General features: G+C 47.5%; 47 protein-coding genes and 1 riboswitch (1 of these 48 cut by a window edge). Of the genes, 23 read left to right on the forward strand and 24 right to left on the reverse strand.

Features of this window, described 5'->3' with window-relative positions:
• Positions 1-1,174: the 5' portion of an ABC transporter ATP-binding protein gene (locus EL628_RS29115; RefSeq protein WP_161975864.1), read on the reverse strand. The gene continues 707 nt to the left of window position 1, outside the view; only the first 1,174 of its 1,881 coding nucleotides appear in the window; its start codon is at positions 1,172-1,174; the stop codon falls past the left edge of the window.
• 330 nt (positions 1,175-1,504) lie between these two features.
• Here EL628_RS29115 and EL628_RS29120 point away from each other — a divergent pair, with 330 nt between their 5' ends.
• Complete coding sequence (locus tag EL628_RS29120; protein WP_161975865.1) at positions 1,505-2,527, forward strand: helix-turn-helix transcriptional regulator; 1,023 nt, start codon at positions 1,505-1,507, stop codon at positions 2,525-2,527.
• A 35-nt stretch (positions 2,528-2,562) separates the two neighbouring features.
• Here EL628_RS29120 and EL628_RS29125 read toward each other — a convergent pair whose 3' ends face one another.
• Positions 2,563-3,213: an HAD family hydrolase gene (locus EL628_RS29125; protein ID WP_126583479.1), complete on the reverse strand. Its 651-nt coding sequence runs from the start codon at positions 3,211-3,213 to the stop codon at positions 2,563-2,565.
• A 262-nt stretch (positions 3,214-3,475) separates the two neighbouring features.
• Between EL628_RS29125 and EL628_RS29130 the strand changes: the two genes are divergently transcribed.
• Positions 3,476-5,629, forward strand: coding sequence for an FUSC family protein (locus tag EL628_RS29130; protein WP_161975866.1), 2,154 nt, complete (start codon positions 3,476-3,478; stop codon positions 5,627-5,629).
• Positions 5,630-5,735: 106 nt separating this feature from the next.
• Here EL628_RS29130 and EL628_RS29135 read toward each other — a convergent pair whose 3' ends face one another.
• From EL628_RS29135 to EL628_RS29145, 3 genes are read right to left on the reverse strand one after another with little or no spacing between them, the layout of a single operon-like run.
• Positions 5,736-7,649 carry an ABC transporter ATP-binding protein gene (locus EL628_RS29135; protein ID WP_126583481.1) on the reverse strand — a complete coding sequence of 638 codons (1,914 nt, stop codon included), beginning with the start codon at positions 7,647-7,649 and terminating at the stop codon, positions 5,736-5,738.
• On the reverse strand, positions 7,646-9,373 hold the full coding sequence (locus tag EL628_RS29140) for an ABC transporter ATP-binding protein (RefSeq protein WP_126583482.1): 1,728 nt from the start codon (positions 9,371-9,373) through the stop codon (positions 7,646-7,648). Before EL628_RS29140 ends, EL628_RS29135 begins: the two co-directional genes overlap by 4 nt.
• 20 nt (positions 9,374-9,393) lie before the next feature.
• Positions 9,394-9,873: a MarR family winged helix-turn-helix transcriptional regulator gene (locus EL628_RS29145; protein ID WP_126583483.1), complete on the reverse strand. Its 480-nt coding sequence runs from the start codon at positions 9,871-9,873 to the stop codon at positions 9,394-9,396.
• Between the two features lie 248 nt (positions 9,874-10,121).
• Between EL628_RS29145 and EL628_RS29150 the strand changes: the two genes are divergently transcribed.
• Positions 10,122-11,060 carry a nucleotidyltransferase domain-containing protein gene (locus EL628_RS29150; RefSeq protein WP_126583484.1) on the forward strand — a complete coding sequence of 313 codons (939 nt, stop codon included), beginning with the start codon at positions 10,122-10,124 and terminating at the stop codon, positions 11,058-11,060.
• Between the two features lie 85 nt (positions 11,061-11,145).
• Here the strand turns inward: EL628_RS29150 and EL628_RS29155 are convergent, their stop codons facing one another.
• On the reverse strand, positions 11,146-12,399 hold the full coding sequence (locus EL628_RS29155) for a WD40 repeat domain-containing protein (RefSeq protein WP_161975867.1): 1,254 nt from the start codon (positions 12,397-12,399) through the stop codon (positions 11,146-11,148).
• Positions 12,400-12,765: 366 nt separating this feature from the next.
• Between EL628_RS29155 and EL628_RS29160 the strand changes: the two genes are divergently transcribed.
• The 3 genes from EL628_RS29160 to EL628_RS29170 all read left to right on the forward strand — a co-directional run bounded on the left by EL628_RS29160 (position 12,766) and on the right by EL628_RS29170 (position 15,313).
• On the forward strand, positions 12,766-13,290 hold the full coding sequence (locus EL628_RS29160; RefSeq protein ID WP_245994564.1) for a tetratricopeptide repeat protein: 525 nt from the start codon (positions 12,766-12,768) through the stop codon (positions 13,288-13,290).
• A 184-nt stretch (positions 13,291-13,474) separates the two neighbouring features.
• Positions 13,475-14,245 carry an AraC family transcriptional regulator gene (locus EL628_RS29165; protein WP_126583487.1) on the forward strand — a complete coding sequence of 257 codons (771 nt, stop codon included), beginning with the start codon at positions 13,475-13,477 and terminating at the stop codon, positions 14,243-14,245.
• Positions 14,246-14,407: 162 nt separating this feature from the next.
• Positions 14,408-15,313 carry a phytanoyl-CoA dioxygenase family protein gene (locus tag EL628_RS29170; RefSeq protein WP_126583488.1) on the forward strand — a complete coding sequence of 302 codons (906 nt, stop codon included), beginning with the start codon at positions 14,408-14,410 and terminating at the stop codon, positions 15,311-15,313.
• A 98-nt stretch (positions 15,314-15,411) separates the two neighbouring features.
• Here EL628_RS29170 and EL628_RS29175 read toward each other — a convergent pair whose 3' ends face one another.
• Entirely contained in the window at positions 15,412-16,929 is a 1,518-nt protein-coding gene (locus EL628_RS29175) for an MGH1-like glycoside hydrolase domain-containing protein (protein WP_126583489.1), read from the reverse strand.
• Positions 16,930-17,459: 530 nt separating this feature from the next.
• On the opposite strand from EL628_RS29175, the gene EL628_RS29180 reads away from it, so the two are divergent.
• The 6 genes from EL628_RS29180 to EL628_RS29205 all read left to right on the forward strand — a co-directional run bounded on the left by EL628_RS29180 (position 17,460) and on the right by EL628_RS29205 (position 24,994).
• Positions 17,460-18,488: a LacI family DNA-binding transcriptional regulator gene (locus tag EL628_RS29180; protein ID WP_126583490.1), complete on the forward strand. Its 1,029-nt coding sequence runs from the start codon at positions 17,460-17,462 to the stop codon at positions 18,486-18,488.
• Between the two features lie 44 nt (positions 18,489-18,532).
• Positions 18,533-20,107, forward strand: a complete 1,575-nt coding sequence (locus EL628_RS29185) for a GH39 family glycosyl hydrolase (protein ID WP_126583491.1) — start codon at positions 18,533-18,535, stop codon at positions 20,105-20,107.
• Between the two features lie 23 nt (positions 20,108-20,130).
• Positions 20,131-22,575: a glycoside hydrolase family 38 N-terminal domain-containing protein gene (locus EL628_RS29190; RefSeq protein WP_126583492.1), complete on the forward strand. Its 2,445-nt coding sequence runs from the start codon at positions 20,131-20,133 to the stop codon at positions 22,573-22,575.
• 249 nt (positions 22,576-22,824) lie between these two features.
• Positions 22,825-23,865: a Gfo/Idh/MocA family protein gene (locus tag EL628_RS29195; RefSeq protein WP_126583493.1), complete on the forward strand. Its 1,041-nt coding sequence runs from the start codon at positions 22,825-22,827 to the stop codon at positions 23,863-23,865.
• A gap of 212 nt (positions 23,866-24,077) precedes the next feature.
• Entirely contained in the window at positions 24,078-24,311 is a 234-nt protein-coding gene (locus EL628_RS29200; protein WP_126583494.1) for a hypothetical protein, read from the forward strand.
• Positions 24,312-24,517: 206 nt separating this feature from the next.
• Positions 24,518-24,994: a heme-degrading domain-containing protein gene (locus tag EL628_RS29205; protein WP_126583495.1), complete on the forward strand. Its 477-nt coding sequence runs from the start codon at positions 24,518-24,520 to the stop codon at positions 24,992-24,994.
• A gap of 37 nt (positions 24,995-25,031) precedes the next feature.
• On the opposite strand, the gene EL628_RS29210 is transcribed toward EL628_RS29205, so the two are convergent.
• Genes EL628_RS29210 through EL628_RS29220 form a run of 3 tightly spaced genes read right to left on the reverse strand, consistent with a single transcriptional unit; the run spans position 25,032 to position 28,506 of the window.
• Positions 25,032-27,530 (reverse strand): toll/interleukin-1 receptor domain-containing protein, encoded by a 2,499-nt coding sequence (locus EL628_RS29210; protein ID WP_126583496.1) that lies wholly within the window; start codon positions 27,528-27,530, stop codon positions 25,032-25,034.
• A 54-nt stretch (positions 27,531-27,584) separates the two neighbouring features.
• Positions 27,585-28,016: a hypothetical protein gene (locus tag EL628_RS29215; protein ID WP_126583497.1), complete on the reverse strand. Its 432-nt coding sequence runs from the start codon at positions 28,014-28,016 to the stop codon at positions 27,585-27,587.
• A gap of 34 nt (positions 28,017-28,050) precedes the next feature.
• Complete coding sequence (locus EL628_RS29220; RefSeq protein WP_126583498.1) at positions 28,051-28,506, reverse strand: UPF0158 family protein; 456 nt, start codon at positions 28,504-28,506, stop codon at positions 28,051-28,053.
• 633 nt (positions 28,507-29,139) lie between these two features.
• On the opposite strand from EL628_RS29220, the gene EL628_RS30255 reads away from it, so the two are divergent.
• The 4 genes from EL628_RS30255 (at position 29,140) to EL628_RS29240 (ending at position 34,145) form a co-directional block, all read left to right on the forward strand.
• A complete protein-coding gene (locus EL628_RS30255) occupies positions 29,140-31,026 on the forward strand; it encodes a serine-rich family protein (RefSeq protein WP_174719981.1) in 1,887 nt (628 codons plus the stop codon).
• Between the two features lie 292 nt (positions 31,027-31,318).
• On the forward strand, positions 31,319-32,137 hold the full coding sequence (locus tag EL628_RS29230; protein ID WP_126583499.1) for an MBL fold metallo-hydrolase: 819 nt from the start codon (positions 31,319-31,321) through the stop codon (positions 32,135-32,137).
• A gap of 193 nt (positions 32,138-32,330) precedes the next feature.
• On the forward strand, positions 32,331-33,068 hold the full coding sequence (locus tag EL628_RS29235; protein WP_126583500.1) for an SDR family oxidoreductase: 738 nt from the start codon (positions 32,331-32,333) through the stop codon (positions 33,066-33,068).
• A gap of 165 nt (positions 33,069-33,233) precedes the next feature.
• Positions 33,234-34,145: a DUF2785 domain-containing protein gene (locus EL628_RS29240; RefSeq protein WP_126583501.1), complete on the forward strand. Its 912-nt coding sequence runs from the start codon at positions 33,234-33,236 to the stop codon at positions 34,143-34,145.
• Here the strand turns inward: EL628_RS29240 and EL628_RS29245 are convergent.
• Complete coding sequence (locus EL628_RS29245; RefSeq protein WP_126583502.1) at positions 34,142-35,170, reverse strand: GDSL-type esterase/lipase family protein; 1,029 nt, start codon at positions 35,168-35,170, stop codon at positions 34,142-34,144. The two genes, EL628_RS29240 and EL628_RS29245, sit on opposite strands and share 4 nt — an antisense overlap.
• Positions 35,171-35,326: 156 nt before the next feature.
• On the opposite strand from EL628_RS29245, the gene EL628_RS29250 reads away from it, so the two are divergent.
• On the forward strand, positions 35,327-35,818 hold the full coding sequence (locus EL628_RS29250) for a beta-class carbonic anhydrase (RefSeq protein WP_126583503.1): 492 nt from the start codon (positions 35,327-35,329) through the stop codon (positions 35,816-35,818).
• Positions 35,819-35,972: 154 nt separating this feature from the next.
• A complete protein-coding gene (gene selD, locus EL628_RS29255) occupies positions 35,973-37,028 on the forward strand; it encodes a selenide, water dikinase SelD (protein WP_126583504.1) in 1,056 nt (351 codons plus the stop codon).
• A 289-nt stretch (positions 37,029-37,317) separates the two neighbouring features.
• Here the strand turns inward: selD and EL628_RS29260 are convergent, their stop codons facing one another.
• The 4 genes from EL628_RS29260 to EL628_RS29275 all read right to left on the reverse strand — a co-directional run bounded on the left by EL628_RS29260 (position 37,318) and on the right by EL628_RS29275 (position 40,843).
• A complete protein-coding gene (locus EL628_RS29260; protein WP_126583505.1) occupies positions 37,318-38,100 on the reverse strand; it encodes a DUF6585 family protein in 783 nt (260 codons plus the stop codon).
• Positions 38,101-38,159: 59 nt separating this feature from the next.
• Positions 38,160-38,999 carry a DUF6585 family protein gene (locus tag EL628_RS29265; RefSeq protein ID WP_126583506.1) on the reverse strand — a complete coding sequence of 280 codons (840 nt, stop codon included), beginning with the start codon at positions 38,997-38,999 and terminating at the stop codon, positions 38,160-38,162.
• Between the two features lie 236 nt (positions 39,000-39,235).
• Positions 39,236-40,036, reverse strand: a complete 801-nt coding sequence (locus EL628_RS29270) for a class I SAM-dependent methyltransferase (RefSeq protein ID WP_126583507.1) — start codon at positions 40,034-40,036, stop codon at positions 39,236-39,238.
• Between the two features lie 57 nt (positions 40,037-40,093).
• Complete coding sequence (locus tag EL628_RS29275) at positions 40,094-40,843, reverse strand: bacteriorhodopsin (RefSeq protein ID WP_126583508.1); 750 nt, start codon at positions 40,841-40,843, stop codon at positions 40,094-40,096.
• Between the two features lie 246 nt (positions 40,844-41,089).
• Between EL628_RS29275 and EL628_RS29280 the strand changes: the two genes are divergently transcribed.
• Both EL628_RS29280 and ilvD read left to right on the forward strand, forming a co-directional pair.
• Positions 41,090-41,704, forward strand: coding sequence for a hypothetical protein (locus tag EL628_RS29280; RefSeq protein WP_126583509.1), 615 nt, complete (start codon positions 41,090-41,092; stop codon positions 41,702-41,704).
• A 302-nt stretch (positions 41,705-42,006) separates the two neighbouring features.
• The gene (ilvD, locus tag EL628_RS29285; protein ID WP_126583510.1) at positions 42,007-43,689 is read left to right on the forward strand and encodes a dihydroxy-acid dehydratase; all 1,683 of its coding nucleotides are present in this window, start codon (positions 42,007-42,009) and stop codon (positions 43,687-43,689) included.
• 82 nt (positions 43,690-43,771) lie between these two features.
• On the opposite strand, the gene EL628_RS29290 is transcribed toward ilvD, so the two are convergent.
• Positions 43,772-44,278 carry a GNAT family N-acetyltransferase gene (locus EL628_RS29290; protein WP_126583511.1) on the reverse strand — a complete coding sequence of 169 codons (507 nt, stop codon included), beginning with the start codon at positions 44,276-44,278 and terminating at the stop codon, positions 43,772-43,774.
• A gap of 134 nt (positions 44,279-44,412) precedes the next feature.
• On the reverse strand, positions 44,413-45,510 hold the full coding sequence (locus EL628_RS29295) for a Vgb family protein (RefSeq protein WP_126583512.1): 1,098 nt from the start codon (positions 45,508-45,510) through the stop codon (positions 44,413-44,415).
• A 416-nt stretch (positions 45,511-45,926) separates the two neighbouring features.
• On the opposite strand from EL628_RS29295, the gene EL628_RS29300 reads away from it, so the two are divergent.
• The 3 genes from EL628_RS29300 to gltX all read left to right on the forward strand — a co-directional run bounded on the left by EL628_RS29300 (position 45,927) and on the right by gltX (position 48,921).
• Complete coding sequence (locus EL628_RS29300) at positions 45,927-46,877, forward strand: zinc-dependent alcohol dehydrogenase family protein (protein WP_126583513.1); 951 nt, start codon at positions 45,927-45,929, stop codon at positions 46,875-46,877.
• A 32-nt stretch (positions 46,878-46,909) separates the two neighbouring features.
• Complete coding sequence (locus EL628_RS29305) at positions 46,910-47,227, forward strand: hypothetical protein (RefSeq protein WP_126583514.1); 318 nt, start codon at positions 46,910-46,912, stop codon at positions 47,225-47,227.
• Positions 47,228-47,397: 170 nt separating this feature from the next.
• Positions 47,398-48,921, forward strand: coding sequence for a glutamate--tRNA ligase (gltX, locus tag EL628_RS29310; RefSeq protein WP_126583515.1), 1,524 nt, complete (start codon positions 47,398-47,400; stop codon positions 48,919-48,921).
• A 5-nt stretch (positions 48,922-48,926) separates the two neighbouring features.
• Here gltX and EL628_RS29315 read toward each other — a convergent pair whose 3' ends face one another.
• From EL628_RS29315 to EL628_RS29345, 7 genes are all read right to left on the reverse strand, one after another.
• Positions 48,927-50,783, reverse strand: a complete 1,857-nt coding sequence (locus tag EL628_RS29315; RefSeq protein WP_126583516.1) for a CopD family protein — start codon at positions 50,781-50,783, stop codon at positions 48,927-48,929.
• Between the two features lie 166 nt (positions 50,784-50,949).
• Positions 50,950-51,645 (reverse strand): hypothetical protein, encoded by a 696-nt coding sequence (locus EL628_RS29320; RefSeq protein ID WP_126583517.1) that lies wholly within the window; start codon positions 51,643-51,645, stop codon positions 50,950-50,952.
• Positions 51,646-51,933: 288 nt separating this feature from the next.
• On the reverse strand, positions 51,934-53,055 hold the full coding sequence (locus EL628_RS29325; protein WP_126583518.1) for an oxidoreductase family protein: 1,122 nt from the start codon (positions 53,053-53,055) through the stop codon (positions 51,934-51,936).
• 492 nt (positions 53,056-53,547) lie between these two features.
• On the reverse strand, positions 53,548-54,597 hold the full coding sequence (locus tag EL628_RS29330) for an ABC transporter substrate-binding protein (RefSeq protein ID WP_126583519.1): 1,050 nt from the start codon (positions 54,595-54,597) through the stop codon (positions 53,548-53,550).
• A gap of 51 nt (positions 54,598-54,648) precedes the next feature.
• Complete coding sequence (locus EL628_RS29335; RefSeq protein WP_126583520.1) at positions 54,649-55,425, reverse strand: ABC transporter permease; 777 nt, start codon at positions 55,423-55,425, stop codon at positions 54,649-54,651.
• Positions 55,422-56,207 carry an ABC transporter ATP-binding protein gene (locus EL628_RS29340; RefSeq protein WP_245994532.1) on the reverse strand — a complete coding sequence of 262 codons (786 nt, stop codon included), beginning with the start codon at positions 56,205-56,207 and terminating at the stop codon, positions 55,422-55,424. The genes EL628_RS29335 and EL628_RS29340 overlap by 4 nt, the downstream gene beginning before the upstream one ends.
• 80 nt (positions 56,208-56,287) lie before the next feature.
• Positions 56,288-56,392, reverse strand: a riboswitch (TPP riboswitch).
• Positions 56,393-56,510: 118 nt separating this feature from the next.
• Positions 56,511-56,963: an RING finger protein gene (locus tag EL628_RS29345; RefSeq protein ID WP_126583521.1), complete on the reverse strand. Its 453-nt coding sequence runs from the start codon at positions 56,961-56,963 to the stop codon at positions 56,511-56,513.
• Positions 56,964-57,671 lie beyond the last annotated feature (708 nt).

Consider the following 57,671-nt stretch of genomic DNA (forward strand, 5'->3'; position numbering starts at 1 on the left):
TTGGTCCCAGGATAGCAACGATCTGACCCGGTTTTACGGTCATGTTGATATCATGCAAAACTTCAATGCCATTGTTATAGGCAAAGCTCACATGCTCAAAATGCACTTCACCGTTCACTTTGGGCAGAACTTCTGCATCTGGTGCATCATTGATATCGGATGTTGTATCTAATACACTAAAGATTCGTGTGCCACCAGAGAGTCCACGAACCCACCAGTTGATAGTAAATCCAAAGACACGAACAGGCATGCCCAACAACAAAACATATTGGGTCACAGCCACGAGAATACCCAGACTTAAATGCTTATTAATAACAGAGATACCACCAATCCAGAGCACAATGACCATAATGATGTTAAGAGCAAGAATGAGCAGTGGCTGATTCCAGGCAGACAGACGCATGGCGCTCATGTTCAGTTCACGGAGCTCCAGGTTTTTGGCCCCAAACTTCTTAATCTCAAACTCTTCACGCGCAAAAGATTTGACGACGCGTACACCTGACAGACTCTCTTGCATAATCGTGCTTAGATCACCAACACCATTCTGAACATCCAGCCAGAGAGGGCGTAACCGACGTAAGACCCGCTCAGAAATAACGAGCAGGATTGGAACAGAGGTAAAGGTGACAAGCGCGAGCACAATATCCAGACGAAAGAGAATAACTGCCACCGAGAGAAACGTAATCACAACTAAAATGGCACGCATTAAACCCATCGGAATATAGTTTCGCACCGCTTCAATATCAGCGGTCATACGCGACATTAATTGACCGGTCTCAGAGTCATCATGAAAAGAGAAACTTAGTTCTTGAAGATGATTATACAATTGATTGCGTAAATCATAAGCAACGAGACTAGACAGAGCCTGAGAAAGATACCCCTGACCATATGCAAACAGGCCACGTAGAATACTGGTTCCTAAAATCGCACCGGCAACGATGAAGAGATCCGTCAGACGTCCAGTGTGCAAACCAACGTCAATCACCCATTGGAGAAGCCATGGTGCCAACAGAGAGAACAACGTCGCCATAAGTGTACAGATCAGCGCGCCAGTGGTGTGTCGCCAATGAGGACGTAATAATTTGATAATACGAAAATACACATTCCAGTTTTCTCGCCACCCACTTGTTGGAGGCAATGTAAGAGCCTGATTTTTACCCTGTGCAAATTGCATTCCAGATAATTCCTTTCTCGACGCGAAAAACCTCATACAACACACAACGTCCCACCCCATCCCCGCGTCAGACGCTTCTGGCAAGCGCCCTCTATACAGATGGGCTTTTCCCGAAAGAACTCGTAATGCTCCATCTTCGAAAAGTCTAAAGGGAAATAGCTGACATACGTTTGTCAGTCTTTGCATCAATTTTTAACAGGTATGCAAATTCCCCCTTTCAGTCTATTCATTATGCAGCCCTATCTTACGCCAAAAAAAAGCCGCAAACCCTATCCTTATGGACAGTTTAACTCTTGTTTTTTGCTGCTGAGGCTTATTATAATTGAGCATATGCAAAAGACAGAACGCCTCGTGGCAATTACATTGCTGCTTCAAGCGCGCGGCAAGATGACGGCTCAGCGTCTTGCTGAGATTCTGGGGGTCTCGACACGAACTATTTATCGCGATGTGATCGCACTTTCTCTCGCTCATGTTCCAGTATCAATGGAATATGGTCCCGGCGGTGGCTATTATTTACCAGATGACTATCATTTGGAGTCTGCGATTTTTACCCGCGAGGAGGCGATCTCGCTGATCCTCAGCACAGATATGTCGGGCACCTATAATCTATTTGGGGGCGATGGCGATCTACAACGCGCTTTGATGAAGCTTGAGTCGGTTCTCTCAGATGACTATCGGAAAGATGTAAATGCTGCACGCGAACGCTTACTGTACGATACCTCGGCCTGGCGCGATTCAAACAATCATACGTCTGGTACACATCTAGAGACGCTTCGGACGGCTGTTTTAGGTGCCAATCAATTAGAGATTCTCTATCCTTATCATGCCTGCACAGAAACTTCCCCGGGAGCGATAATCTGGCGGCGTGTTGAGCCTTATGGGCTGGTCTTTCAAAGTATTTCCCGCCGCTATGCACGAACTGGTCGCTGGTATCTTGTGGCTTTCTGTCTGGGCTGTCAGGCTTTCCATACGTTTCGTGTTGGCTATATTGAACAGGTCTATGTTCGTTCTGAAGAGGTAACTCCTCGTCCCAACTTCAATCTGCGTGCCTACTGGTGCGAAGCTTGTAAACAACTTGAGAGAACAAGGCCCCCACTCAATCTTGTTTTGCGCGTCTCACCAGCCGCCCGCTATGGACTCAAAGGCAACACAATGGTGCTAAAAGAAGAGCATGATGGAAGCGTTATTGTGCGTGTGGAGACAGAGTCATCCGAAGAGGCAGTGGCCTATGCGCTCAGTCTGGGCCCAGATGCCATCGTTGTGAGCCCGGAACAGATCCGCGAAGCCGTCGCTGCCAACGCTCAGGCTATCGTCGATATGTATAAACCTTGCCGCCATTCACATTGCTCTTGATTGATACAGAGAATGACCCAATCTCCTGACTTCATCTATGCGTCGAGAAAACTCAGAATCTTTTGAACTTCGGCCAGACTATCAGCAATAAGATTGGCTTTGTGAAAGTGTTGGTAGTTGATCCCTCTGGTTGGAACTGCAATACAAAAAATTCCTGCTCGATGGGCAGCTTCAATTCCATGAGGTGAGTCTTCAAGCACGATAGCGTTGGCTGCCTCTGTTTCGCTCACTTCCAGGGTCTTTAAAAAGAGGTCTGGATGGGGCTTCCCTCTCTGCACGTCATCAATGCAGACAAGTGTTGAAAAATAGTCGGTGATGCAATAACGGCTCAGATTGCGCTGAATATAGTCCCGCTTGCCCGAGGTTGAGACCGCCATACGTACATCCCTGGCCTTTAAATAGGCCAATAGCTCGAGTAAACCTGCCATTGGCTTGAGCTCGGTCTCCATTAAAGCATGAACACGCTCATTGCGCTCCAGGTAAAACTCTTCAAATGTGAGGGGAATGCCTGTGTCACGGAGATACATTGTGATTGCATCCACAACTGGCAACCCGATACTGGTACAATAATACGCCCAGGTGAAATTATAGGTATACTTTTGAAACATCTGCTGCATTGCCGCAAAGACCACCTGCTCACTATTGACCATTAATCCATCGTGATCAAATATCACTAATTTCTTCATAAGATTTCAATGCCTTTTTCATACTAGACAGAGATTAACGCGAGAGCTCGCTGACTCTATCTTAACAGATCCATTCAATTCTTCACACCAGTATGTTATGGCAAGTTTCTGGCTGGTGAATAGTATCCGCCTTGAGATAGAATAGAGAACCAATCCATATTTATACTTGAATTTTATGGAAATCCAGTGCAACAATTGATGCAGACACAGACAGACTATTCTCAATGGATGGGCACTTTGTGAGAGAAGGATGAGCTATAAGATGTCACAGTCAGAAAAATCACAGTCTCCCTGGTATGCTACACCTGGCTATTTGTTCCGCGAGATCTTCAAATTTCAACGCTCTCAACAAACGGCAATTCCCGCAATTCGCTCGGCTATCGGTTTTGCCATCCCGCTCATTGTTGGTGTTTATTTTGGCAATCTGACAGTGGGTGTGTCTCTGGCTGGTGGTGCTGCAACTCTGGGGACGGTAGGAATCGCCAGCCCCTATCGCACACGTATCAGAACATTGTTGCTCGCTTGCCTGGGAATTGCATGCTCTGCTTTTATTGGTAGTATTACTGGTCCGATTCCCTGGCTGTCAGTTATTGTGACAGGTGTGTGGGGTATTGGTGCAGGATTGCTGGTCGCGCTGGGGACGCCTGCCATGCTGATTGGGCTACAATCAATGGTGGCACTCATCATTCTTTCTCACTACACGCTTGATCCTTTCCATGCATTCTTACAGGCAAGCCTTATGCTGGCGGGAGCGCTCTTCCAGACCGCTATGGTACTCATCCCACTTCCTCGACAACAATCGATGATTGAGCGCAATGTCCTGGCAACGACCTATCAGTCGCTCGCTAAATTTGCGTCTGGTCCCTCCGATCCACAACTAAATACTGCCCTTAGTACTGCCTTTATTAAAGCTCAGACGACGCTCGCTGAGATCAATACGCAGAGCCAACAAGGGACGATCTTTGTACGCTTACTCAATGAAGCCGAACGTATCCGTCTCAGTCTTTTTGTGCTCAAACGCTGGCAAAAACAGATCGAAACAGAGGATGCTTTGCAGAGCGCAATTATTGATGAGATCCTCCAATCAACTGCCATACAGTTGGAGAAAATTACGCATCAGCTAAAACTAGATCCTCGTGATCTCCTCTATCCGCCTTTATTCACAAATAAAAGAAAAAATAAAGAGCGACCATCACAACAGACGCTCCCACAGATAAAAATCAAACAGCCAGTAATCGAAATGAACGAAACGCTACGCCGACAACTCCATGTAGCGCGCAAACTGGCCACTTCATGGAAGCACCGCCGCCATTCTCAATCTACCATTGATCTTGTGAAGACGGTCATTCCTCCTCAACAGTCTACGCTCTCTTTCTGGAGCGTTTTACGGGCTAATCTGACCTTACGCTCGGTCTTTTTTCGTCATGCGATTCGGCTTGGCATTACGCTGACCCTGGCGACGGCTCTCTATAAGTTCTTCCCTCATCTTCTGTTCAATGGCTACTGGATCCCCTTAACGGCTCTATTTATACTGAAACCAGATTTTAATGCGACTCTGTCCAGCAGTATTGCACGCATGATAGGAACTATTCTTGGAGCGGTTCTGACTACTGTGATTATTACGCTCCTGGCTCCTTCCGTACCGCAGCTTGTGCTACTCAATATTCTTATGCTTTATCTGGCATTCTCGCTCTTCTATGTCAATTATGTTGTCTTCAGCGTCTTTTTGACAGTGGAGACGGTCCTCTTGCTCGATCTAGTGACCAGGCAACCTCTTTTTACGGCTGTCATTCGTACTGCTACGACCACGATCGGTGGATTGCTGGCATTGGCAATCTATACGATCTGGCCCACGTGGGAACGCTCACGAGTGGCCAATCGTGTTGCCGATTATGTTGAGGCGCTGCGCCAGTACTGTGTTGCCATCCTTGAAACATATGGGAGTAATCAGGAGAATGCTGAGGCAAAGATCTACAAATTACAGCTTGAGTCGAGGCTTGCTCGCTCAAATGCAGAACTATCGGTCAATCGAACGGTCCATGAACCAGTCTCACAACAGACTGATCCAGAACTCACTCAGGGTATTCTCAGTGCCTCAGAGAGTATTGCTAAAAGCACGTTAATTCTTCATGGATATAAGTTACATCGTACGTCTGATGTTGTCATCCCTGAGTTTACTGATTTCGCACATCGCATTGATGAGGCCCTCCATCAGTTAGCGAACGCAACGCGGACTGGGGCTGCTTGCACACCGGGTCCAGATATACATGAATCGCTGCAGCGTCTCAAACAGATGAAAAAAATATATCCCTTCAAGTCTTATAATGATCAGATTCTCTTTGGGATGGTGCTCTCTGAAGTGCAAAACATCACTCAGACTATTCAATCCATGCAAAATCTCGTCAAGATAGAATAAATGGTATTCGTTCAATCGCTTTGTACACCAACAAAAAAGCGCACACTGATCTGTAAGACACTCAGATCAGTGTGCGCTTTTTGCGTGCTATCTAGACTATGACGATCTACGATGTGGCTGCTTCAGATGCAACGGGTACCGCATGCTGAGGAACGCCGCCAATAAACTGGCTGTTGTAGAGGTCGGCGTAGAAGCCGCCTTTAGCCAGCAGAGACTCATGTGTTCCTTGCTCGATGATGCTCCCATGGTTCATGACGAGAATAAGATCGGCATCACGAATCGTTGAGAGACGATGAGCAATCACAAAACTGGTTCGGCCCTCCATCAGCGTGTTCATCGCTTTCTGAATGTAGATCTCTGTTCGTGTATCAACGCTACTGGTGGCTTCATCCAGAATAAGAATCGATGGGTTTGCGAGAATGGCTCGAGCAATGGTGAGAAGCTGCTTCTGACCCTGGGAGATGTTGGTCGCTTCTTCGTTTAGAATGGTATTGTAGCTATCTGGCAGAGTACGGATAAAATGATCTGCATGGGCTGCTCTGGCGGCCTCGATGATCTCAGCTTCCGTCGCATCCTCTCGACCATAACCGATATTTTCGCGAATGGTTCCGTTAAAGAGCCAGGTATCCTGCAAAACCATCCCAAACATGCTACGCAGATTGCCACGTTTCAATTGCGTGATATCAACGCCATCAATCAAGATCTTCCCGCTATTGAGCTCATAGAAGCGCATCAAGAGGTTAACCAGGGTGGTTTTTCCTGCACCAGTTGGTCCAACGATAGCAATCGTCTGACCAGATTTAACATTGATATTCATGTCTTCTATCAGTGGCACATCAGCTTTGTAGCCGAAGTTCACATGCTCAAACTGGACGTTGCCATGAGGTTCGGCAATAACCAGTGCAGGAGTAGCCTCGGGCACTTGCTCTACCTCATCAAGCAGCTCGAAGACGCGTTCGGCTGAAGCGATGGTCGATTGAATGACATTGGCGATATTGGCGAGCTGCGTAATTGGCATAGAGAACTGACGAGCATATTGGATAAAGGCCTGGATATCACCAATCTCAATGGCCTGTTTGGTGACCATAATACCGCCGATCACGCAGACCAGTACATAGCCGAGGTTCCCCACAAAGTTCATCATTGGCATGATGATGCCTGAGACAAACTGAGCCTTCCAGCCCGATTCATAGAGCTCATCGTTCAGACGATCAAATTCGGTTAACGAGCGGCGTTCTAAACCAAAGGCCTTGACGATCTTATGGCCTGTGTACATCTCTTCAACATGCCCGTTAAGCAGACCCAGAGCTTTTTGCTGATCTTTAAAGTAGACCTGCGAACGTTTGGCGATGACCATGGTAATAATCACGCTTAACGGTAAGGTCAGAAGAACCACCAGTGTCAACCAGAAGTTGATAGTGAGCATCATCACAATGACACCAACAATGGTGACGGCAGAGGTAACAAGCTGTGTCAAACTCTGCTGCAAGGTGCTGCTGATATTATCCATATCGTTGACTGCGCGGCTCAGAATATCACCATGAGGATGCGAGTCAAAGAATTTTAAAGGGAGCCTTGCCAGTTTGGCTTCAACATCTTTGCGCAGACCATAGACGGTTTTTTGCGCAACACTTGCCATGATATATTGTTGAATATATCCAAACAGAGCACTAATAATATAAAGCACAGCCAGAAGCAGCAGGATATTGCCAATATACCCAAAATCAATCGCGACCCCTGGCAGATGCCTGTATTTCGCAATCAGACCTTCCAGCAGTTTCGTCGTAGCTTTGCCCAGAATCTTAGGGCTAACAATATTAAACACCGTGCTAATGATAGCGGCCAACAAAACAGCGATGAGAGCAATTTTGTAGGGGAGAAGGTATGTTGTCAGTCTTCTCAATGTCCCTTTGAAATCTTTGGCCTTCTGAACAGGCATACCCATGCCGCGCATAGGTCCGCCCCCACCCATCATCATCCCACCTTGCTGAGGCCGATTGTTTACACGTGACTGGCTCATGCAATCTCCTCCATTGAGAGCTGCGAGGATACGATCTCACGATAGACCTGGCTGCCCTGCATTAGCTCACGATGATTCCCAATACCAACGATTTTACCCTCATCGAGGACAATAATACGATCTGCATCCATCACAGTACTGACACGTTGTGCCACAATAAAGACGGTCGAGGTACGAATCTCTTCGCGCAGTGCTGCTCGCAATCTGGCATCTGTCTTGAAGTCCAGAGCGGAGAAGCTGTCATCAAAGATGTAGATCTCTGGTCGACGTACAAGCGCACGAGCAATCGAAAGACGTTGCTTCTGTCCACCAGATACATTCGTACCACCCTGGGCAATAATAGAGTCAAAGCCATCCTTCATACCTGAGATGAACTCGCTGGCCTGCGCAATCCTCGCGGCCTGTTCGATCTCCTCAAATGAGGCATCCTCTTTTCCATAGCGAATATTCTCAGCAATACTTCCAGAGAAGAGGACGGCTCTCTGAGGCACGAACCCAATTTTTGCTCGCAAGCTCTCTTGTGTGAGATCACGCACATCGACGCCATCGACAAGAACCGCTCCCTTATCAACATCGTAAAAGCGAGGCAACAGGCTAATCAGGGTCGATTTACCCGCACCTGTACCACCAATAATAGCAGTGATCTCGCCTGGACGAGCCGAAAAGGAGATGTTAGAGAGCGCTGGCTGCTCAGCTCCTGGATAACTAAATGTCACATCTTTAAATTCAACATAGCCACGCTCTTCATGGGTCTGCTTTGGCTGCTCAGGATCATTGATCTCTGGCTCAATCGCTAGAACCTCATTGATACGCTTGGCCGACGCCGCCGCACGAGGCAACATGACGAACATCATCGAGACCATAATCAACGAGAACATAATCTGCATGGCGTATTGTAAAAATGCAATCAGCGAACCAACCTGCATACCACCGCTATCAATGCGAATACTGCCAAACCAGACGATTGCAATTGTCGAGAAGTTCAACAATAACATCATAATTGGCATCAAGAAAGCAATTGTGCGGTTAACTTTGATTGCAGTCTCGGTCAGATCGAGATTGGCACGATCGAAACGCTGTTCTTCGTGCTTGACACGATCAAATGCACGAATAACGCGTACACCCGTCAGACCTTCGTCTAACACCAGATTCAGCTTATCAATCTTGATCTGCATCGCTGTAAACAAAGGAACTGCACGACCGGTAATGATCAGGATTGTGATGACAATGATGGGGATGACCGCAACCAGAACCACAGACAGAGGAACATCCTGCGAGAGAGCCATGATAATGCCACCAATACACATCATCGGGGCGCTGATCATCATGCGCAGGACAATAATGAGAAACTGCTGAACCTGGTTGGTATCATTGGTCGTACGGGTAATTAAAGAGGCGGTGCTTACCGTATCAAACTCATGCAATGAGTATTTCTCGACCCGTGAGAAGATTTTTCCGCGAATAATGCGACCAAAACCGACGGCAATTTTTGAGGAATAAAATGCAGCAATAATCGCGCATAACATGCCGCCAATTGCAATCACTAACATAAATCCGCCAACACGGATAATATAGTTTGTGTCCTGCTTTACAATACCCTGATCGACAATATCTGCCATCAAAGTTGGGAGATAGAGATCAGATAATGATTGTAGGAGAACCAGTAATAAGACAAAGGACAATGAGATTCTATAAGTTTTTATAAAGCGTAAGAGTCTAATCATGTTTCCTCATCTCCGTTCCATCAGGATTGGGGACTATTACCATCTTTCTCTGTAAAGTACACAAAAACTTCTCCTAAAAGTTCGGCAAGCTGATTTGCTTTCTCCTCACCAAGGTGCTCAATTAATCCGCTCAGGGATGCAAAAAAAGCTTCTGAAGCTTTCTTAGTGACCAGTTCGCCCTTGCTGGTGAGACTAATCCCTACGGCCCGTCGGTCTGCGAGATCGGTATTACGCTCAATCAGTCCGTTCGTTTCCAATCCTTTGAGCAACTGCGTAACTGTGGGAGAGGTGACATGCAGCATTTTACTAATGTCGGAGACCTTTAATTCATGCGCTTCGTTCCGCATATTTTTTCTGATACAGAACATGAGCTTAATCTCACTCGGTTTATATCCATCTACCGAGCGCTGATGCCATTCTGCTCGCTCGAAGAGCATGAAGGCTCTTAGCAGCTTCTGTACCGTCGTTGGATTCTCGTTTCGATCTATGGGAGTATCCATGTGCTTGCCTATCTTGACTCACCTCTCACATTAATTAGGTTGGCAACTAAATTAGTTGGCAACCTAAGTATATAGTTAACGATATATCTTTGTCAAGCTTTCTGTTGAGGTTCTAGCAGTAGCGAAAAAACAGTGCTAGAATAGGAGATGTGGAGGAGAGGATAGCGAAAAGATGAACACTATCATCTAAGTACCTTCTTAGCAGATGCAAGTGGCTTACTAGCAGCTTGATAGATAGGGGGTCCAGTATGGAAATGCTCAAACTAACGACAACGACAGGCAATATGCAGGTTGATGCTCTGCTGCGTGGCGTTATTGGTATTTTTGAGACCACTTTTCCCAGGCGATTTCGCTCGTATTATCTCTTTGGCAGTTATGCAAATGGCCAGGGGAGGGCTACCAGTGATGTTGACCTCTGCCTGGTACCTCAGGGCAGTTCGACGCTGGAAGAGCGGCAACAATTCCAGAAACTCCGCCAGTATTGTGCGCTCATCAGTCCGCTTACAGTAGATATGATTATTCTGGATGAGAATTATCTGCTACGTGAAGGCCATTTCCGCATTAAAACGGGTAGCCGTTTGTTATTGGGGACAGATCTGCGCTCTCAGATGCCAGATATCACGCTTGAACAATATCTTCAACAATATACACAAGCGCCTCTCTCCTACCTGACTCAGGTCTTTCGTAAAACAGATGTCGTAAAATATCCACTGACCTATCCCGATCCCTATGGGAGCTTCTATGGCTATGATCAAGCAACGCTTCTTCCCAGTGGAGAGCCGCGGCAGAATATAAAGGGGCTTGTCTCTGCCACATCCTGGGCTGCCAGTATTCTCGTGGCCTGGAAAACGCATAAGCTGGTGGCAACGAAAAGTGATAGCGTTCTCCTCTACAAACAAACAATCAATGATCAATGGACGGGATTTATTGAGGAAGTCTATGAACGTGGTAATCGTCAATGGCAGTATCTGGTCCCACAGGAGACGAGTGAACGCTTGATGTTGCGCGATCTTTGTGCCCGGATGCTCGAATTTGAAAATTACTTCCTACGATGCTATCGCGACTACCTGCTCATAGAGCTGGACAAAGGTACCGAGAGACGCCAGCTGGCGCTTCGGGGATTTCAGACCGTGTCCTACCCTGGCATTGAGAAGAGGTTAGCCGAATTCCAGATATCGGCCAGCTAACTTTCTCGCCCTAATCCCTCTTGAAGCGACCTTCCGGTCAGTTCAGATGGGTCAGACTCTGGCCATGAGCCCGACCCAATGAGTGCTATGCCGCTAACCAGATGCGAACAGTATCCGCTTCTCCGCTGATATGATCGCTTGAGGCAATATACTTGCCATCCGGTGACCAGGCTACGTAATACACACGACGGCCATCCTTTGAACTATGCCCTCGATACGTATAGGTGACTTTACCGGTCAACGCCTCAATGATCAAAACGTTGGCATCACTCCCTATCGCATAGTGTTTCCCATCTGGCGACCAGCTCACTTCTGAAGCATCTTTCTCAAAAGTTGAGATAATAGTGCCTGTGGCAACTTCCCAGACGGCTGTAGTGTTACCAGATGTCACGAGATATTTGCTGTCTGGTGACCAGGCCAGACCGTTTGAACCTCCAACATGCGTATTCTTGGTCACCAGCTCGCCAGTCACCGCATTCCAGACGAAGACTTCATCCTGGGACACTCCTAACGCAAGGTATGTCCCATCTGGAGACCAGGACAGATCACGACCATAATTCGAAACATTGGCATCAGGGACAAGTATAGTCTTCTTTACTAGTCCTGTTTGTGGATCCCAGATAACGACCTTAAACCCATAGACAGTTCCATACGTCATTGACGCAACGCTTTGATCATTCGGTGACCAGGATGAACTATAAATCATATTACCGCCACTCTGTGGCACAAATGATGTGTAAAGATTATTCGAAGTACTCCCTGTAGCTAATGCCTGATTTGTTAATGAAGGGTATGTAGAGACCACTTCGTTCTTCTGTATGTTAATGACCCGGGCGTTAAAGCCTGATAGAAGGAGATACTGGCCATTGTGAGAATAGTCTACATCAAGAGGTGTTAAGCTCTGGTTCGTATACGTTACAGGATTATTACCAGTGGTTGCATCAAAGGCAACAGCACCATTATAGCCACCCACTGCAAGCCTGGTGCTATCAGATGCCCAACCGAATGCATAGATGTAACCAAATGGATCGGCAGAAGAAGGTTCCTCAGTATACGTGTAGAAAGTATGACCAATTTTGCCATCATCGACATCAGCTGTTGAAGTAGGAACCGGAGCTGCTACAGTAGGAGCTGGCTTAGAGGTCGCTCCACTCTTCGTAGATACGTTATAGCTATGCAAAAGCGTTCCCCAGAAAACTCCATTGATGACAATGATAAGCAGTGCTATCAATACCGTCAGTCGGCGCCAGTCAGGTTTCCCTTCATCATAACTCAGTTGTCGAGAAAACGTGCTCTTTTTGTTCAGCAACTTTTTACTTGTCTGCATCTCTTCGTTCATTGCTCCTCCTGATAGATGGCTGCTCGTCACAAAAGCTTGATGGAATAATGGTTTCGCTAGCTGGGCAGAACAGGCAGCGACTATGTCTGCTTGACTCGTTACGGCTGGAAGAAAAGGAAGGCTATTTTCAAAAGATAGAATGTAAGAAGCCACAAAAAGGTTGCAGGGAGCACCACTATTCTGCCAAAGGATCATCAAAATTAGCTGATTTTGATGCGATAGACAAAGCGTTCCAGTTTTTGAGCAAGCAAGCGAAAAGGAGGCCGGGTCGTGGAGTCAGGAGTTAGGACATCAGGCCCGGAGAAAGCAATCTGTGATAGAATGGGAGATCAACACATTGAGAAAAGGATCGAAAAACAACTAGTGATGCAAGATCGTTTAGCCGAAGCTATTCAACTACGTGAAACGGGACGGGCAAAGCAGGATCAGGCCATTCTGGAGGAAGCACGCACAATCCTTTTAGAACTGGTCGCCGCCTATCCAGATGAAGCCGAAATCACCTATCAGACTGCTATCGTTCATGACAATTTGGGGCTCGAGAGAGAATCCATTCCGTTCTACATCCAGACCCTCACGCAAGGGCTCTCCGGCCTGGATACTGCGACCGGACTCATGAAACGTGAACGAGCTTTCCTTGGCCTGGGCAGCACCTATCGTGGACTGGGCGAGTATCAGCAAGCCGAGAAAACCCTACGTCAGGGCCTGACTGAGTTTCCAGACAGCCGACCTCTTCAGGTCTTTCTCGCGCTGACTCTGTACAATACGCAGCAGTATAAGGAAGCAATGGAACTTGCTTTGACCAATCTGCTAGAGACCACCTCTGACGAAAAACTCCAGTACTACAAACGAGGTCTTTTATTCTATACCTCCCACCTCGATGAAACCTGGTAACGAGAGGGCAAGTACGTACCTTCTTATGTGCCAGGATTCAGGAACGAAAAGGGCCAACGCTCTTTGATCTCAAAGAAACGACCAGGAGTTGCAATGGCCCTGAAGTGATTGCTCATAAGACTTGTGATTAGCTCGACAATGCGGTATGATAACAAGATAGGAGCATTCAATGAGGAATTAAACAATGAAGTTGATCTTCGGGGCTAATACACTCCAATATCCAGCAGGTTGGCAGTTTGCGGAACATCAACATGCTGGGATCGAGGTGGTTGGCATTCTGACAGGGCAAGTACTGCTCATGACACCGACAACGCGCATGACCGTTAAAGCCGGGCAAGTTGTCTGTATTGCACCTTACATTCCACATTGTTGGGCTTCAGACCATGCAGGCACGCTCAATGTCCTCCACTTTATTCACGCCCCTCGTGACCTGACTCAACGGCTCGTCTCTATTAATCGTCCACGGCTCATTTCACTTTCATCGACACAATTCGCTGAATACAACGCCCTTTTCTCTCGGCTGGCTGCACTTGAAGAACAGGCCCCCCTGCAACAGGTTCGTCTCTTACGAGCTTATGTCGAAGCTTTCTTACTCACATTATTAGAAAGCGATCAGGTAACAAATCCCAATCATGCATTGGTCTACGAAATTGCAACCTATATGCAAGTACATATTCATGAATCGTTCACCATTGCTCAGATTGCCCATCAGTTTGCTTTATCTGAAGCGACACTACGCCGCCGCTTTCACGAGCTATTTCACACGTCACCAAAACAATATCTGATCGATCTTCGCCTGAATGAGGCACAATATTTACTGGCAACCACTCAACTGGCTGTCAAAGAGATCGCAATCCAACTGGGCTTTTTCGATCTGGCTCACTTCTCCTCTTTGTTTCATCAGCGCGTGGGCCATACGCCTTCCCAATGGCGCGAAAAGGCCGCTCATCTGTAACCAGCTTCGGTTCTCTCTACACACATCATAGCCACATCAAAATCTAAAAGCTGAGCGAATTTTACAAAGTCCAGTCTGTTTTCTGGGAAGACTTTATGAGGCTACCAGTCTATACTACCACTACCATTGATAGATCTGATTATTATTGAGTGGAGATTCCTCATGAGTGCACAGATTCGCGAGCTCTCGTTAATAAGTAATGGGCATACTCTTTCTCAAGCACCTGAACGTTTAGGCTGGCTTGAACCAACAGATCCTCATACGCCAATTACTGAATTGCATGAAAAATATAAGGCGAATGGCTACCTATGGTTAAAGCAGATCCTCCCCCGTGAAGCAGTGATGGCTTTTCGGAAGCGCATTTTTGCCTCGCTTGCAGCCAGTGGAATGCTGGTTCCAGGCAGCGATCCTGAGGTAGGACTCTATTCAGGTGTGACAGAACAGCCAGAATTAGCGCATAAACTTTTTATGGAGGCCCATCGTTGGCCCGAGTACGAAGAATTTTGCAGGATGCCTGAGATTGTCCAATTCTACGAACGCTTTCTTGGTGGAAAACTCCATCTCCATAAACGAAAGTTACTACGCTATAATGTCCCGGGCGATCCAAACTGTACAGGCGTCCACTATGATCTGGTCTATCTGCGGGGTGGCACCGATCAGCTTTGTAGTAGCTGGATTCCACTGGGCGATATACCAGTTGAAAGAGGCGGACTGATCTATTTAGAGGGCTCGGATGCTCTTGGGCGCAAGATGGAGGCTGAGTTCGCACAAAAAAATGCCTCTCTTCCACCAGAAGAACGAATCAGTGCCTACAACCGCAATATGCGTACCGGCTGGCTCACGGATGACCTCCCCGCATTAGCAGATCGCGTCAACACACGCTGGTTGATTGCCGACTATGAGGCCGGTGATATGGTGGTTCATAGTCCCTATATGATTCATGCTGCCACAACGAATTATGATCCCGCAAACAATATTCGTCTGTCAACGGATATCCGCTATCAACGCATTGATGATGCGATCGATACACGCTGGAACAACGACTACTTTTCGGGAGATGGACTGTAGACACACGTAAGAATGATCATTTCTAGAAACAGTAGGCAACAAGAGCTACAGATCCTATCTATTTTGGATAGGATCTGTAGCTCTTGTTGCACCAGTGGCTATGAGACCTTTAGCAGAATATGCACATCTCCTTGAATATCAGTCGGAAGATGTACATGCTCAAAAGCTTGCCCATTCACAAAACTAGCAGGCTCGGCAGCCGAACGCTCAACTTCGATAGTCAGTCGAGCAGCCCGATACGGAAGGCCACTTAATCGAATCTTGTGGAGTTGAGGAGGCAAAAGGGGCTGAAAGGTGATTCCATCTACCGCCAGATGGAGGCCAAACAGGCCCATTAAGATCATCCGCAGATATGCGCTGGCACTCCAGGTCTGACGTGAGCACGATTTCCATTCTAGAAAATGACCAGATGGGCGGGCCAGATGTTCGGCTGTATTGCCGTGATGGCCTTCTTGCAACCCTCCATAGATGACACCAGTCAAGGGATGATAGATCTCGGCAAACTGACTATCGCGATACGCATGTTGAGCCAGAGTATAGAGCTCATGAGCAAAGAGATCTGCACGTCGCTGCTCTGCCACAGCATGTGCCCATAACCCCTGGATATGGGGCCAGATCACACCACAATGACGTCCAAAACTCTGACCATCAGCACGACTATACCGCTCAAATGGCGGCCAGATACACGGAAATCCCTGCTCGGTCCCATGATGATTGCGCAAAATGGCTGCAACCTGCTCACGATCAGCCACGCCAAACAGTAATGCAAGTGCCAGACCCATACCTTCTTGCTCTTCACTATTCCCAAAGGCATCGACAAGATAGCGATACGTTCCCGTTGCTGGATTCCAGAAATGCTCGTTTATCGCTCGTTTTAACTGCTGAGCTTTCTGTTTCCAGACAGGATCGACTGGTAAGCCAAGCTCAGTCGCCATCTGCTCAAGCACTACATATGCTTGATAATAGACACAATTTGTAGAAAGAGTATGCATAGGGAGGCCAAAACCAGGCTGAGAGGCGTCTTGACGATGGGACGCTGGCCAATCAAGAATACTACTTGATCCGCGCTCGGTCTGAGCATAACGATCAGGATAGGCAGCGACCCCATCCCCATAAACCGCCGGGCCTCGAAAGAGGGAAAGCGTTGTATCAAACTCCTGCTGCTCGAAGAAGAGAAGTGAATCTCTAGTCGCCGCAAACGAAAGAGCCAGGAAATCCCTATCACCGGTTGAAAGATACTGTGACCAGGCCCCGATTGACCAGATGATCGCATCCCAGTATTGTCCACCAATCAACACAGTCTCATGTTCTCGTTTAAGCACAGAAAGCAAGGTATGATAGGTCACACGTGGATACAGTATTCCCACACCATTCCAGGTATTGATAGCAGTATCCCTTGTCCAGGGGGTGGTATAATCCAGACCAGCCATCAGCGCATATTCGGGCTGAGGAAGCAAACCATCTTGAAAAGGAATAATATTTCCAACAATATCACCCAGCGCAATGCGAAAGGCAGAATCAAGCGTCAGATCACCAGTGGATAAAAACACCTGCGAAAAATTCTGCTCTTCAGGCCAGGTAGAAGAAAGATCTTGAGAACGTATAGAAGATACCATAAGGACTCCTTTGTCTTTTTTGTTTATGAGAAAGCAAAGAATAAGCCTGACTCAAAAACACCAGAAAGCCTCACCAACAGACGCATCAGATATATATACTGAATTTATACCATACTCTGGCCACATTACCAACACAATTAAGGGCACACTCTCCATTGATCAACATCTTCTTTATTCGTCTAGTCAGGAGCAGGCACATAAACGAAATGAAACCTGTACTCTACAATATTTTTCATAAAAAAACCGGATATTTACCAATTTTACCGAAAATTTTCTGATGTATCCAGATAAAAAGTCGGCCTGGCTTATCAGATGATCTTTTTTAAAAAACCTGATTCATGAAAAAAAGCTCCGGCTATGCCTTTGATAATCGGTAAAAAAGACCGAATATGTCAAAATAAACCGAAATTATATGACAAAAAGCATTGACAATACCGTTTTTTTTTCACTATACTTAGCTGTAACTAAGGGTTTCAAAGAGACTATACGCGATCTTTGTCTCGAGTTTTATTTGTGCAAGGGAAGTATGTGTGAACAATCAAAAAAGCTCGAATCCAATCTCTCGCACTATTATTGGTGATATAGCTGAGAGATCTGGTGTTTCTGCTACAACCGTTTCACGTGTCCTCAATGGACACAAAGATGTCTCTATTGCTACTCGCAATAGAGTAATGAAACTTATTAACGAACTAGGATATGTCCCACAGAGGAATGTCCAAACAACAGATCTTTTAGGGATGACCGTTCCTCTCTTTAATAGCTATTTTGGAGCTATTATGGAAGGGGCTTTCGATGCATTGCAAGGAAAAAAGGCGCAGTTTCTTACTATTCGTACTGAGAATAATTATGAAACTGAAACAACCCAGGTACAGCAACTGTTGAATCAAAACATCAATGGCCTGCTGTTTATGTTGCCCCAGGAACGTGCTGAAGAACTTCTGAAGCTGAAGCAAAAAGGGATACCATTTGTAGTTGTCGACCCTTTTCTTCCGCTTCCTAACGAGATACCAACTATTTTGATCGAAAATATTTCAGCCAGTATCCTGGTAATGGAGCATCTCTTCTCACTTGGGCATCGACGAATTGGTATTATTACTGGACCACCTCACTGGGGCTCAACAATTGATCGTACCGCAGGCTATTATGCAGCACTCGTTTCTGCAGGGCTTCCCATCGATCCCGCGCTGATCTGCGAGGGGCGTTTGACGCCTGAGAGTGGCCAGGAGGTCGGTGCCCACCTTGTCTCGCTACCCAATCCACCAACAGCCATCTTTGCCTTTAACGATGGGATGGCCGTTGGCGCTATGCATGCCGTCATTGAACATGGTCTCCGTGTACCAGAAGATATCTCAGTGGTTGGATTCGATGATGTCGAAGCGAACCTTGCTTATACTACTCCCTCTCTCACGACTATCCACCATCCTTTACGAGAGATCGGACGTCTGGCCGTAGATGTACTCTATCGGCTCATTCAACAGCAACCATTAGAAGCGACACATATCAAGCTCTCGGCACGATTGGTCATTCGCTCGTCAACCGGTCCCTGTAAGGATAGATAACCATCTCACGACCCCTGGATTTATTTTTTGAGAAAGAAGAAGCTATGGATTCACAATTTTCGTTCAGTGCTCAAGCACGAGGAAGTGCCCTTTTCCACTATTGGGAGACCTGCGTAGGAGCTGGACGGGCCAATGAGGGACTTCGCGCTAATTGGCTGGAACAGCTCCAATTAGCAACGCAGGAATGTGGCTTCCGTTATATCCGCTTTCATGGTCTTTTCCACGACGATATGTTCGTTCTAAGCAAAAGAGAGAACCACTATCACTATAATTGGCAGTATATCGATGAACTCTTTGATCGCCTGCTAAAGATTGGTATTCGCCCAATTGTAGAATTTGCCTTTATGCCCACAGCTCTTGCATCGGGGGAGCAAACGATCTTCTGGTGGAAAGGCAATGTGACGCCACCTGCCGATTACAACCAATGGGCACAGTTAATCCAACAAGTGACTGAACACTGGATTACCCGCTATGGCCTCGATGAGGTACGCAACTGGTATTTTGAAGTCTGGAATGAGCCCAATCTCAGTGTCTTCTGGTCTGGTACACAGGCAGAATATTTTGAGCTCTATCGCGTTACAGCTACTATCCTCAAAGGCATTGATGCCCGGTTACGTGTTGGTGGACCAGCAACAAGCAATTATCTTCCCAAGGGAGATACTATCTCACGACCAGCCGGGAAATATGGAAAATACACTGAGCTCGAGCTGCGCAATGATACTGTGGAGTGGGAAGCCGTCTGGATTAAAGATTTCCTTACCTTCTGCGAAGAGCATGAGTTGCCTGTAGATTTCGTCTCAACCCATCCTTATCCAACTGATCTTGCTATCGATCTCGCCGGTGAGGCACAAGCCTTTACCCGCAACAATAGCGCAACTGTTCGTGATCTCACTCATATCAACAAGATCGTTCGTGAAAGTGCTTATCCAACGGCTGAAATTCATCTGACCGAATGGAACTCCAGTCCCTCTCCACGCGACTTTGCACATGACTATCTTCCTGCCGCTGCTTTTGTTGCCCGGGCTAACATCGAGGCGTCTGGATTGGTGACCTCACTCTCTTACTGGACCTTCACGGACGTCTTTGAAGAGAATGGTGGTGGCCACTCGATCTTTCATGGCGGCTTTGGCATGATTAATTTTCAAGGGATCGTCAAACCAACTTTTCATGCTTACCGCTTTCTCCATTTATTGGGCGATGAAGAGCTCTACCGCGGCGAGGGAGGGATCTTTACACGCCATTCGCAGAACAATGCGATCAGTGGCTTGCTTTATCATTATCCTACCGAACTTACAACCGCTATCCCTACGGCTGAAACTCCAGCAGATGCCGAAAGGATTCTGCGGATCGGTTGTACCAGGACGGTTCATCTGGAGCTCACTGATCTGATGCCAGGAACCCCATTTCTTATCGAAATTGTTGATGAACATCATGGCTTTGCCTACCATATATGGCAAGAGTTGGGCTGCCCAGAACATCCTACACGTGAACAGATTGCAGAGCTGAAAGCTGGGGCATGGAATACAAAAAAGATATATGTCAGTGCCGATGAACAGGGAAATCTCTCCCTCGATCTGTCCCTGGAACCGTGGAGCCTGGCCTCCATTCGTACTTATTAATACATATAGATTGGATAACAGAAATGATCCGGCCTTTTACTATTTATATACTACAAATGGCCCATACAGATATCGGCTATACCCATCCACAAGAGCTCATTGAACACATGTACCTGGATTTCTACGACCGTGTGCTTGAGCTCTGCCGACAAACAGCAACTGCACCCATCGATCAACGCTTTAAATGGACCTGTGAAACCTTCTGGCAGGTCCATCATTATCTCACTCAGCGTCCGGAACGAGAAGAAGAATTTCTCCACTATGTGCGGGCTGGACAGATTGAGATCACCGCTACCTATCTACATTTCACAGATATGATCGATTCAGACGCCTATCGGCGCAGCGTAGAAATAGCGGTCAACTATTGCCGCCAGCATGATATTCCTCTGAAAAGTGCCATCCATAGTGATATCAATGGCTGGCCCTGGTCAACCGCTGATATCCTTCATGAGTTCTCAATCCCCTATTTTTGTAGCCATGTCCATCTCGATAGCGCCACAGATCCCCTGGGCAAACGCGGAAGCATCCACTATTCATGGAAAAAACTCTATCGTGAAGGTGAACTTGCCTCGGATGCGCCCATTCGTGTGCCGCAGATGTTCTGGTGGCAAGGACCAGCTAAAGGACGGGTCCTGCACTGGTTGAATGAACACTATCATTTAGGCAATGTTCTGGGGCTCTCAGGTACACAAGACTTTTCCCTGGACAAAAGTAGTACGTTCACAGAAGCTGATCAGACCACGGTGCAAGAGCTCTATGAAGTAGCGAAAAGAGAAGTACCACTCTACATTGAGTACCTTCGCGCTTCTGGCTATGCTCATACCAGTCTGCTTCTGAGCACTGGAGGCTTTTTTGTAGATAATTCGCCACCAGATAGCCGCTGGTGCCAGATCATTGAGATCTGGAATCAAGAACATGAAGAGATTAAGCTGCGTACCGCTACTATAAGTGAATGGTTTGAGGACTTCCAAAGGAGTGTGCCAGAAACTGCGCAACAGAGCTATCCAACATATGCAACTGCATGGCCCGATTACTGGGCACACGGTCTCGGTTCTGAAACGGCCTCCGTTGCTCTTGCGCGTCGAACTCAGAGACGGCGCCGCGATGTATTGAACCTGATCGCACACAGTCAGTCCAGCGAAGCGCAAAAGCTCTCGCAGATCGCTCTGGAGCAAGAACGGCTCTCACTTGAACATACATTCGGGGCCTGGTCGAGTCTGGCACGCCCGGGCTCGCAACTGAATGCCTTCCAACAGGCAGCTAAAGCCTTGATGTTCTACCGGGCAGACCTCTACCTCAATGAAGCAGCGACCGCAGCGCTTCGTCATTGGATTCCCCAAAAGGCTCAGAACCTCCACGTCAGCTCGCTATCAGCAGGAACAGGCTTCCATACAGTTCATTTTGCAGTCGAGGACCTGAAACTTGATCCACAGCAACAGGTACTGACAGACAAGCAGGGAGAACACTATCCCTTCCAGGTCACTGCAACAAATCCAGCACAGTATGTAGCAGTCCTGCCCTTAAACCAGGAGACAACACACCATGCCTTTGCGCTTACCGCAGCCGAAGTACAAGCCATAACGCCTGGAGCAACCACCACAGCGCTTCAATTAGAGACAGCACACTGGAAACTTCAGATAGATCCTGCACAAGGTCGGCTGGTGAGCATGCAAGAGGGAAGAAGCAGACGAGAATGGGTCAATCCAGATCATCAATATGGCTTTGGTCAACTGGTTCATGAGCAGGTTATTCATCCATGGGGGCGTAAAGCCGTCAGCAATCAGGCACGCTTGCTGGCATTAAATGTCGCGGGCGAACAACTCAGGCGGGAGATGCCACAAGAGCCGATCTTCAAGCATACCTCTCCGAGAGAGTTTCAGACTGTGACGAGGCTCGGGCAGCCAGTCTTTGATGAAATACAGCTGACAAGCAAAGATCCTGTCTTTGGAACAGTCCAGATGAACTGGCGTCTCTATCATGCTCTGCCTATGGTCGAATATCAGCTCCAATGGGACAAACCATGGAGCGATCTTCCTGAGGCGGCCTATATCGCATTTCCTTTTGCTCTGGCTCAAGGAACAGTAGATTTTGAAACAGGTGGCGGCTTCTTCCGTCCGGGCAACCACCAAGTTGGTGGACAATTGCCCGGCACATGTTCAGCCTACTATACCCTTCAACGGGCGGCTCATATACAAGCGGAAGAGAGCGCAGAGTTACTCTGGCTTCCACTCGATGCACCCCTTGTTATGCCTGATGATATTCATTTTAATCATTGGGAGACTGAACCCTGGCAGTGGAATGGCTTTCTCGCCTCTATGCCTGTCAACCACTACTGGCATACCAATTTCGCTCCCAGTCAAAGAGGACCGATTCAGTTACGCTATCGCTTCCTGAATCCAACTCTTTTCACCGACAGAGAGCAAGCGATCAGTGCTGCCTTACCAGTAGAGGCATTGGGCTGGCGGTAGAACCGTTTGTCCTCTCGAAAGAAAGAGACTATCTGGAATGGGGCTCGACCACAAAAACACCGCCCCATTCCAGGTATATTATGCCTCCCCATTCCAGGCATATTATAAAGAACAACAAGATCGAAACGACACGCAAAACCTTCATAACCTTGCAGGTAAGCTGTGATATCGGTACACTTACATATAGAGTTATTTGGTCTAGTCCAATTGCTACAGTATTCATAACTTCAATTGAAAAGAGGACATATTATGGCTTTACGTCTGGTGCAAGTTGGTCTGGGAGGGATTGGAGGACATTGGTTTAGAACGGTATTAACCAATAATCCTGCTGTCGAATTAGTTGGATGGGTCGAGATTATAGAAGAGGTCCTGGCAAATGCAATTGAGCAGTGGGGACTGCCAGCCGAAAAATGTTTCACTTCTCTGGATGAAGCACTAAAGCAATGCGAGCCCGATGCTGTGCTCATCACGGCCAGTCTGGCTGGTCATGTCTCCAGTGCCCGAACAGCTCTACTGGCGGGCAAACATGTTTTAATGGAGAAACCATTTGCACCCAGTATTGCTGAAGCCAAAGAGCTGGTTGAATTAGCCGAGCGACAACAGCGCATTTTGATGATCAGCCAGAATTATCGTTTCTCTCCACGTGTTCAAGTGGCCAAACATTTATTAGAACAGAAAATAGTAGGAGAAGTTGGCACCGTTTATATCGATTTTCGCTTTTATGCCAATGCTATTAATGACCCCAATCATCGACATTACCAGATCTGGCAACCCTTATTGGCTGACATGGCAATCCACCATTTTGACTTAATGCGTTATGTGTTAGGTCAGGAACCACAAACGATCTCCTGCGTTACATGGAATCCCATTGGGAGCCATTTTAAAGATGCCCCATCAGCCTCTGCAACCATTACATTCGAGCGTGGTACAGTGGTAAGCTATCGAGGAAGTTGGGTAAGCCAGGCCCGCACCACAGCCTGGACCGGTGAATGGCAAATGGACTGCGATCAGGGAGAGATTTTTTGGAGCGATCGTAGTGAAAGTCCTTCTCAGGACGTATATCTTCAAGTACAACCTATCTGGCAACCTCGTACAGATGTTGAAATACCTGAGTTTGATCTACCGAAAGATTTTCATGGCAGTTTATCCGCTTTTATACAGGCCATTCAAAGCGGCAAACAACCTTCCTCTGCCGGTAGCGATAACATCAAAAGCCTCGCCTTAACATTTGCTGCCATTGCTTCCGCATCCGCTCATGGCGCTCCAATTACCATCAGTAGTCTACTTTAATATGTATTCTCATATATTTAGTACTATCATGCTTTACTGATTGCTAAGAATTGGTGTTCCGGCTTATCTGATTTACACTATGAAATAGAGAATATGTTGCTATTCTTACTGAATCAGCACTCTATTCTCGTGTCAAAAACGAAGCATAACAAGATACGCTTGAGCGGATACATATGTATGCTTCCATTTATAAGGTTAGGAAGGAACATAGTATGTTTTCTCGATTGAAAAAAACGGCCACACTCAATAAAAAATCGATACAGGATTTAACAGATACGCAATTGATGCAGGTAGCTGGTGGTGGTACAACCAATATCAGCCATGTGGCTCATCAAGCCCACCAGGCTCACCAGTCACATAAAAACCACAACATTAAGCACTATCACAAAGTGAGCCATCCAAGCAGTCCCAGTTCTCCAAGCAGCAAGAGTGTTCATCTCAGCTAAATAAGAGAGGTCAACATGGGGAGAAAGCGGGTGTTTCCCATCCGCTTTCATCTCTTTTTGTATCCTACAGTATATTGAAAATATATTGGAGGTTACGGGCATGCTATAATCAAGCAGTTAGTACAACATTGAGGGTCTGATATGCTGGTTTCTCATGCAGCACAACTCATCGTATATATAGAGTGCGCATAGTAAAGGAAAGTCCTATGAGTGATGAAAAAAATCTCCTGGAAAGCTTATTGCAACAGGAAGATGAGCTCCAATTCTCCAGTTTCTCGCATGAAACGGCCTGGCAATTGGGAGTTGCTCTGGTAGAAGCTGCGAAGCAGAAAAAAAAGGGAGTGACCGTCGATATCACGAGGAGTGGTCAACAATTGTTCCATTATGCGTTGCCCGGAACCGCTCCAGATAATGATGAGTGGATTAAACGGAAAAATAACATTGTCAATCGCTTTGGTCATAGCTCCTGGTACATTGGACAATCCCTCAAACAGGCGGGAAAAACGCTTGAGGAGAAGTATTTAATCTCTACCGAGCATTTTGCACCCCATGGTGGTGCCTTTCCTCTGATTATCAAACAGGTTGGAGTGATTGGTACAATTACCGTCTCTGGTCTCCCTCAGCAAGAGGATCATGAGCTCGTCACCAGCACAATTCGCACTTTTCTGAAACGTCAGCCATAATTTCATCGACTCCAGCTTCATCTCGTTAGAGGAGCGATTACGCTCTAAACCACTTGAAGAGCTCGGTGATGAAATTTGTCGAACGATCGTCTAACAGCTTGTTCAGGACAAGGCTGTCTCTATCCAATTCGCCCAGGACCTCTGCTCTTGTAAGGGCTTCCCTGGCTTCTTTATAGCGTTTTAACAAATAAAGCACTTTTGCCCTTACAACCCATACTTCAAAGGAACGAGGGTCAATGAGCAAGGCTTTATCAAGAGTATGAAGGGCCTCTGTATTCATCCTTCGTTCAAACAACAGCTTCCCTTTTACTAACAACCACTGAACTGTCCTGGGTTCAAGCGCAATAGCTTGCTCGATGGCTTCAAGAGCTTCGGGCTTGCGCTCTAAGCTATTCAAAAGAATACTGGCCAGATACCAGCAGGTCGCATCTTCTGTTTTCAGCGATTGGCTCTGTTTGACGGCCTCCAACGCTTGCTCATACTGCTCTAAGTGGAGCAGAACGAAGGCTTTCCGTTTCCAATAATGGGCCGATAGAGCAGCAATTTTAAGAGCCTCATTATATGAGCGTAACGCTCCTTCCCAATCCTCCAGTTCTTCGAGTGCATAACCTTTATAGTACCAATACTCTGCATTGCCAGAAGTTAGAAATAGAGCCTGCTCAAACGCCTTCAGTGCCTCACGATGGCGCTCCAATTTTAGCAAGCTGCGACCTTTTTCATACCAGTAATGAGCTACCTCTGGCTGCTTTATCAGTATTTTTTCATAGGCTTTCACTACCTCTTCCAGAGCATCGAGAGATTGTTGATTCTCATAGAGATCAAATAAGAGATGCGCCCTGGCCGCCAGATACTCAATAGTGTCTGGCTCAAGAAGAAGGCACTGCTCATACGCTTTTAAGGCCTGCTCGTTGCGCTCTAAACGGCTCAAAGTAGCAGCTTTCTTACTCCAATAAAGGGCCTGCTTATTATCAAGCAGAAGCGCCTGTTCATAGGCTTCCAGGGCATCTTCATGGCGACCCAGGTGAGCTAATGCATCGCCTTTATTATTCCAGCGCACAGCCTCTTTGGGGCCCAATTTAATAGCTTCTTGATACGCGTCCAGCGCCTCTTTATAGCGCTGTAAAGTACACAGAACATTACCTTTCGCACCCCAATAGGCTGGATGAGCCTGCAAGGCTATTGCTCTTTCGTACGCTACCAGAGCCTCTTCATAACGCTCCAGATGAATCATCATCGTCCCTTTACTGCTCCAATAAGAGGCATCTTGTGGACTGAGCTCTATTGCTTTCTGGCATGCGAGAAGTGCATCCTCATAACGCTCTAGATCAGCTAAAAGGTGCCCTCTGGCGTTCCAATAAGCAGCCTCATGTGGATTCAGTGTGATGGCTTGTTCATAGGCAACGAGAGCCTCTTCATTGCGCTTAAGGTATGATAGCAAGATGCCTTTATCACTCCAATTAACTGAGAGAGCTGGCTCAAGGGAGAGAGCCTGTTCACGTGCGTGCAAAGCATCCTCATAACGCTCTAAAATTCTTAAGGCATCGGCTCTGGCATCCCAAAAATCTGCATTGTCTGGATCGTTCTGGCAAGCGCTCTCAAGTTGAGGCAGTTGTTCCATACAGAGCTTTCTGGCCGCCTCGTCCCGTTGCAGATGCTGAAGAATATTGGCTTTAGCAATCAGATGGAGCACATTTGTTGGCTCAAGCAGGAGAGACCTTTCCGCAGCTTGCAGAGCCTCATCAAAACGGCGCAGAAAAAGGAGCACAATTCCTTTTTGATGCCAGGCTCGTGCTTGCTTAGGATCAATCTGTAGTGCTTCTTCATACGCATTTAATGCTGACTGATAGGCACCCTGCTGGTACCTTGCCTCCCCCTGGCTAAGCCAATAAGTGACCGATGGTGAAGAGTCAGTCCCCATGGAGACTGGAGCTGATTTTGCACTCTCTGTGAAGCCTGTACTTGCTTCACCTTTTTCTTTATGTGCTTCTGCACTCGAGTTCACTATTTTTGGAGATACATTCTTGTTATGTTGGGGTGAAGTATCTACAGGGCGATCGTTCATAGCGAGAGAACGTTTTCGATAGTCCTGAATAGCACGCTTTATCTGTTTGGTAACGACAAGCCAGGCCTCATCACGACTAAACCAATGTGGAGAGACGACGGCCTTGCCATCAGGTGGCGTTATCTGTAAATGTGTAAAGGGGCTCTTAGACCAGTGAAAAGATCTGAGATAGATGGGGATGACCAGTGCATCTCCAGCTGCACTTTTCTCCAGCGCCATTTTTGTCTCATACTGACAATATTCAGAGGCGATAAAATCTGAACTTAACATGAGAAAGATGATTTTTGCATCCGCAAAATTCTGCTCAATTGCATCAGACCAGTACGAGCCTGTGAGAATCTCTCGATCATACCAGATAGAGATATATTTCTCTTCTTTCAGCACGCTTAAGTGGTTTTTAAATTCATTAATATACTGTTCGTCAGCATGAGTATAAGAAATAAATGCGGGCAAAGGCTCAAATTGATCTGACATAACTGCACCTCCAAATAATGTAGAGAGAGACCAGGCCTTTTACGTTACCGATGGTTAAGTACCCATGCGGAAAATGTGGAGAATGCTCTGATAAAAACTAGCCAGCACAGGCTGCGTCAGAAGAGCGAGCAACCAGCCCAATAACAAAGAGAATAGGCTCCATACCACCGTTCGGACCCGCTGCTTACGCTCTGCCGCTTGTACATGTTGATAAATAGTAGTATCGATCACCGTACGAAAGTACCTGTCATCTGCCATCCAATCTTTAATTTTCTCTAAATGATAGGCACTCTCCTCCAGACTACCTGTACTCTGCTGATATACTTTACGTTCCTCTGGCAGGCGTCTAGAGGGCAGCCCACCTCGCAACGTATCGTCATCAGACCCTTTGAATTGCCTGATCTCTACTCCTATCTGGCTCTGGAGTTGCTCAATTGCATACGTTAATGCTTGCTCAAAAGCGGGTATGTTGGACTTTACCGGCATGTAGCCTTATTCTCCTCTCTTTCCTGTAAGAGGCTTACTTCAAGGTGCTCTCTTCACTAATGTTCTCAGTGATCCAATCTTGCATAGCCTGCTCCATTTGCACCTCTCTCCAATTATACCATTCTTTCAGCCATCTATCAGATTCATCACAAAGTATCCTCTTGAAACGCCCAAAAGCACCTTTCCCTTTTAAAGCACGATAAAGCATCGTAGCTAATCCTTCATTTTCCGGGAAAATGACGTCTGAGACAAAGTCCTCCATCCAAATATAAGCCACACGCGAAGGAACAGGCTCGATTTTTACATAGCCAGCGCTCTCGTTCACCCTTCTTTCAAGCTCATCCTTCGCTTCAGAATCATCGTATAGTGAAAAAAACACAACTTCGCCAGTCTCAGTATGCAAAAAATATGCATGCTCACCACTTGAATCGCCTAAAGCTATTTTCAACGTGTCGCTATCAATTGGTACACCATCTGGTAATGTTAGCATGTCAAAACTCCACCTGTTTATTGCGGATAACGCTCAATTCTTACTACTACTACGTTTCATGGAACCCCTATTCTTAATTATTATAATAGATAAGAAATTTCCTCTCAGTGCTTAAGAATAGCCCATTTATCTACACAAGATTGTCTTATGTAATGATTTAAAACACACGTATTATAGACGTAATATCTGTATATAATAAAATAATTTTGTATTCGATGGCAAAAGTTAAAAGTTATCAATACAGAATATGCTCTCAGTTGTTTCTTTTCTGGCAGAATCCTCTTTAGTATTTAACAGAACACTTCCCCCTGAATGCGCTATAGAGCCTTCTGAATCCACCAATCAGCCCAATCATCAGCGAATTACAGACCTGGCAGTGCTCTGCGTTTATGGATACAACATACGTAGATTGACATTCTTGTTGGCAAATGTCTTATACGTATAGCCTGAATTTTTGACTTATTACTTATCTCTAAATGGAAATATTATGTAATTTTATTGAAGCGAAGGTTAAGTGATCATTCTTATAATTAAATCTAGATATGGCAAATATGTAAACCAGTCGTTACCTCCATTGGCTTTCTTATTTTGCCATAAAAGATATCGTTTCTCTACACATAAAAGGAGTTACACGTGCGGAAACGAGTGATCCAATTATTTAGCTCGTCGATTATCCTTCTGGCTCTAGCAGCACTCACGCCTTTGAGTATTTTCGCTGCACCAGAAACCCAGATTGGCGGCCCCTCTAGCCTCAATCCTTATGCTCCCAATTATCAGCACACGTATCGCCATGGCGCAGTCCCTACGATCCCTCAGTTACAAAAGATTAATGCTTATCGCCAGGCCAGCCCTCGTATCCCTGCTGCTGGTAATACGCTGTCTTTCGGCGGTGGTATCGATGGTATTGGTGTGACAAGCGGTACCCCCAAAGTTTATCTTATCTTCTGGGGCACCCAATGGGGCACACAGAGCACTGATAGTGGTGGCAACCTGACATTCTCTAACGATTCAGCTGGTGGTGCACCATACATCCAGAAGCTCTTCAAAGGACTCGGAACTGGTAGCGAGCTGTGGTCAGGCACAATGACGCAATATTGTGATGGCTCAACCGTCTCTACTGGTGCGACAAGCTGCCCTTCTGGAGCTCCGCTCGTCGGCTATCCTACTGGTGGCGCTCTGGCTGGCGTCTGGTATGACAATTCAGCCGCATCACCCAGCGCAGCCAGTGGTCACCAGATTGGTGTCGAGGCAGTGACAGCGGCAGGTCACTTTGGCAATACAACAGCCGCAAGCAACCGCTATGCTCAGTATGTCGTCCTCTCACCCAAAGGTGCCAATCCAGATAACTACAAGACTGGTGGTTTCTGCGCCTGGCACGATTATAATGGTGATTCCACTCTGAGTGGTGGTGGTGTCAGCTCCTCTTATGGAGATATCGCCTTTACCAATATGCCCTATGTCATGGATCAAGGTGCAAGCTGCGGTCAGAACTTTGTGAACTCAGGTTCGGCTGGTACGCTTGACGGCTATAGCATCGTTGAAGGTCATGAATACGCTGAGACCGTCACCGATCAGAATCCTGCTGGTGGTTGGACCAATAGCACCAACGGTCAAGAGAATGGCGACGAGTGCGCCTGGATCTCTCCTGGCTCGGCTGGTGGTTCAAACAACGTGACCACTGGTAGCGGAACCTTTGCCATGCAATCAACGTGGTCGAACGATACCAATCGCTGCGATCTCTCACATTCCATCGTTGGTGGTGGCACTACTACCAATGACTTCTCGATCAGTTCTAGCCCAACAAGCCTGACCATCGCTGCTGGTAGCACTGGTACCTCTACAATTAGTACGGCGGTTACGACTGGCTCGGCTGGTACGGTGAGCCTGACGGCAAGCGTCTCGCCTTCTGGTCCTACGGCCTCGCTCTCTCCAACGTCGGTCACGGCTGGCAATTCTTCAACTCTGACCGTTACTGTTGGTTCATCGGTAACTGCTGGTACCTATACTGTGACGGTCTCCGGTACTGAGGGAAGTGCTTCTCACAGCACGTCAGTCTCTGTGACGGTTACAACTTCTGGCGGTGGCGGCGGTGTAACCAATGGCGGCTTTGAGACTGGGAGCCTCTCTGGTTGGACTTCGGCTGGCACGACATCTGTCAGCACAACTGCTCACACTGGTAGCTACTCTGGTGTTGCTGGTTCAACCTCTCCAACCAATGGTGATAGCAGCCTCAGCCAGACCTTCACTGCTCCGACCGGGACAACCACTCTGAGCTTCTGGTATAAGGTCTATTGTCCAGATACGTTGACCTATGACTGGGCAACGGCGACGTTGAAGGACAATACAAGCGGAACAACATCAACGGTTCTTGCTAAAACCTGCAATACCAATAACACATGGGTGAAAGTCTCTAAGACGATCACTGCTGGCCATTCCTACACTCTGAAATTGATCAGTCACGACGACAATTACACTGGTGATGCCACGTACACCTACTACGATGATGTCACGTTCAGCTAGCGCGTTCTCTTGATCGCATCTGGCAGAGTTGATCGTTTGATTAGCTCTGCCTTTTTGTTTCTCCATTATTTTTTATGACGATTATTCCTCACTTGCTCCTTTTGATCACAGGCACATACTAGAGAAATGTTGTTGCTATTCTTCTGGAAAATCCGCTTCTTTTCATCATTGATCATGCCCACAGGGCAGGAATAGGTAGAGAAATTCTGACCCTTTGGACAGGTTTTTCAATCTCATTTATTGCTATACTCAGTTCATTCAGAAAAAGAACTGAGAAAGGGCATATCTTATCATGGAAGCCTGGATCTGCCAGACCTGTGGCACGCAATTTACTCCAACCGAGGCTCAACCTGCCAGCTGTCCAATCTGTACAGATGAGCGCCAATATATTGGTCATAATGGACAACAATGGACAACACTCACTCAATTGCAGACAAGTGGTTATCATAATGAATGGAAAGAACATGAGCCATTTTTGACCGGATTTGGTACTACTCCTTCTTTTGCCATTGGTGAAAGAGCTCTTCTGTTACAGACGCCTCATGGAAATCTTCTCTGGGATTGTATAAGCCTCATTGATCCAGCTACTATTGCTGAGATCGAACGCCTGGGTGGCATCAGTGCCATTGCGATCTCTCACCCACACTATTATACCAGCATGATAGAATGGGCCCATCACTTTCATGCACCTATCTATCTCCATGAAGCTGATCGCCAATGGGTGATGCGGCCAGATACGTCTATCCAGTTCTGGTCTGGCGAGACATTCACGCTGCTTCACGATTTGACGCTTATTCGCTTAGGTGGTCATTTCGCTGGTGGTACGGTTCTCCATTGGCCTCAAGGAGCTTCAGGACAGGGCGTCCTTCTCGCGGGCGATATTATTCAGGTTGTCGCCGACCATCAATGGGTTAGCTTCATGTACAGTTATCCTAATCTCATTCCTCTACCTGCGAGAGAAATTCAGCGGATGCGCGCTACCATTGCGCCCTACCACTTCGAGCGTCTATATGGAGCCTGGTTTGACCGCATCGTCTCCTCCGATGCCCACAATGTTGTTCTCCGTTCAGCAGATCGTTATGTTCAGGCATTAACACAGGTTAATGCCTAGATCTTTTATTAACGAGCTATCAGCACGGTATCCAGAAGAGAATACCCATTATTCGATGGGTATTCTCTTGCATTATTTCTTCGCCTTGTGTAGTCAGACATAGTAGAATGTACATAGTAAGTTGCCATCTCGTTGCGCTCAACTGCAACGATACATTCCTGGTTCTGACGATAGCCAGAAAGGACAAAGGTCAATGACTGCACAACAACATAAGCAAGTCGCGCTTATTACTGGCTCCAATCGTGGACTTGGTTTTGAGGTTGCTCGTCAGCTTGGTCGACAAGGTAAGATTATTGTTGTAACTGCCAGAGAGATTGAAAATGCTGAGAGTGCTGCCCAACAACTCCTCTCTGAGGGTCTAACGGTCTATCCCCATCAGCTTGAGATAATGGATGAGGAGGATAGAGGTCGGCTTGCGCTCTGGTTAGAAAAAAACTTTGGCAAGTTAGATATTCTCGTCAATAATGCCGCAACCTATACAGATTGGTCGGATCGCCCCAGTACGGCCAATCTCGAGAAGGCTCAGATGGTTCTACAGACAAATCTCTTTGGCACCTGGGCAGTCACTCAGACGATGCTTCCTCTCTTACGCAAAAGTCCACACGCTCGTATTGTCAATGTCTCAAGTGGAGCAGGCTCTCATGGCGATCCACAATTTGGGCTGACCAGTAATCAAGGAGGCAGTGCAAGCTACGGCATCTCCAAAGCGGCTGTCAATGCCCTGACGGTTAAACTGGCAACTGAGCTGAAGGCGACGGGCATGCTTATCAATGCAGTCTGTCCAGGTTTTACGGCCACTTCTCCTGGTATGGAAGAGATGGGTGCAAGGCCAGTAGCCGAAGGTGCTGCTAGCATTCTATGGGCAGCGCTTCTTCCAGACGATGGTCCAACAGGCGGTTTCTTCCGCGATGGCAAGCCACTTTCCTGGTGAACTTCAACATACCCGTCATGAGATCTAAGTCATTCTTGCTCTCTTGTCGAAAATGAGGTTCATGAATAATCCGCTCTTGAAGGATGAGTAGCCAGACAGTAGAATACAGAAGTCTTTATACTATTGGCCTACTATAAGAAGGCTGTCTACACTTACAGAGGAATTATGGAGAAAGATTTCTGGCGCTCAATAGCTCACAACGATTATCAACTCCTCGAAGGTCTGACGATCGAGGGACTTACCCCTGAATTATTGAGCAAGCTTGGTACTGCTGATCCGGAACTGCGGGATTATTATATTTATACGACGCTGGAAAAATGGATCGAGCGTGGCCTCTATACGCCTGAACAGCTACGCGAGCTGCTCACTCAACTCTTACAAAACCTTGGCGAGGGATTGGGCGAACAGGGAGATGATCGCGTCTTTCTACGCTCTTTTTCGGCTCTCACTATCTCTGAGATCCTTAAATATGAGCAGTCCCACCATTTCCTGCGAAAAGATGAGGTGCAAGCTCTTCTCGAACAGAGTATTACCTATCTCGTCCGTGAACAAGATCTGCGCGGCTATGTGAGTGGGAAGGGGTGGGCGCATGCGGTCGCTCACAGTGGCGATCTGCTCGGAGTCCTTGCGCGCAATCGACACGTACAGACACGCGAGCTAGAACGGATCGTTACTGCCATTGCGGAGAAGATGACCTTTCCTGTCGAGTATGTCTATACAACTCTCGATGAAGAGCGGCTGGCCCTGGCAGTCATCGCTGTCTTAACACGCGGGTTGCTGCCAGCCAGTTATTGGCGCTGGTGGTGCCGCCCCCTGCTGGAGGTAGAGGCTGCGCTTCATTGGGAGGATACGCCCAATTTTGCACGCCAGGAAGAGATCTGTGCTTATCACAATACACGCACTTTTTTGCGCAGTCTCTACTTCCAACTCACTCTGGCTGGCTATCAACTACCAGGTGCTCAAGAGCTTATTACAGCGATCATCAAGACGTTGCGTGAACTTGATCCTGGCTTCTATTCGGTTGATGTCATGACGATTATTGATCCAACGCTCAATATAGACGACCTGCGACCTTAAAGCTCTGCCTGTGCTCGTATAAGAGCGGCAAGGCGTTGTGAAATGATCTCCATTCCTTCAGCCGAAGGATGAATCAGGTCGGCTGATAGTCCACTGGCAGGAAGAAGGTCGGCCCCCGAAAGATACCGTAGACGAGGCTGGTTGAGCCGCGCTACGATATCGCGTACTATCGCTCGATAGTGGTTGACCTTCTCGTCCCGCTCCACATCCATCTTCATGGTAAACAGATCGATGCAAAAGATCCATTTATCAGGATGACTCTGCACAATCCGTGTCAAAAAAGGATCAACAGCTGCTGCAAAACGTTCAACCGTCCAATCATAGACGACATTGATGCCCATCTCCAGCGTGGCTACGTTCCAGTCTGTACGCGAGACAATACAGTCAGCCTGTGCAGCCTCCATATGAGCGCTACCAGAAAAACCAAAATTGAGCAGATCGGCTCCCAACAGGTGGGCAGTTCTCATTGCATAACCACCTGTCGGGACAAAGGCATTACCCCCATGGGTAATTGATGATCCATACGCAAGATAGCGGAGAGCTGGCATCTGCTCTGCTCGCGGTGGCTCAATCTCCCCCTGAATATCGATCAAGACATTGGGCCAGTCATAGGGAAGCACAATCCGTACAAGTTCTGGATCAAATGGAAGTTGGAACTGCTCCGTCAAGTTTCGCAAGAGTGGAAGAGGTGTATCGCGTCTGGTAATCTCGATTACGATCTCATCCTCTCCTACAACGGTAGGGGTTCTTACATAGGTGCTTTGAAACGAGCCTTGATAGACCTCTAACAGCCCATAGGGAGCCGCTCCATCTCGACTCTTTTCTCGGCGCAGTATGACTTTCGCGCTGTCACCTCGCAGATTGAAACGAATCTCACAGCCACAATTATTAAGTGCGGTCCACTGAGCACGATCGTGCATCTGTAAGCGGAAGGCATCAGGCACACGGCTTAAATAAAATCCCTGCCCACCTGATGCAGGAATGAGCTCCGCTACATTATGTAATTCGGCATGATGAAATAGCATATGAAACCTCCTTGTTCTATCTTTTTGCTCTTCCATTGTAACGCTGTTTGCTTCATTCAACAAGAAGCGGAATAAACTTCTTGATTGATGGGTTTTCACTAGTAGCGCCTGCAAAAATGTAACTGCTGTTACTTTATTATGAGAAGGAGACAAACAATGAGTGTAGTGAATGAGTTTATCGAGGCCAATCACATTTATGCAGCACAATTTCAAAAAGGGAGCCTTCCTCTCCCTCCAGGGCGAAAGGTTGCTGTTCTTGCCTGTATGGACGCTCGCCTTGATCCAGCGCGTATTCTTGGGCTTGAGGAGGGTGATGCCCATGTTATTCGCAACGCTGGTGGACGAGCTGCCGATGCTCTGCGTTCTCTTATTATTTCAGAGCAGCTATTAGGGACGCAGACTATCGTTATCATCCATCATACTGATTGTGGTATGCTAACATTTAGCGACGATGGCATTCATCACAAGATCAAGCAAGAACTGCATGCTGATGCCGACCATATTGCCTTTTTGCCTTTCACAGATCTTGAACAATCGGTGCGGGATGATATCGCTTTTCTCCAGGGGTCGCCTCTGATTCCTGATTCGATTGAGATCAAAGGCTTTATTTACGATGTCACAACCGGTAAACTGCACACGGTGAATTAACTGGCGCGGTGTGCAAGCTTTTTGGGAGCTCAAGTTTCTTTTTCAGATATGTTGAGTGAATGGAATGCTCCATTGAGAGACTGAAACAGGCTTGAGTTCTTTCCCAAAACTTGCACACTGGTGCTGTATAAACTCAACAGAGAAAGGCGTTCTTATGAGTCTTCAACAGGAGATCCGCCTCACAGAACTGGCAGGCTGCGCAGGATGTGCAGCCAAAATTGGTGCCGAAACCCTGGCGAAAGTGCTGAGCCCTCTGCGTCAACGCAATGTGCCACCGCAGCTCCTTGTCGGTCTGGGAGCTATTGATGATGCAGCCGTTTATCGCGTGAATGATCAACAGGCAATTATTAGTACCGCCGATTTTTTTCCGCCCGTGGTTAATGATCCCTATACCTTTGGTGCTATTGCGGCTGCCAATGCGCTAAGCGATGTGTATGCAATGGGAGGCCAGGTGCTTATGGCGATCAATCTGGTCGCCTGGCCTGAAAATCTCGACACGTCTATTCTTAGTGAAGTGCTACGCGGTGGGATGGAGATTGTCGAACAGGCCGGGAGCGCCATCGCAGGCGGGCATTCAATCATGGATGATGAGCCCAAATATGGTCTTGCCGTAACTGGCATGGTTCATCCCGACCATATTCTTACCAAGGGAGGGGCCAGATCTGGTGATCTACTGATCTTAAGCAAACCCCTGGGAACTGGTCTCCTCACAACAGCCCACAAGCAAGGAAAAGCTCAACCCGAAGATATACAGGCAGCTATCCAGTCAATGACGCGACTCAATCGACGTGCCAGCGAGGTTCTGGTGCAGGCAGGCAAAGGGGTTCATGCGGTGACCGATATTACTGGCTTCAGCCTGTCAGGTCATGCCTGGGAGATGGCAACACAGAGCCGGACCAATATGCGTTTCTATTTCTCACAACTTCCACTCCTCCCCAATCTTCAACGCTATGCAGAAGCTGGCTGCATTCCCGGTGGCACGAAGCGCAATGAGCAGCATCTCAAGAGCTCGGTCAGGTTCGCAGACCATCTGACCCCCAGTCAACAGGCGATCTTGTTTGATCCTCAAACATCTGGTGGGCTCTTTGCCGCCATTGCCCCCGAGCTCTGGCCCCAGATTCAGGCTCAAGAAGGGGTTCATTTCGAGCTCATTGGCGAAGTTACGGACTCCATTGAGGCTTCGCAGAACGTTCTACTATCTATCGAATAAGCTCTTACCAGTGAAGATGGTCTATGAGAGCGGCAAAGGCAAAATTTTGAGGTCTCTGTCCTTCGAAGTGACAGAAAATAATGGGAGACTTCCTCGGTCATCATGAATGATGGGGCGCATAAAGAAAGAAGGAAGCGAGCCAGCCGTTGAGCCTCCCACAGTGGTCAGATAGGTCCAACCGAGCGGTGTGGCTCTCCTCGGCCATCATGAATGATGGGCCTTACATCATTCATGCGATAAATCGCACTTTATGAGCGATCTATCGCCTAAATGATGTAGAAAGCATTGCTTATGATGTTTGTTGAGAGCCACTATCTTTCACAATAGAATCTACAAGAGCGGCCAATACGCCGAGATTGGGAATCTCATTGACTTTGACAACCGACCATTTTAATAATCGACCGTGTTTCTGCACAAAGAGTTGACCCTCTTTCGCAAACAGAGAGTCCACCTGATTCCAGGGAACCAGCTCCTTGCCATTATTAATGCCCTGTATATTCACATTAATCTTGCCAAATCGCACCGTCTCACCGCTCTTATACGTTAACAGAGCAGTTGGTAGCAGCTTTGCACCAACTTCTTCTTGAACTATACCTGCTAGATAATGAACAAAACGGACCGCGTCTGTCAGCTTTAGAGTGCGACCATCCTGCAACTTGAGAAGGCAGGTAAAGGCAGAGATACGATAGCTATTCCGACCACTTTTTTGCCATACCTCTGTAATCTCATCCCAGCGAGCAACCTCATAACGCTTCCCTTTCGCACGAAGTAGCCCATTGTCAAACACATAGATGCGCAAATTATGATTGGGAAAGGCACCAATAGCCCCAATAAGCACAAAAAGTGGAAAGAGTGCCAGATAGTATATCACAACTCCAGTAAAATAAATAATTCCAATGAGAAGAATAAGATCAATAATAATAGACCCGATCACGATCCCAATCAGCACAAACAGATTCGAGAACGTGGGCATAAATAGTCCTGTCATACTCCCCAACTGATAGATCGAAGCCTGTTCATAAACCTCATCAGGCAGAGAGAGAGAAGCAGGAAGAGAGGTCCTTTGTGGCATAGATAATCCAATCTTCTGTGAAGGCGGTATAGCTTATTTCACTATACCGCTCTCAGTACTTACTTCGCGTCTACCTGCTCAGCCTCAGGAGAAGGGCTCGTAATATAGCGGATAAGATTATGCAAAACCAATACATTGGGAATCTTCGACACTTCAATGTTCGCCCAGAGTAATAATTTATCAGTCTTTTTCACCTCAAAATACCCATTTGAGATATTGATACGGCGAATCGTCCCATCCCAGGGCAATAATTCTTTCCCGTTGCTAAGTCCTTGAGCGCTGATACTTAATGGACCGAAATGAAGCGTCTGACCGGCATGAAATGCCTCAATCGCCAGCGGAAGCTGAACATTATGTGCTTCCTCAACAATCTTCTGACCTAATACATCGTTATCCTCAAATGTATCGTCAATAAGAACCTGCACACCATCTTTCCGTCGAACAGTATATTTGTAGGTTGTCCCAGTGGTCGTGCCATACTTTTTGTAGACTTTAATCTCTTGCCAGACCGATTCAATCTGATCCCAGGCAAAAGCCTCAGCCTGACCATTTTTTGTAAAAATAAAACCTTTGGCGCACACAACTACTTTCCAGGATCGGCGCACTAGAGGATAACGAGCGTAGCGTGCGATAAGATAGAGACAACCAAAAAAACATGCGACACCAACCACGGCAAGCTGCCAGGCAGAATCATCGGAAGCCATCCCCATCAGCCCCAACACAGCAAGAACAATTCCTATAATAGCTCCAATAATCCCCATCCAGATATAGGTGACCATCCATTTTTTCAGGCCAATCTTGTATTCAGCCTGAGGCTCTCCTAATTGATAGGTGCCTGCCAACACCGTAGCTTCTGCTGAAAGATCATTCTGACCAATAACGCGCAATTGTGGTTCCAAAATAATGACATCCTTTTCATAAAAAATAGGCTCTAATCAGCTACTTAGTATAAAAGCTGTTTGAGCACTCTAACGCTAAAGAGCGATAAAAAAATTGCAAATATGCTTATATATTATACTCTATCTTAGCAAGAGATAAAGGATATTTATTCAAAAATAGCCATTTGGTACTGAATGGGAGTCAGAACTACAATGATATACAAAAACTTAAGCGGGGAGCAGGTGAGCGCGCAACTCTATTTAATGACGGAGATAAGCTGATAGATCCAGGGGAGCACTGGAAGCAATCGACGCTCGACCTTACAGAAGCCCATCTCCTGACATAGCTTCCAGAGAGGCAGCGCCATATAGTCTGACCAGTAGACTTCATGAAGCATACTTCCCAGACCACGGTTAAAGTAGGCATCAAACCATGGCCAGGGGAATGCCTGCTGGATCGCATCAAAGATAAGCAGCCGTCCGCCAGGTCGTAAAAGGCGCCAGGCTTCACGAAGAACAGCTTGTGTAGCAGGACGAGGTAGCTCGTGAAAAAGGAGGCAGGTCAGTACAAGGTCTGTCTGAGCAGAAGGCAATCCAGTCGCCTCTGCCAGAGCATGAATACAGCTTACTTGCTGAAGGACCCCATTGCGCTGAGCCTGCCATTGGGCTGCGGCCAGAGCATAAGGCGAGAGATCGATCAGGTGAAAGTGAGCTTGCGGGAGAAAATGGGCAAGTTGCAGACTGGTTGTCGCGGTCCCACAACCGAGGTCGACAATCGAGCCAGGAGTACCTGCAAGTGCCTGCTGCAGCAGGATGGGCCGCGTTCGAGGAATACACGAAAGTCGCTCAATCAGTTCCCAGACCACCGGTTGGCGAGGAGAAAGGTAGCCCTCAGCCAGACCATGATGAGGAACCAGATAATAAGCCGGATAACTCAGTGCAGGATTTGTCAGATCAGCAGCAACTTTTTCCCAGTTCAGCTCATTCTGCAAAGGATAGGTGAGCGGAAAAAAGTGTTTGTTGATCTGACGCCAAAGCAGGGCTCTGTGCTCTATCATCTTGCGCCAGCCTTTCGCTATACAATTTATCCCGCTCAACTATTACTCAACAAAGAATTAAAACTGTGATGCGACAGAACTAATGGGAGCCTCTGTCGATTCAGCTTCCATCAATGCCACGGGATTGCTCAGGACCAGAAATCCAAACCCAACCTTAGCTGCAATATCCAGCACAGCATAGAGGATGACCTCGGCTGAAAAGTTCAAAATCCCAAAACCCTCTCCACCCAATGCCCAGACAATGGGATAACAGAACCAGAGTGCCATTAAGGTCACAGACAGCGTGCGATAATGCCGTTGCACCTCATAGGTGCGCATATTTGCCTCAGGAGTCATCTTCACCAGAATAAAGTACAGAATCGCAAAAAAGCCTGCACAACTGACGCCGAAAAAAGCCCAGCGGATATCAGAACGAATACCCGTAGCTACAAGACCGGTCAGGATCATATACACATCTGCACCAATGACTGTAGCAATCACTGCCAGGCGATTAGGAAAATTCCTTGGTAGAGCAATGAGAGCCAGATCAAGTAACAGCAACGGTGTAGTAAATGTCCAGTCAATATACCGGCCATACACAAAAAGATGGCTGTTCTGAAAGCTACTTCCGTATCCACTCGCCATCAGCATATACAGCGTGGCTGCTATCAACGTCACAAGCCCTGCCACATAGTAGAAATGTTTAATCCTGGTAGCGGCTCGAAACGAGCGGAAAGTAAATGCCAGCGTGCCAAGGATCATGATCAATGCCGTAATCCACAAAGTTGTGGACGCGACAATTCCTAGAGGGCCACTTGCAGAAAACATAGTCCATCTCCTCTACTTCTCCGAAAAGGTTACTAAATTTGTCCCTTTGCAATCCCTAACACGCCAGATATCTAAAAAAAGTGGCAAATAGTTACCTTTCATTCGTGTAACCTACCCACTGGAAAATGCACCTGGATAGAGAATATTAGACTTCCATTACCTTCTTTCCTGTTTTTGAAATTTGTCGCCAACTATGTTATGGTGTTGAACGTCAGCACTATAAGCTGTAAAGAAAGAAGGTGCTCTATGGAGATACACGTATCAGACCCACATCCGTGGGTCTTAAAAGAACAGGTCGGTCTCGTATGGTCCTGGTGGAAGCATGATCCTCTACCTGTACTTCCTTCCATCGCAACGTTACAGGTAGAGACCACCGATGACCTTGATTTCATTGTAGACCTGGTTCGTATTCTACGTTCAGATGCGATTGCACGTCTCGAAGCCGGTCATCGCTTATATATCGCCACGATCGAACAGAAACCAGTTGCCTATGGATGGGCCGCTTCCACTAAGGCTGCATTTGGCTCACCTTCTGTTCATTTTCAGGTACCCGCTACCGATCGTTATCTCTACCACTTTGTCACCTTTTTGCCCTGGCGTGGTCAGGGGATCTATCCTCGTCTGCTCCAGGCGATTATTTTACGTGAATTGGAACACCACGAACGCTTCTGGATTATCCACCAGATTACGAATATCTCCTCTCAAAGGGGCATAGCCAGGGCTGGTTTTCATATCGCCAACAGGGTGTATCGTCGCTCAGACAGCGGGCTGGCGCTAAAGGCTGCAAAAGATGCTCAACGAGCGTCTGAGGGGGCGAATCTCCTTGGCTTGCCTCTTGTCCTCGATAATCATCCGCTGTGAAATGGGACACCATAGAATGATGGTCTGGTGCTCCACTCCTCTCCCATAATCTGTTTTCAGGGGGAGGATAGTTCCATATGGAGCCATATACCTCTCTTAGAGCCTGTGTTATACTGGTCTTCAATAGGAAATGATGTGAGAGTCAGAGTATCTCACAGACAGAGAATCACGGAGCACCAAGAGGGGATGATCGCTTAATTGGAAGGCACCCCTTTAAACAGGCACAATCAGAAGAACCTCTTCTTGCTCGTCGCTATTTTCATTTCATGATTCTGGCATGCTGTTGATGAGAAGGAGGCACGATGCGTTCAGATCAGATTAAATTGGGCTTTGAACGGGCTCCCCACCGAGGGTTACTGCGAGCGACTGGGGTCGTTGGCGAACAGGATTTTAAGAAACCGTTTATTGCCGTCTGCAATTCGTATATCGATGTTGTCCCCGGCCATGTCCACCTTCAGGCCTTTGGCAAGCTTGTGAAAGATGCTATTCGCGCCGCTGGTGGCGTCCCCTTTGAGTTCAACACCATTGGCGTCGATGATGGCATTGCCATGGGGCACATCGGTATGAAATATTCTCTTCCCAGTCGTGAGCTGATTGCTGACTGTGTAGAGACGGTGATCGAGGCTCATCGCTTCGATGGTATGGTCTGCATCCCCAACTGCGATAAGATTGTTCCTGGGATGCTTATGGCCGCTATGCGCCTGGATATCCCGACTATCTTTGTCAGTGGTGGACCGATGGCGGCTGGTAAGTTAGCCGATGGGCGCAGCATTGACCTTATTAGCATCTTTGAAGGGGTCGGTGCTCACCAGGCCGGTAAGATTACGGATGATGAGTTGTTAGAGCTAGAACAGAATGCCTGTCCTACATGTGGCTCTTGCTCTGGCATGTTTACCGCTAATTCGATGAACTGTCTCATGGAGGCTCTGGGTATCGCATTGCCCGGCAATGGCTCTCGTCTGGCAACATCCGAGGCCCGGCGCGAACTGGCACGTGAGGCCGGACGGACGATCATGCAGTTGATTAAAGAAGATCTCACGGTTCGCAAAATTGTGAATGTCGAGAGTATTGATAATGCATTTGCGCTCGATATGGCTATGGGCGGCTCGACAAATACTGTTTTGCATACGCTGGCACTGGCCCGTGAGGCTGGCATAGAGTACTCACTTGAACGAATTAATGAGGTGGCAAAACGCACTCCTCATCTGTGTAAGGTCAGCCCTGCTGGCAAATGGCATATGGAAGATGTTGATCGCGCAGGCGGCATCAGTGCCATTCTGAAGGAGCTCTCTCGCAAGCCTGGTACACTCACGTTAGATCGTCCTACCGTTACCCTGCGTACCCTTGGCGAGAATATTGCGGATGCGCAGATATTGGACCCTGAAGTGATCCATCCCATTGAAGATCCCTATAGCGAACAGGGAGGTCTGGCGATCCTATTTGGCAATCTTGCACCCGATGGAGCGGTGGTGAAGGTCGCCGCTGTAGCACCGGCAATGCTGAAGCATACTGGTCCAGCTCGCATCTATAATTCACAGGAAGAGGCGGCGGCGGGCATTTTAAATCGCGATATTAAAGAAGGCGATGTAGTGGTTATCCGCTATGAAGGCCCTCGCGGTGGCCCGGGTATGCAAGAGATGCTTGCTCCGACAGCCAATATTATGGGCATGGGACTTGGTGAGAAGGTCGCTTTGATTACCGACGGACGCTTTTCTGGTGGCACGCGAGGCGCTTGTATCGGGCACGTCTCGCCTGAGGCTGCTGCGAATGGACCAATTGCAGCACTGGTCGATGGTGATCTTATTCATATTGATCTCCTCGAACGGCGACTCGAAGTAGATCTCACCCCCGAACAGATTGAGCAGCGGCTCAAGCAGGTGGCTCCCATTAAACCACGTGTCAAAAGCTCGTGGCTACGTCGCTACGCTTCACTGGTTACCTCTGCTAATACTGGCGCAGTACTGGCAGATCCTACCAATCGTTAAACACATATCGACAAAACAAGCGAGCCTGCATGAACTGGTTGATGCAGGCTCGCTTGTTTTTTTTGTCTATTAAAAATAGGGGTTAAGCGAGATTTTTCACTGCATAGAGTTGGAAATCCTGCCCCCACTGATTGACGTCTCGTTCATACTGCATCCCGATCTTTTGTGCAATATGGATCGATGCCTGATTTTCATGTGGGATGAGCGAGATCAGGCGGGGAAAATGCAGTTGCTCAAAACCATACTCTTTGAGGGCCTGAGTCCCCTCTAGAGCCAGCCCCTGTTGCCAATAGGGTTGTGCAAGAATATACCCCAACTCTATCTCATGCTTCCCTTCAACTTCTTGATTGAGGAGACCACAATGGCCAATAAACTGCTCAGTGCTCTTGAGCAAGGTAGCAAAAAACGAGTGACCTGAGATCTGATACTCTTGAATATAGCTGTTGAGGACGCTCTGCACCTCACTCCGACTTCGGGGTCCACCCAGAAAACGCATCACTTCCGGATCTGCATACAGAGCCGCCATTGCGTCCAGGTCAGAGATCTTCAAAGGGCGAAACAGCAAGTGTTCGGTCTCTAAAACAATCATATTTTTCCTCACAATACTCCCATGAATAAGGGTGCTTCACTCTATTATATGTGTTTGTGCTTCTCTTTACAAACTATGATACGACGCGGTTCTCATAGAAAGGGCGATACATTTGGAAAAATAGTAGTACATTTTCACGAGAAATACGCTACTTTTCGAAGCATCCCGCTGAAATCATTGCCACTGAGATATGTATTAACATTTTTTCCATTGAGAGCTATCTCACTGAACCAGATCTTTCCATTAGGCCCACGGGTAATCGAACTGGGGATCGTCTGACGGCTCAACTGGATCTCACCAAATGTCCCATTCGAGGTGAGATGACCAATCAGGCCAGTCACAACAGGATTGTTATTGCTACCACTCAATCTCTGTTCGCTAATCCATAATGCGCCATCAGAGCTACTGGCAATTCCTGTCACAATGGTATACGGAATCGCAAACTCGGTGATTTTACCCGTTGTATCGACGCGACCAAGTTTCACAGGCTGCTTATTGGTAACGGTCTCGGCAAACCAGAGCTTGCCATCTCCTCCCAAGGTGAGAAACGCGGGTGTGCCCTGATTACTCGAAAGCGAAAACTCTGTCTCCTGTCCCGTGGGAGTCAGGCGGCCAATCTTGCCAATGCTGCTAAACCAGAGGTTTCCATCCGAACCTTTGACGATGGCCAGCGGGTTAATCTCTGGAGAAGAGAGCGGAAATTCATTAATCTGGCCATCAAGCGTCATGCGGCCAATCTTATTCGCATCTGCAAACCAGAGCGCATTATCTGGACCAGCGGTGAGGGACTGCGCATAGCTTCCCGCAGGTAGATCAAACTCTTTAATCTCACCAGCAGATGTTATGCTGCCAATTTTGGCCTGCTGCAACTGACCGCTTACAGCATCTACTAGAATCTCATTGAACCAGAGATTCCCATCTGGTCCACTTATTAGAGACCCGCCTAATGCCGCATTTGTAGTAGGAAGTGCAAACTCATCAACCTTACCAGTAGAATTGATACGTGCAATTTTACTCTCTTTGAGCTGTGCAGATTCAATAAACCAGAGGTTTCTATCAGCACCACTTGTTAATGATCCTATATTGAGAGCAGAAGGAGCCAGTGTTTGCTCCTGTATTTTTCCCAGATCAGGTGTTGGTGTTGCGGCTACACCTGAACTGCCCGCTGAGTCACAAGCACTCAGCAACGCAACAAGAGCTCCAATCACAAACAGAAGAGAAGACTTATGCATAAGTGGTTTTGAGCCACAAAATGTTTTAGAGGAAGAAAATCTTTTAAAACAGTTCATACAGTACTTTCTAAGCAGCAGGCTGCTTTTCTATTACAAAATAATGCGATTTGAAGTATTTCTTTTGAGAAGTATACCATCTAACTGATCAATAGATGGATTTTTTCTCGCTTAAATAGCCTGAGCTACCTATGTCTGGATAAGAGAGTCCTATTGTGCTGTCTCTTTTATTCACTTCTCGGTCGTATTAACAGCAGCAATAAGCTCTGGTTGCTCTTCTGAAAATACAGGATGGTGAAACCCTTTCATGAACGCTTACAATCACTGACCTTTGCATTAAAAGCGAAGGTTGACATCAGTACGAAACGAGTAGAGAGACCTGATTAAGATAACGTCAGGATCTGGAAAAGGATCGCACAATGAAAGCTATGCTTATTACTGGATTTGGTGGTCCAGAAGTATTTCAGCTACAGGATGTTGAGAAACCTCGACCAGAAGCCAATGAGGTATTGGTGAAGGTCTATGCCAGTTCAGTTAATCCTGTTGATTATAAAATCCGCCAGGCTGGAGAGTGGTCAGGCGTCAAGCCTCCTGCGGTTATCGGCTATGATGTCTCGGGAGTGGTAGAGGCCATCGGCCCGGGTGTGAAGGACTTTAAAGTTGGCGATGAGGTCTTTTATACGCCTGATATCCCTGGTCGCATTGGAAGCTATGGAGAATATCACGTTGCCCGCGAAGCGATTGTCGCGCATAAACCCAAAAATCTCTCCCATCTTGAAGCTGCCAGTATTCCCCTGGCTGGTGGGACCGCCTGGGATGCCATAATCACACGCGCAAAACTGCATGTTGGAGAGACCGTTCTCATTCATGGTGGAACTGGTGGCGTTGGTTCTTTTGCGATTCAGATCGCTCGGGCAGCTGGAGCCTACGTCTTTACCACCTGTAGCGAAAAAAATCGCGATCTGGCCATACAGCTTGGTGCCCACCGAGCAATTGATTATACCAAGGAAAACTTTATTGACGTCATCCAGAAAGAGACCAATGGAGCTGGCGTCGACGTCGTCTTTGACACCGTTGGACGCGATACAATGGCCCGGAGTATCGCTATTACTAAGATATATGGCCGGATTGTTGGGATTGTCGATACAACAGGCAACCTCTTCCCGGGTTTTATGAAAAACATTACTCTGGAGCTCCTTTTCTTACAACGTGAGCGGTATAAGCTAGATTATCTGCGTGCGCTGATCGAGCGTGGTCAGATCAAACCGCATATCGACTCAGTGCTACCGTTTGAAAAAGTAGCTGAGGCTCATAATCGACTTGAAAAAGGTGGAGTCACAGGCAAGATTGTTCTCCAGGTGGTAAAATAAGGCTGAAAATTTCGTGAGAAGCGAGAGAGACAATGACAAAGCCACCAGAACAGAGAGATGACCAGAGCGCTGCCTTACTGCGAGAAGATGAGACACGCTGCGTTCGTCTGCTAGCTGCATGCCGACGCTTTGCCGTTAGCCTCAGTGGAGCCGCTGGCTATTATGCTACCTTCGGTCAGAATGAAGAGCCTCTGCTGCGTTCTTTTGCACAGGTGCGCGAAGCTCATTCCAGTCCTGATGGACGCTATGACCAGCTCTTTCAACAACGCTGCCAGAAAGCCGGGCTGATGCCATCCGATGTGAAACGCCTGACCGAAAGGCTGCAAGACTTAGAAGAAGACGAGAGCTAGCCTTTATCAGCTCTTGTCGGTTGAGCTCACTACCTTGACAAAGAGGACTATAATAGATAGGCGTAAGAGAAGACTAAGTAGCTAGATTTTCTAGAGCCATTATGATCAATACGTTCATAACGGCTCTTTTGTGTGATAGAGATGGCGCGTTCGTTTTGAAAGAGGTTGTTATGACACAGATTGAGCATCGCACTCAGGAGCAAGAGGCGGCGGCAGGTGATAGGAAGCCCCGTCTCCGCTTTGCCCCCAGCCCCACGGGCCTTATGCATATCGGCGGTTTTCGTACCGCCCTCTTCAGCTGGCTCTATGCCCGTAAGACCGGAGGCTCTTTTATCCTTCGTATCGAAGATACTGACCAGGCTCGTACAGTTGAGGGAGCAGTGGAATTCCTGCTCGAAGGTATGGCCTGGCTGGGCATGGATATCGATGAAGGCCCTGTGGTTGGCGGTGCTTATGGTCCCTACTTTCAAACGCAGCGCCGAGAGATCTATCATCAATATACTCAGCAGCTCCTGGACAGTGGGCACGCATATAAATGCTACTGTACGCCTGAGCGCCTGGATGAGATGCGCAAAGAGCAGATGGCAAAGAAGCTCCCACCACGCTATGATCGCCGTTGCCGCTATCTCACAGCAGATGAGCGTGCTGCCCACGAGGCTGCTGGCGAAAAACATGTCATTCGTTTCGCAACACCCATTGATGGCGAGACAACGTTCCGTGATGAGTTACGTGGTGATATTACCTTTAAGAATGCTGATATTGACGATACAGTCATTCTGAAGTCCGATGGTCTCCCTACCTATCACCTGGCACATATCATCGACGACCATTTTATGGCGATTACCCACCTTGTTCGCGCCGAAGAGTGGATCTCCAGCGCTCCTCGCCATATTCTGATCTGGCGTGCCTTTGGCTGGCAAGAGCCGTTGATCTATCATGCTCCCGATGTGTTGGGCAATGATAAACGGAAACTGAGCAAACGACATGGCGCACCATCCTGGAAAGAGCTTCAGCAGCAAGGCTTCTTGCCAGAGGCGGTCCTCAATTTCCTGGCACTAATCGGCTGGTCGCTTGATGATAAAACCGAGTTCTTTACACGTGAGGAGCTCATTCAGTCGTTCACGCTGGAGCGCGTAAGTGTAGCCGGTGCCATCTATGATGCCGAAAAGTTAGCCTGGATGAATGGGGTCTATATTCGTCAACTCTCATTAGAGGAGATGACACGTCGCACCATTCCATATATGGAGCGACCAGCAGCCGAGGGTGGACTTCCCGATAGCATTCAGCGCCCACTTGATGTCGACTACACTACACGCGTGCTGAGCCTGGAGCAGGAGCGCCTGCGTACGCTGGGAGAGGCCGCAGAGGCTGTTTCGTTCTTCTATACCGATGATTGGGATTATGAGACGGCGACCTTGATCCAGAAAAATATGGATGCCGCCAGCACAATTACAGCTCTTCAGAGTACGTATGAGCTGCTGGAGTCACTCCCCACATGGGAGCATGAGCCGATGGAAGCTGCAATGCGTGAGCTCACAACCAGACTTGGTCTCAAAGCTGGTCAGTTGTTTGGTGCTGTCCGCACAGCAGTCAGTGGTCGTAAAGCCACTCCTCCTCTCTTCCAGATGATGGAGGTTCTGGGCCGCGAACGAACACAGGCTCGTATTCAGCGGGCCATTGCGCGTTTACGCTAATCTACCTACCGCATGGAGATTGCCCTGGTCAGGGTAATCTCCATGGTTACTTTTGCCACATCATGAGCTGGCCGCCGGACGATAAGATCAACCTGCCAGTGACCTGCCATACTTAAATTCGTCCCCGATGCACTATAGTAACCCGCTTTCCCCGCAACTGGTACCAGCGTCATATCCTCAACACCCATCGCCATATCTAACATCGTGAACCGTAGAAGCACTGCATCCACCTGTTGAACAGGCTGGCCCGTCTGGTCTTTTAACAGGACCTCAGAGGTATTTGATCCCACCTGTGCTGGATTTATTACAAGACTATACGATATATCGTTCATTCTCCCCTGTTTGATGAAGGCTCCTGCACTCGCATGCTCTGCTGGAGGTGGTGGCGGGCTCATACTGGTCAATCCACTCACAACAACAAGCAGAACGAGGGCGACGGCCAGTTCACTGTGCGCTATCCGTTTGAACAATCTTTGCAATCTACCAGCCGCTATTGAAGGGGCTCCGCTCTCAGGACTTGAGCTGGCGGCAAAGGCTCGCATCCGAGGGCTAATGCGTAGAAGATTCCATCCACCACAGCCAAGCAGAAGAGCAAACAGCACCAGTTTTACCACTAATACGCGCCCATAGGCACTCCCAAACAGAGCTTCCCAACTTTTCAGGGCAACACAGGCCTGGACGCTTCCTGTGATCATCAGAACAACGACGCATACTGTAGCGATACGCGAGAAATGGGGAAGCAATGCACCCAGTACGCGCGTACGATCACCTGTCCCTGGCTTCAGGATGGGGAAAAGCGATGATACGGTTATGATCAAGGCTGCCAGTCCACCAATCCAGAAACCGGTACTCATGAGATGAAGGAGATCCAGTGGAACTAAGATCCAGGCGTACGTATTGGCTGCCTCATGAGAGTTCAATGCTGTTGTTAGCATTATGCCTGCACCTGCTATAAGCGCAATAACATAGAATGCTGGAAATGCTCGCTTCGTCTGGCTCCAATACTGTATAAACCAGACGCCTGCAATGCCTGCGATACAGAACAGGCGAAGAAACCAGACGATGCCAAAACGGCTATGCAGCAATAAATTCAGCACCACACCATGCGAAACAGCCTCCCAGAGGCTACTCGAGCTGACGACGCTTGCCTGAAAAGAGAGAAAAGCCAGCCAACCCGAGCCTGCCAGTAGCAGCGAAACTCCCATCATCTGGTGCACCCGCTGCTGCATACGCACATGGGCCAGTTCCAGTTCCATTGCTGGTTTTAAAGCTTGATAGCCAGGGAACCAGACGAATAGATAAAACGCTATCCCACCCACCAGTCCCGCCATCCCAATATAATTCAACCAGCGGATCGCCACGCTCCAGAGAGTAAAGTTGCTATCGCTCCCTTGATTCTGTGCAATCAGAGCATCCGTATTGGTTGGAAATAGGCCCGTACCTACCACAAAGCTAAAATTTCCTGTCACTTCATGACCATCATCTACCGATACTGTATGATAGACAACCGTATAGGCTCCATCTGGCAGATGAGTACGCAGTGAAATGGTCAGGACCGAGGTATCGGCGACCACAGAGTGGCTATCATTCTGATCAACCCGTTGCCGTGCCTGATCATACACCTCTAGTCGACTGAAATCTGGCTCAACCTGCTCTGTAAACCAGACACGAACCTCACGGGGTGGTTCGCCGCTTAACAAACGTGCATTAGCGGAGGGGAAGCTATGGTCATATTGTGCGTGTAATGGAAGCAAAGCTCTTGCATGGGCAGTTCCTGATAGAAGCGAAAAGACACCCAGTAATCCACAACACAGGCAGATCATTCTGGCTATTTTGAAAAGCGTCGAGGCTGATATCTTCATCACAGATTTCCGTACATGTTCATCGTTCACTTCCAATTGTTCGTCATTGAGCGAGAGGAGCTCTGGATTGCACTCATGCGCTATAACGACAGTATCTCATGGAGCATTTATGCTCATCCACATAAGATACTGTCCTATACTTTAAGAGAACAGACACTTTGAAGATTTAGCCACGCAGGCTCTCCTCAGGCTGCTGCATTCGAGTCTCCTGACGGGGCTTGCGTGTTAAGGCAAAAGCCGCAGCACCCAGGCCAAGTACGCCGAGCACCGCTCCGGCAATACCAATCCCGGTTGCAGTCGTCGCAGCTTGCTGAGCTGACTGAACCTGATCTTTCAGGCCAGCAATATCTACATTTCCTTTATCCTGCACAGCGGGATACACTTTTAATGCTCCAACAGAGCCAAAACCAGTTGGACTACTGGTAAACTTCTCATCAATTTTCTCGTTGTTAAGCGTGCCAAAAATATGGAAAGTATAATCACCAGTGACAGAAGGCGCAAAATAGGCATTGTATTTTCCTGGATTGGCCCATCGAGGAACAATTGGCAAGGCCAGAGGAGCCGATGATCCAGCCGATACTTCTACTTTTAGCGTTTTATCTGCATCGTTTACTGGATTTGAGACTACTTTTGCTCCATCTGTAACCGTATAAGTGCAGGCATCGCCATTACAAATAGTTAAATCAAGACTATTGGACTGTTGAGCATAAGCTGGCTCCGTGAGGAAACCAACGATAAACGTGTAAGGGCCAACATGCCGCTTCTCATGTGCAGAGGCAGGTGCAGCCAGAAATGCAACGGCAGTAAAGGCGACAACTATCGCAAAGCAACTTGATGCCAGTAACTTACGAAATCTTTTCATCGAACAATGCTCCTGAGTGTACTCTCCGAGGCCTGACAGTAGTAGACAACAATAGATAAAGAGTTGAGTGAAGCCTCTGAAATCTGGTTTCATTCTAGCAGTCAAAGTTGAAGCAGACATGAGTACTTATCCCTATTTTTGTAAGATTTTTTCTCAGGTGCTGACCTGGTAGTGGAGGCCCAGGTTTTTCTGGCAGGATCGTTCGCTCAAATGAGGACTGAAAATCGTCAGGGGCATGATGTATGAGTGTGTTTGAGACTGAAGACGGCGCTGTCTGTCAATAACATACTATTCTGGCTGATGCAGCATTCCTTTGCAATCCCAATCCTGGAAAGCATCGACCAGGCATTGCATCTTAGGCCACCAATACTTCTTCGCTGAACCTTCCCAGGCATCCTGAATACAGACAAAGAGCCACTCAATAAGACCAATTTTGTAATCCGTGAGAAGATCTTCCCAGCTATAATTTGTGACGCCATGCTCGGTTAATGTCGCATAATAAAGGCGAAGAGCCTGAAGTTCCCGCCCATTAGATTGCCTTTGTTCTCGCGTCCAGCATGTCGCAAGCAGGTTTACAAGATCACCACCAGCAAAGTGCACTTCAGGACCTTGCCAATCAAGAAGGTAGGTAGGTCTGGTGAGCGGCTCTCGAGGAACCAGAAAATTACAGAAGTACGTATCTCCATGGAGCAAGGTAAGATGATTATTCTGCTGCAAACGCGGTGCCAGATAACGATTCCAATAAGCAGGGAAAGACTCAATCACCGTGTCATACGTCTCTTGAATAGCAATTGGCAGATCTAAGGTAACCTTTTTGATCAGGTACAGCCAGCGTGCAGGTGGACGCTGCATATAACTGGCTACAGGTGCTTCATGTTGAAACCATTCACCAGTCTGCTCAACTTCAGTTTTCAAGAGTGGTCGCTCCCACCAGTAGGCATGAAAACGTGCAAGCACATCAATAGTAGAATCAATGTACACTTGGGAAGGAACTGCTTCAACAATATTAAATTGCTGCTCACGCGTAATTGGAGGCCGATGAGTTGAGGTAAGATCTTGCAATAAGAGGTAGGAATCACCGCTTATTTCATCATAGCTGGCCGCAAAGCAGCGCACGAGTATATCAGGATGATCCTCGGCCACAGTGGTATAAAACTTCACTTCACGAGCGCCTGCTCTCATACCCCAGGGTACCTTTAAGTTGTATTTAAGCACAAACTGCGTAGGTAAGAGCATCGGAGCGTCCGCCGAATACTGGACACTTAAACGCACAATTGATGAATTGAATATACCTACCTTTTTCTGCTCAAGAGAGACCACTTTACCCTGGCTCAGTTCACCTGCTTGATACAGTACTGAGGTCAGCCATTCTGCCGTGATCTGTTCCGCATTTGCAATCGCATTAACCACAAAAGATTCCTTCCTTCATTCATGCTTGTCGTTTTATAAGCGAGAATACACCTCGTTCTTCTCACGTTTTAATAGATGTATTTATACTTACTCAACAGTGAATACTACGATTCACAACCGTAAAACCTCTCAAAAGGAACACCTATTGCCTTATAAATTATCGACGACAGGATGCCGTCATATATATAACTTTGTCTGAAAAGAAATTTGGATGAGCAGATCCCAACTATGCGTCTGGATTATGCTCATCCAATACAAATCACGACATCCTTACTGCTCTACTTAATGATGGGCCAACTCATGTCTGAGATGAAGCAGTTCGAGCGGCTGTTTCTTCCCCGCTAGAACCTGCCCACAGGCTTTGCATGAAAATGATACGATGATTGCTAGCATTCTTCATCTCTCATACTGGCTCATATATATTGGAAGCAAACAAACAGCCTCAAGAAGAGCGATTAGTTATACTTGCCTTATTGCCCTGTAAGAGCTTGCTCAAGGCAAAAACTGGTTGGTGTATAACGCATCTAGCTCAAGGCCCTTAACTGGCTGATTGGAGGCATCTGTGACACCACCTGCATCCAGAATAAATTGGGGATAATTGTGCCAGGCCGCTGCCTCCTGTACACCCCATTTATGCCCACTATCTGCATAACGACTACTCAGAAATTGCTGGCTCTCTTTGACATAAGCTTCGTCAGGAAAGGTTCCTTTGGGGGTGCCTTGAAGAAGATCCTGGGCCGCTTCTGTAACATGGGTGCGCGCATATTCATAGCCTCTGGCGGTGGCACGCATAAAACGTTTCAGAAGATCGCTCTTCTGCTGAATCTCCTGGGAGCTCGTAATAATGGTTGGAGTATAGTAATCGGCGATACCATTCTCAATAATAGGGAACGTATTCAGTTGAATACCCTGATGTTTGGCCTGAATCCCCTCCGCACCTTCAAAGACCCAGGCAAAATCGACCTGGTGATTCTCAAGGGCCTGCATCGGATCATCAACGGTAACACTCTTGAAATCTCCCTTTCCGCCACTATGTTTGATCATCTGAGAAACCACAGCGGATTCATACGGATACCCAAAGGCTCCATACGTTTTGCCATCAAGCTCTTTGAGGTTCGTAATGCCAGAGCTTGCTAAGGTAACCAGCGCAGACGTATTATGCTGCACAATAGCCGCTATCGAAACAACTGGCTGCTTCTGTGCTGCATCTGCGACAATAGCCTCAGTCGAGCTAATACCCACATCAGCCTTTCCTGTACTGACCAGCGTATCTGGCAAAATGCTCTGCGAATAGGGAAGCAGTTGCAGATCAATCCCTTCATCGGCATACCAATGGTTCTGCTTCGCCAGAGCAACATAGATGCCCGTATGATTGGTATTGGGCGTCCAATCGAGAGCGAGAGTCATCTTTGTTAAAGGCTTATGTGAGTTTTCGGAAGCGCCTGAGTTCTTCTGCTGTTGGAGTAAAAATGCTGTTACAACAACAAGGACCACCAGTAGCGGCAGACCTATACTTAGAAGGAGACGTATACGTGAGTTCATAGCAGAAAATCCCTTTCCCATCAAATAATGACGAAATGTATAAAGAACAATTTAGCGAGCAGGTTTGCTGCGCGAAGCATGATACCAGGGAAGAGCAATCCACTCGATCAAGTTCACAAAACTAAACAGGAGCAGGCTCACAAAAGCTGTCACAAAGATCGCTGCAAAAACAATCACTATAGCGTGCGCATTCGCAGCTGTCTTCATGTATAAGCCCAATCCTTGATAAGCTGCGACATACTCGCCGAAAATAGCGCCTGTCATACTATAGGTTGCAGCAATACGCAGACCAGAAAAGAAGGAAGGCAGAGCAGCAGGCAAACGTACAAGCCAGAGAATCTGCCAGCGAGATGCACGCATACTCTGCATTAAGCGGATCAGGTCCGGGTCGACGCCAGCCAGTCCATCAGCTACAGAGACTGCGATAGGAAAAAAACAATAGAGCGTGACCACAATCACTTTCGGGCCTAGATCCAATCCAAACCAGATAACCAGTAGTGGTGCCAGAGCAATCATCGGAATCGTCTGTGAGATGACCAGCAATGGGTAGACTGCCTTGCGAATCCATGTGGAAAGATCCAGAACAACCGCCAGACAGAGACCAAGTAGAGTAGCAGCCATCAGGCCCAGCACCGTCTCTAATGCTGTCTGGATGGTGTGACCAAGCAAAACATCCCAATTCTCAACCAGGGCTTGTAGAACGGCTGAAGGCGCGGGCAAGACATATACATTGATCAGCCCTGCACGAACATACAGCTCCCAGCTCAAAAAGATGCTGGCAGTGAGAACAAAGGCGGGACCATAACTGGCTAGTTGGCGAAGCTTCATAAACGCTGCTCCTTCATCAGGAGATCAAGTAATTCCTGCTCCAACCTGATAGCTGACGCTAAAGCAAGGTGCTCTTGTCTACGTGGGCGTGGCAGATCAATCTCCACAACACGCTGCACCCTGGCCGGACGAGCACTCAACACGTAGACACGATCTGAAAGCAAGATAGCTTCGCGTACATCATGAGTGATAAAGAGAACGCTAGATGAGAAGCTTGCCCACAAATCTAATAACCACATCTGTAGAGCCATACGCGTAAGAGCATCAAGGGCGCCAAAGGGCTCATCCAGCAGGAGAAAAGAATGATTAAAGAGAACAGTGCGTAACAGGGCCACACGTTGCCGCATCCCACCAGATAAGGTTGCGGGATAGTGATGAGCAAACTCGGCCAATCCAAACCGTTTTAGTAGATCTTGAGCCTGAACAAGAGACTGTTTGCGAGGCTGATGACGCACATCCAGGCCTAATAGCACATTCTCTTCAACCGTCCTCCAGGGAAGTAACAATGGCTGCTGTGGCATATATCCAAATGCTCCTACTCTTTGAGCATCAGCCTGACCATCTAAGAGGATCTGGCCCTGATCAGGATGATCAATGCCAGCAATAATATTGAAAAGGGTACTTTTTCCACTTCCACTAGGACCAATAATTGAGACAAACTCACCAGTTGCTACTGTCAGATCAATCTGCTCAAGTACTGATAGAGAGCGTTTGCCAGCACGATACATTTTGTTGACATTGGTCAGCACAAGTTTCGGCGAGGCAGAGAAACCATTCTCCACAAAAGACCTTTCCTTTGCAGAGCACAAAAAAAGCCACACCTGAGAAGGGTGTGACCACAACGGTAATCCCTAGAGAGACCGTCTGACCATCGCCGCTTCCCTCCGCTGGTATTATCCAGATCAGGTTCTCTTAAAGGGTCGGCAGTTACCCGCCTCTCAGCCTTGCGGCACCCCTAGCAGCTTTTGATATGCTTTGTAGCAATAATTCTTTTTTTTTACATGATAGATAAGCCTATCTACTGATACTAGTATAAAGGATAGACTATCATTTGTGAAGAGGCTATCTGCTACACTGATACAAAGTTACGAGGGACTAACTTGATCGGCAGTCACAGTAACATGAAGCGTATAATTACCTGTCGCTAGAAGCGTTCCTGCTGACGACATCACCTCTAACTGTGTCCCATTCGCAAATGTTACGTTCTTAAACGTATGAGAATGGCCTGCTGCAATACTTGCCACCCCTGTCAATGTTTGCGAACTGTCACAAATCTCTACATGCAATGTATTAGCTACTGGCAACGTCAGGTTTGCCTGAACGGTTACTGTAATGTCCTCTTGAGTAATGCCCTGACAGATAGGGAGTTTATTCACGACCTCTTTCCCAACCTGTTCTTTATCCTTAAAATTGCTCTTTAAACATTCTGAAGATGGGGCTGCGTAAGCTGAATGGAGATGGAAAAATGTGATACCGAAGAGCGAAAAGGCAGTTAGCACTAACAAAACGCCGCCAAAAGCAGCATACTTTCGATGCATTTAATTCTCCTTATATTATCCATACAAAGGTGGAAGACAGAAATACCACCTACTAATGGCAGTATACAAAAGAGAAGAAATCAAATTTGTAAATGTATAGATGAAGGCATACACGATTGTATCTACTTTACATCTTTTTATATTCGAAATGGTGCGTGATATAACCATACAAGTATGGCAGGTTGCTTGTCTCCTGCCTAAATGTCCCATTCCGCCATGCCAGCCCCTCCATAGCCTCTGTTCCCGTTTTCCTCTTCCAATTGAGCCATGGAGGGGCTCACACAGCGGAGTGGGACCAGAGGAAAGAGACAAGCGGCTTTCCCTACTTTACAGTTTTTTTTATACAAAATAGAGCATTATACAATAATACAAGTAGGGAAGGTTGCTTGTCTCCTTCCACATCTCGACATTCCACCATGCCAGCCCCTCCATAGCATTATTGCCCATTTCCCTATTAAGCTATGTATGGGCTCACAAAGCAGAGTGGGAGCAGAGGAAAGAGAAAAGCGGCTTTGCCTACTTTAAACATTTTTACAGTCATAAGATAACAAAAGCAGTGGGGAAGGTTGCTTGTCTCCTTCCACATCTCGACATTCCACTATGCCAGCCCCTCCATAGCTTCATTTCCCCGTTTTCCGTTTTCCAATTGAGCCATGGAGGGGCTCACATTGTGAAAGGGGAACAGAGGAAAGAGACAAGCGACTTTCC

The sequence above is a fragment of the Tengunoibacter tsumagoiensis genome (assembly GCF_003967535.1).
In the GTDB taxonomy this organism is placed as follows: Bacteria; Chloroflexota; Ktedonobacteria; order Ktedonobacterales; family Ktedonobacteraceae; genus Tengunoibacter; species Tengunoibacter tsumagoiensis.

Bases quoted from the DNA above. Each gene is read 5' to 3' on its own strand.
- EL628_RS29220 (WP_126583498.1), bottom strand. From the start codon at position 28,506: ATGCTAACATTACCAGATGGTGTACCAATTGATAGCGACACGTTGAAA.
- EL628_RS29320 (WP_126583517.1), bottom strand. From the start codon at position 51,645: ATGAAAAGATTTCGTAAGTTACTGGCATCAAGTTGCTTTGCGATAGTT.
- EL628_RS29290 (WP_126583511.1), bottom strand. From the start codon at position 44,278: ATGATTGTTTTAGAGACCGAACACTTGCTGTTTCGCCCTTTGAAGATC.
- EL628_RS29205 (WP_126583495.1), top strand. From the start codon at position 24,518: ATGAGTGATGAAAAAAATCTCCTGGAAAGCTTATTGCAACAGGAAGAT.
- ilvD (WP_126583510.1), top strand. From the start codon at position 42,007: ATGCGTTCAGATCAGATTAAATTGGGCTTTGAACGGGCTCCCCACCGA.
- EL628_RS29230 (WP_126583499.1), top strand. From the start codon at position 31,319: ATGGAAGCCTGGATCTGCCAGACCTGTGGCACGCAATTTACTCCAACC.
- EL628_RS29315 (WP_126583516.1), bottom strand. From the start codon at position 50,783: ATGAAGATATCAGCCTCGACGCTTTTCAAAATAGCCAGAATGATCTGC.
- EL628_RS29135 (WP_126583481.1), bottom strand. From the start codon at position 7,649: ATGAGCCAGTCACGTGTAAACAATCGGCCTCAGCAAGGTGGGATGATG.
- EL628_RS29280 (WP_126583509.1), top strand. From the start codon at position 41,090: ATGGAGATACACGTATCAGACCCACATCCGTGGGTCTTAAAAGAACAG.
- EL628_RS29145 (WP_126583483.1), bottom strand. From the start codon at position 9,873: ATGGATACTCCCATAGATCGAAACGAGAATCCAACGACGGTACAGAAG.
- EL628_RS29295 (WP_126583512.1), bottom strand. From the start codon at position 45,510: ATGCATAAGTCTTCTCTTCTGTTTGTGATTGGAGCTCTTGTTGCGTTG.
- EL628_RS29330 (WP_126583519.1), bottom strand. From the start codon at position 54,597: ATGAACTCACGTATACGTCTCCTTCTAAGTATAGGTCTGCCGCTACTG.
- EL628_RS29235 (WP_126583500.1), top strand. From the start codon at position 32,331: ATGACTGCACAACAACATAAGCAAGTCGCGCTTATTACTGGCTCCAAT.
- EL628_RS29275 (WP_126583508.1), bottom strand. From the start codon at position 40,843: ATGTTTTCTGCAAGTGGCCCTCTAGGAATTGTCGCGTCCACAACTTTG.
- EL628_RS29150 (WP_126583484.1), top strand. From the start codon at position 10,122: ATGGAAATGCTCAAACTAACGACAACGACAGGCAATATGCAGGTTGAT.
- selD (WP_126583504.1), top strand. From the start codon at position 35,973: ATGAGTCTTCAACAGGAGATCCGCCTCACAGAACTGGCAGGCTGCGCA.
- EL628_RS29160 (WP_245994564.1), top strand. From the start codon at position 12,766: ATGCAAGATCGTTTAGCCGAAGCTATTCAACTACGTGAAACGGGACGG.
- EL628_RS29240 (WP_126583501.1), top strand. From the start codon at position 33,234: ATGGAGAAAGATTTCTGGCGCTCAATAGCTCACAACGATTATCAACTC.
- EL628_RS29125 (WP_126583479.1), bottom strand. From the start codon at position 3,213: ATGAAGAAATTAGTGATATTTGATCACGATGGATTAATGGTCAATAGT.
- EL628_RS29165 (WP_126583487.1), top strand. From the start codon at position 13,475: ATGAAGTTGATCTTCGGGGCTAATACACTCCAATATCCAGCAGGTTGG.
- EL628_RS29155 (WP_161975867.1), bottom strand. From the start codon at position 12,399: ATGAACGAAGAGATGCAGACAAGTAAAAAGTTGCTGAACAAAAAGAGC.
- EL628_RS29175 (WP_126583489.1), bottom strand. From the start codon at position 16,929: ATGGTATCTTCTATACGTTCTCAAGATCTTTCTTCTACCTGGCCTGAA.
- gltX (WP_126583515.1), top strand. From the start codon at position 47,398: ATGACACAGATTGAGCATCGCACTCAGGAGCAAGAGGCGGCGGCAGGT.
- EL628_RS29190 (WP_126583492.1), top strand. From the start codon at position 20,131: ATGATCCGGCCTTTTACTATTTATATACTACAAATGGCCCATACAGAT.
- EL628_RS29200 (WP_126583494.1), top strand. From the start codon at position 24,078: ATGTTTTCTCGATTGAAAAAAACGGCCACACTCAATAAAAAATCGATA.
- EL628_RS29345 (WP_126583521.1), bottom strand. From the start codon at position 56,963: ATGCATCGAAAGTATGCTGCTTTTGGCGGCGTTTTGTTAGTGCTAACT.
- EL628_RS29120 (WP_161975865.1), top strand. From the start codon at position 1,505: ATGCAAAAGACAGAACGCCTCGTGGCAATTACATTGCTGCTTCAAGCG.
- EL628_RS29170 (WP_126583488.1), top strand. From the start codon at position 14,408: ATGAGTGCACAGATTCGCGAGCTCTCGTTAATAAGTAATGGGCATACT.
- EL628_RS29130 (WP_161975866.1), top strand. From the start codon at position 3,476: ATGTCACAGTCAGAAAAATCACAGTCTCCCTGGTATGCTACACCTGGC.
- EL628_RS29185 (WP_126583491.1), top strand. From the start codon at position 18,533: ATGGATTCACAATTTTCGTTCAGTGCTCAAGCACGAGGAAGTGCCCTT.
- EL628_RS29195 (WP_126583493.1), top strand. From the start codon at position 22,825: ATGGCTTTACGTCTGGTGCAAGTTGGTCTGGGAGGGATTGGAGGACAT.
- EL628_RS29215 (WP_126583497.1), bottom strand. From the start codon at position 28,016: ATGCCGGTAAAGTCCAACATACCCGCTTTTGAGCAAGCATTAACGTAT.
- EL628_RS29260 (WP_126583505.1), bottom strand. From the start codon at position 38,100: ATGCCACAAAGGACCTCTCTTCCTGCTTCTCTCTCTCTGCCTGATGAG.
- EL628_RS29245 (WP_126583502.1), bottom strand. From the start codon at position 35,170: ATGCTATTTCATCATGCCGAATTACATAATGTAGCGGAGCTCATTCCT.
- EL628_RS29270 (WP_126583507.1), bottom strand. From the start codon at position 40,036: ATGATAGAGCACAGAGCCCTGCTTTGGCGTCAGATCAACAAACACTTT.
- EL628_RS29250 (WP_126583503.1), top strand. From the start codon at position 35,327: ATGAGTGTAGTGAATGAGTTTATCGAGGCCAATCACATTTATGCAGCA.
- EL628_RS29305 (WP_126583514.1), top strand. From the start codon at position 46,910: ATGACAAAGCCACCAGAACAGAGAGATGACCAGAGCGCTGCCTTACTG.
- EL628_RS29335 (WP_126583520.1), bottom strand. From the start codon at position 55,425: ATGAAGCTTCGCCAACTAGCCAGTTATGGTCCCGCCTTTGTTCTCACT.
- EL628_RS29300 (WP_126583513.1), top strand. From the start codon at position 45,927: ATGAAAGCTATGCTTATTACTGGATTTGGTGGTCCAGAAGTATTTCAG.
- EL628_RS29140 (WP_126583482.1), bottom strand. From the start codon at position 9,373: ATGATTAGACTCTTACGCTTTATAAAAACTTATAGAATCTCATTGTCC.
- EL628_RS29210 (WP_126583496.1), bottom strand. From the start codon at position 27,530: ATGTCAGATCAATTTGAGCCTTTGCCCGCATTTATTTCTTATACTCAT.